Annotated in this window: 40 protein-coding genes (2 of these 40 only partly in view); 21 read left to right on the top strand and 19 right to left on the bottom strand. The window is 54.2% G+C overall.

Translation table 11 applies throughout. The annotated features are described in order from the left end of the window. A protein-coding gene (locus tag PLIM_RS14815) for an efflux RND transporter permease subunit (RefSeq protein ID WP_013111139.1) crosses the window boundary here: on the bottom strand, window positions 1-157 show its beginning. 3,041 nt of this gene lie to the left of the window's left edge; 157 of the gene's 3,198 nt are visible here — the first part of the coding sequence; its start codon is at window positions 155-157; its stop codon lies off the left edge, out of view. A gap of 365 nt (window positions 158-522) precedes the next feature. Between PLIM_RS14815 and PLIM_RS14810 the strand changes: the two genes are divergently transcribed. Then, window positions 523-1,680, top strand: a complete 1,158-nt coding sequence (locus PLIM_RS14810; RefSeq protein WP_013111138.1) for an acyltransferase family protein — start codon at window positions 523-525, stop codon at window positions 1,678-1,680. A gap of 136 nt (window positions 1,681-1,816) precedes the next feature. Further along, window positions 1,817-2,425 carry an HAD family hydrolase gene (locus tag PLIM_RS14805; protein WP_013111137.1) on the top strand — a complete coding sequence of 203 codons (609 nt, stop codon included), beginning with the start codon at window positions 1,817-1,819 and terminating at the stop codon, window positions 2,423-2,425. Window positions 2,426-2,606: 181 nt separating this feature from the next. On the opposite strand, the gene PLIM_RS14800 is transcribed toward PLIM_RS14805, so the two are convergent. The 6 genes from PLIM_RS14800 to PLIM_RS14770 all read right to left on the bottom strand — a co-directional run bounded on the left by PLIM_RS14800 (window position 2,607) and on the right by PLIM_RS14770 (window position 11,546). Next, window positions 2,607-3,809, bottom strand: coding sequence for a class I SAM-dependent methyltransferase (locus PLIM_RS14800; RefSeq protein WP_013111136.1), 1,203 nt, complete (start codon window positions 3,807-3,809; stop codon window positions 2,607-2,609). 118 nt (window positions 3,810-3,927) lie between these two features. After that, entirely contained in the window at window positions 3,928-6,231 is a 2,304-nt protein-coding gene (locus PLIM_RS14795; protein ID WP_013111135.1) for a tetratricopeptide repeat protein, read from the bottom strand. A 1,436-nt stretch (window positions 6,232-7,667) separates the two neighbouring features. Continuing rightward, a complete protein-coding gene (gene mgtE / locus PLIM_RS14785; RefSeq protein ID WP_013111132.1) occupies window positions 7,668-9,023 on the bottom strand; it encodes a magnesium transporter in 1,356 nt (451 codons plus the stop codon). Between the two features lie 270 nt (window positions 9,024-9,293). After that, entirely contained in the window at window positions 9,294-9,836 is a 543-nt protein-coding gene (rpsI, locus tag PLIM_RS14780) for a 30S ribosomal protein S9 (RefSeq protein ID WP_013111131.1), read from the bottom strand. A 101-nt stretch (window positions 9,837-9,937) separates the two neighbouring features. Further along, window positions 9,938-10,477 (bottom strand): 50S ribosomal protein L13, encoded by a 540-nt coding sequence (gene rplM, locus PLIM_RS14775; RefSeq protein ID WP_052301593.1) that lies wholly within the window; start codon window positions 10,475-10,477, stop codon window positions 9,938-9,940. 337 nt (window positions 10,478-10,814) lie between these two features. Continuing rightward, on the bottom strand, window positions 10,815-11,546 hold the full coding sequence (locus PLIM_RS14770) for a response regulator (RefSeq protein WP_148227132.1): 732 nt from the start codon (window positions 11,544-11,546) through the stop codon (window positions 10,815-10,817). Window positions 11,547-12,451: 905 nt separating this feature from the next. Between PLIM_RS14770 and PLIM_RS14760 the strand changes: the two genes are divergently transcribed. The 5 genes from PLIM_RS14760 (at window position 12,452) to PLIM_RS14740 (ending at window position 19,910) form a co-directional block, all read left to right on the top strand. Continuing rightward, the gene (locus tag PLIM_RS14760; protein ID WP_013111128.1) at window positions 12,452-12,967 is read left to right on the top strand and encodes a chemotaxis protein CheX; all 516 of its coding nucleotides are present in this window, start codon (window positions 12,452-12,454) and stop codon (window positions 12,965-12,967) included. A gap of 162 nt (window positions 12,968-13,129) precedes the next feature. Next, window positions 13,130-13,495 (top strand): response regulator, encoded by a 366-nt coding sequence (locus PLIM_RS14755; RefSeq protein ID WP_013111127.1) that lies wholly within the window; start codon window positions 13,130-13,132, stop codon window positions 13,493-13,495. 156 nt (window positions 13,496-13,651) lie between these two features. Continuing rightward, the gene (locus PLIM_RS14750; RefSeq protein ID WP_013111126.1) at window positions 13,652-15,604 is read left to right on the top strand and encodes a sensor domain-containing diguanylate cyclase; all 1,953 of its coding nucleotides are present in this window, start codon (window positions 13,652-13,654) and stop codon (window positions 15,602-15,604) included. A gap of 431 nt (window positions 15,605-16,035) precedes the next feature. Continuing rightward, entirely contained in the window at window positions 16,036-17,046 is a 1,011-nt protein-coding gene (locus tag PLIM_RS23035) for a 3-keto-disaccharide hydrolase (protein ID WP_052301592.1), read from the top strand. Between the two features lie 281 nt (window positions 17,047-17,327). Next, entirely contained in the window at window positions 17,328-19,910 is a 2,583-nt protein-coding gene (locus tag PLIM_RS14740; protein WP_041401853.1) for a tetratricopeptide repeat protein, read from the top strand. A gap of 344 nt (window positions 19,911-20,254) precedes the next feature. Here PLIM_RS14740 and PLIM_RS14730 read toward each other — a convergent pair whose 3' ends face one another. The 5 genes from PLIM_RS14730 to PLIM_RS14710 form a co-directional block, all read right to left on the bottom strand. Next, entirely contained in the window at window positions 20,255-20,743 is a 489-nt protein-coding gene (locus tag PLIM_RS14730; RefSeq protein ID WP_013111122.1) for a hypothetical protein, read from the bottom strand. Between the two features lie 128 nt (window positions 20,744-20,871). Further along, the gene (locus tag PLIM_RS14725) at window positions 20,872-21,909 is read right to left on the bottom strand and encodes an ABC transporter substrate-binding protein (RefSeq protein ID WP_196349457.1); all 1,038 of its coding nucleotides are present in this window, start codon (window positions 21,907-21,909) and stop codon (window positions 20,872-20,874) included. Window positions 21,910-22,016: 107 nt separating this feature from the next. Beyond that, the gene (locus PLIM_RS14720) at window positions 22,017-22,850 is read right to left on the bottom strand and encodes an ABC transporter permease (protein WP_013111120.1); all 834 of its coding nucleotides are present in this window, start codon (window positions 22,848-22,850) and stop codon (window positions 22,017-22,019) included. Beyond that, window positions 22,844-23,743, bottom strand: a complete 900-nt coding sequence (locus PLIM_RS14715; protein WP_013111119.1) for an ABC transporter ATP-binding protein — start codon at window positions 23,741-23,743, stop codon at window positions 22,844-22,846. Before PLIM_RS14715 ends, PLIM_RS14720 begins: the two co-directional genes overlap by 7 nt. A 128-nt stretch (window positions 23,744-23,871) precedes the next feature. Beyond that, the gene (locus PLIM_RS14710; RefSeq protein ID WP_230849317.1) at window positions 23,872-24,762 is read right to left on the bottom strand and encodes a hypothetical protein; all 891 of its coding nucleotides are present in this window, start codon (window positions 24,760-24,762) and stop codon (window positions 23,872-23,874) included. A gap of 553 nt (window positions 24,763-25,315) precedes the next feature. On the opposite strand from PLIM_RS14710, the gene PLIM_RS14705 reads away from it, so the two are divergent. Continuing rightward, the gene (locus PLIM_RS14705; protein WP_013111117.1) at window positions 25,316-25,954 is read left to right on the top strand and encodes a YhgN family NAAT transporter; all 639 of its coding nucleotides are present in this window, start codon (window positions 25,316-25,318) and stop codon (window positions 25,952-25,954) included. A gap of 163 nt (window positions 25,955-26,117) precedes the next feature. Then, window positions 26,118-27,383 (top strand): polysaccharide pyruvyl transferase family protein, encoded by a 1,266-nt coding sequence (locus PLIM_RS14700; protein ID WP_013111116.1) that lies wholly within the window; start codon window positions 26,118-26,120, stop codon window positions 27,381-27,383. 493 nt (window positions 27,384-27,876) lie between these two features. Here the strand turns inward: PLIM_RS14700 and PLIM_RS14695 are convergent, their stop codons facing one another. From PLIM_RS14695 to PLIM_RS14675, 5 genes are all read right to left on the bottom strand, one after another. After that, window positions 27,877-28,689 (bottom strand): ABC transporter ATP-binding protein, encoded by an 813-nt coding sequence (locus PLIM_RS14695; protein WP_013111115.1) that lies wholly within the window; start codon window positions 28,687-28,689, stop codon window positions 27,877-27,879. Next, the gene (locus tag PLIM_RS14690) at window positions 28,682-29,623 is read right to left on the bottom strand and encodes an ABC transporter permease (protein ID WP_013111114.1); all 942 of its coding nucleotides are present in this window, start codon (window positions 29,621-29,623) and stop codon (window positions 28,682-28,684) included. Before PLIM_RS14690 ends, PLIM_RS14695 begins: the two co-directional genes overlap by 8 nt. Then, complete coding sequence (locus PLIM_RS14685) at window positions 29,620-30,909, bottom strand: STAS domain-containing protein (protein ID WP_013111113.1); 1,290 nt, start codon at window positions 30,907-30,909, stop codon at window positions 29,620-29,622. The genes PLIM_RS14690 and PLIM_RS14685 overlap by 4 nt, the downstream gene beginning before the upstream one ends. A gap of 16 nt (window positions 30,910-30,925) precedes the next feature. Continuing rightward, a complete protein-coding gene (locus PLIM_RS14680) occupies window positions 30,926-32,080 on the bottom strand; it encodes an ABC transporter substrate-binding protein (RefSeq protein ID WP_013111112.1) in 1,155 nt (384 codons plus the stop codon). A 658-nt stretch (window positions 32,081-32,738) separates the two neighbouring features. Beyond that, window positions 32,739-34,082, bottom strand: a complete 1,344-nt coding sequence (locus PLIM_RS14675) for a Gfo/Idh/MocA family protein (protein ID WP_013111110.1) — start codon at window positions 34,080-34,082, stop codon at window positions 32,739-32,741. A 343-nt stretch (window positions 34,083-34,425) separates the two neighbouring features. Here PLIM_RS14675 and PLIM_RS14670 point away from each other — a divergent pair, with 343 nt between their 5' ends. The 7 genes from PLIM_RS14670 (at window position 34,426) to PLIM_RS23030 (ending at window position 48,494) form a co-directional block, all read left to right on the top strand. Then, the gene (locus PLIM_RS14670) at window positions 34,426-35,703 is read left to right on the top strand and encodes a sialidase family protein (protein WP_013111109.1); all 1,278 of its coding nucleotides are present in this window, start codon (window positions 34,426-34,428) and stop codon (window positions 35,701-35,703) included. Between the two features lie 1,250 nt (window positions 35,704-36,953). After that, window positions 36,954-37,526 carry a helix-turn-helix domain-containing protein gene (locus PLIM_RS14665; RefSeq protein ID WP_013111107.1) on the top strand — a complete coding sequence of 191 codons (573 nt, stop codon included), beginning with the start codon at window positions 36,954-36,956 and terminating at the stop codon, window positions 37,524-37,526. 1,306 nt (window positions 37,527-38,832) lie between these two features. Then, on the top strand, window positions 38,833-40,221 hold the full coding sequence (locus PLIM_RS14650) for an efflux RND transporter periplasmic adaptor subunit (protein WP_081440352.1): 1,389 nt from the start codon (window positions 38,833-38,835) through the stop codon (window positions 40,219-40,221). 12 nt (window positions 40,222-40,233) lie between these two features. After that, the gene (locus PLIM_RS14645) at window positions 40,234-43,404 is read left to right on the top strand and encodes an efflux RND transporter permease subunit (RefSeq protein WP_013111104.1); all 3,171 of its coding nucleotides are present in this window, start codon (window positions 40,234-40,236) and stop codon (window positions 43,402-43,404) included. After that, window positions 43,373-44,956, top strand: a complete 1,584-nt coding sequence (locus PLIM_RS14640; protein WP_013111103.1) for a TolC family protein — start codon at window positions 43,373-43,375, stop codon at window positions 44,954-44,956. The genes PLIM_RS14645 and PLIM_RS14640 overlap by 32 nt, the downstream gene beginning before the upstream one ends. A 271-nt stretch (window positions 44,957-45,227) precedes the next feature. Beyond that, window positions 45,228-45,404 (top strand): hypothetical protein, encoded by a 177-nt coding sequence (locus PLIM_RS24435; protein WP_155523250.1) that lies wholly within the window; start codon window positions 45,228-45,230, stop codon window positions 45,402-45,404. 162 nt (window positions 45,405-45,566) lie between these two features. Continuing rightward, window positions 45,567-48,494: a serine/threonine-protein kinase gene (locus tag PLIM_RS23030; RefSeq protein ID WP_013111102.1), complete on the top strand. Its 2,928-nt coding sequence runs from the start codon at window positions 45,567-45,569 to the stop codon at window positions 48,492-48,494. 59 nt (window positions 48,495-48,553) lie between these two features. Here the strand turns inward: PLIM_RS23030 and PLIM_RS14625 are convergent, their stop codons facing one another. Then, on the bottom strand, window positions 48,554-48,958 hold the full coding sequence (locus PLIM_RS14625; RefSeq protein ID WP_148227129.1) for a hypothetical protein: 405 nt from the start codon (window positions 48,956-48,958) through the stop codon (window positions 48,554-48,556). A 197-nt stretch (window positions 48,959-49,155) separates the two neighbouring features. Beyond that, on the bottom strand, window positions 49,156-49,515 hold the full coding sequence (locus tag PLIM_RS14620) for a hypothetical protein (protein ID WP_013111100.1): 360 nt from the start codon (window positions 49,513-49,515) through the stop codon (window positions 49,156-49,158). Between the two features lie 503 nt (window positions 49,516-50,018). On the opposite strand from PLIM_RS14620, the gene PLIM_RS14615 reads away from it, so the two are divergent. The 5 genes from PLIM_RS14615 to PLIM_RS14595 form a co-directional block, all read left to right on the top strand. Then, window positions 50,019-51,842: an NPCBM/NEW2 domain-containing protein gene (locus PLIM_RS14615; RefSeq protein ID WP_148227128.1), complete on the top strand. Its 1,824-nt coding sequence runs from the start codon at window positions 50,019-50,021 to the stop codon at window positions 51,840-51,842. A 222-nt stretch (window positions 51,843-52,064) separates the two neighbouring features. Then, window positions 52,065-52,553, top strand: a complete 489-nt coding sequence (locus PLIM_RS14610) for a hypothetical protein (RefSeq protein ID WP_013111098.1) — start codon at window positions 52,065-52,067, stop codon at window positions 52,551-52,553. A gap of 122 nt (window positions 52,554-52,675) precedes the next feature. After that, entirely contained in the window at window positions 52,676-54,799 is a 2,124-nt protein-coding gene (gene ligA, locus PLIM_RS14605; RefSeq protein ID WP_013111097.1) for an NAD-dependent DNA ligase LigA, read from the top strand. 248 nt (window positions 54,800-55,047) lie between these two features. Continuing rightward, the gene (locus PLIM_RS14600; protein ID WP_013111096.1) at window positions 55,048-56,586 is read left to right on the top strand and encodes an ABC transporter substrate-binding protein; all 1,539 of its coding nucleotides are present in this window, start codon (window positions 55,048-55,050) and stop codon (window positions 56,584-56,586) included. A gap of 213 nt (window positions 56,587-56,799) precedes the next feature. Further along, on the top strand, window positions 56,800-57,671 hold the 5' portion of the coding sequence (locus tag PLIM_RS14595) for a GTP-binding protein (RefSeq protein WP_013111095.1). 283 nt of this gene lie beyond the right edge of the window; the window shows 872 of its 1,155 coding nt (coding positions 1-872); it begins with the start codon at window positions 56,800-56,802; its stop codon lies off the right edge, out of view.

Raw genomic sequence — 57,671 nt, 5'->3', positions numbered from 1 at the left:
CACCGGGATAGGTCGCCGTCACCTGAACCGTGGGTGGTGTGATAGAGGGATACTGCTCAACAGGAAGTCGAAACAAAGCCACGCCGCCAAGAATCATTGTGACAATGGCAATGACGTTGGCGAAAATGGGACGATCAATAAAAAATCGGGAGAGCAAGTTCGACTCCTGTAACTGACGTCCGCCCGGGATTGACCTTTGTCCTCCCAGACAATCTCAATCAGCGCATGCCTTCGATGTTGCCTTCTGGCAACATACCGGACATCTCGAAATCCCCACGTTGCCCAAACACAACACGCCAGTCACTCTCCCCGAATTCAACGGATTTCAACTGGACTGTTATGCCGGGTAAAGACTGGAGACTTCACCGCCGCAGAGATCATATCGAGCTTTGAGAAAACTTGGTGCTGTCGATTCGCAATTTTGTCATCACGCCTTCGATCCTCATTTGAGACCGATCTTCAGCTTCATGCCAGAAAATCGTCAAATTGCACTTTGGTATGGAGATTGCATTCACAAGGAGCATGCCCACACCATTAGAAATATCCGCTGCACGACTTCCCGCACTCGATGGATTGCGCGGCGTGGCGATACTGGGTGTGCTCTTCTCCAAAGCCCAATTGACACCTGGCTTCCCCAGTGAATTTCATCTTCGCTGGGGACATATCGTGGGATCGGCCTCTGTTGATCTCTTTTTTGTCGTCAGTGGTTACCTCATTACCACGCTGCTGCTGGCGGAAAAAGATCGCAACCGCCAGATTTCTCTGGGGGCATTCTACTGGCGGCGTGCACTCCGCATTGTTCCCGCTTTCCTCGCGCTGTTAACGGCTCTCTGGCTACTCGATGGTCACAGCGATGTGGAAATGCGACATATCGACTGGCTATCAGCGGCCACCTACACAGTCAATTTCATCCCCGAAAGCAGTTGGGATGCCGGGCATTTGTGGTCGCTTTCGATTGAAGAACATTTTTATCTCCTCTGGCCACTCATGGTCGTGCTCCTCTCCGAATCGCAACTTCGAAAGCTGCTGGTGGCTTTGATCGCAGGAACACTTCTGCTACGAGGAGTGGTCCTGGCCATCCAACCGCGAGAGGCATCCATTCTGGAAGTCTGGACGATTTTCCGCTGGGATACGATTGCCGCCGGCTGCTGGCTGGCACTTGGCCTGCGGCATGAGGCAACACGCACCCGGCTCATGAACTTTGCCGGATCCCCATGGGCCCTGCCTGCGACGATCACCCTGCTGATCCTCTCACTCGGTTTGAATCTGTCCAACAAACTCGGGCTGACCATTGGTTACAGCCTGACAGCCTTTGCCTGGGCCGCCCTGATTCTCCTCGCTCTTCAGCGGTCATCATCCCTGTCCCGTGGGCATTTGATGGATCCATCGCAGGAAATTCCCAGCCTGTGGATTCGAGTGCTGCAAAGCCGTTTTCTTGTGACGATTGGTATTTTAAGTTACAGCCTTTATCTGTGGCATCGCCTGTTTCTTCGCGCAGAGACAAATCAAAGCTGGCTCCATTTTCCCGTTAATCTGGCATGTCTCGCGCTGGCAGCCGTTGCCTGCCATTGGCTGATTGAAAGACCTTTCCTGCTGCTCAAAAATTCCTGGAAGCCTCAACCAACAACCGAACAAACTCTCCCCTGGGGCTCCAGTGCACCGGTCGATGGCCTGGTTTAGCTCGCGATTCTCCGCAGCATGTTGGCAACACTCTAAATCGCCAGTCCTGACCTGTTCATGACTCCACGTTTTCCCGATACTGCCTCAAACGCGTAGAGTAGCCACACCAGACACACTTCAGAGGAAGGAACCTCTTTTGATCAGAACCTGCCTGTTCGACATGGGGAACGTACTCGTCTTCTTCTCGCACGAACGGATGTGCCGGCAGATCGGTGCCCTCTGCGGCTGGAATCGGGACGAATGCCGCCGACAACTCATGGATTCGGGATTGCAGTGGAATTACGAGCGCGGCCTCCTCACCTGCGAACAAATGCGAGACGCATTGAGTGAACTTTCGGGCCGCAATATTTCATTGGCTGCACTCGATCGCGCGACGGCTGATATCTTTATCGAGAACACCAGCATGCTGCCGATCCTCGCGCGCCTCAAAGCCAATGGCCTGCGGTTGGTTCTCCTCTCGAACACCAGCGTTTCGCACGTCCGTTACGTCGAAAAACACTTTGATGTCCTCAATGAGTTCGACGAGCGAGTCCTTTCCTGCGAAGTGGGTGCCATCAAACCCGAAGCCAGGATCTATGAAGCGGCTCTCGAGGCCATTCATTGCGACCCTGCAGAGTGCTTTTACACGGACGACATTGCTTCCTACGTTGAAAAAGGCCGCGAGTTCGGCCTCGATGCCGAAATCTTCACCCAAACCGCCGTCCTGAAGGAACACCTCCACGACCGCCAGATCACCGGCTTCTAGCGAATTTCAAGGTGCATATCGTATTGGTGGCATTCGTAGGCCAGGCTTCCGCCTGCCGACTATTCTACTTCCTATTGACATGTAGGGTGCATGAAGACAAGTAGGGTGCATGGAGTCTTCGGAATGCACCAGCATTTATTTACATAGATATTGAGGCTCAATGGGTGCATTGGCATGCACCCTACTTGGCGGACACTTGCTGCTCATCCCAGCGATCAAGCCAGGTTGTCGTAATGCCGCAAAGCTCTTTTAGTGCCTGAGATCTCTCTTTCGCCAGCCGGATTGATTCCCGGCTTGGCTTCGCCACACGCACCGCTCGAATCGCCAGGTTCTTCGGCGTATGCTCCAGCTCGATAAACTCGATCACCTGCACCTGATAGCCCTGCTGTTCGAGCCATAGCGCGCGCAGGGCATCCGTCACATCGGCAGCAAACCGCTCTGCTAAAATGCCGTGCTTCCACAGGCCCGAAAGGGATTCCCCACGGATTTGGGGTCTGAGTTCATGCTGGCAGCACGGCACAGCGACAATCACCTGAGCCTCTCTCAACACTGCTGCCGCCAAGGCTTCATCAGTCGCTGTATCACAGGCATGGAGCGAAACCGCCAGATCAATCTTTCCTTCAATCGGTAGATCGACAATCTGACCGACACGAAAATCAAGCCCGGTCAACTGCAATTCATCGGCGATGGCCGTGCAGGTGGCGATGACATCGGGCCGCTGATCCAGCCCTGTCATCTCGACACTTCGCTGTTCCACAACGGTCAAGTAATGGTGCAGAGCGAACGTCAGATAGCTTTTGCCACAGCCATAATCGACCACTCGCAATGAACCAGGTTTCTGCAACGTTCCTTTCAGATCGCGGATCAATTCCAGATAGCGGTTGATCTGCCGGAACTTATGATACATTGGCGCCTTCACTCGCCCATCAGCTGACATGATCCCCGCTTTTGCGAGAAAAGGGCAGGGCTCATTCGGCGGAATGATATAGTTCTTCTCGCGGTTATGAGCCTCAGGCTCACTGCCCAGCGACTGGCTCTTGGCCCGATGCATCTGAAAATGGCCACGTCCTTTATAGCGGGCACAGATTTCTGCTTCGCTGGTAAACAGGCGGGCATCACCCAGAAGCGTTCCCAGAATCGAAGGGACTCGTTGAATCAGTTGATCTGCCGAGAGATTCTGGTGCAGTTCACGCGGGCCCACACGTTCGACCCATTGATAGTGAATCTCCTCCTGAATCAGCACGGGCCGAACAGTCACCTTGGTAGGGACCTGCTCATTGTTCGAAAGCGGCCTGCTCAGGATCAACTTCTGATACGTTTTTTCCCGCAGGCTGGCGGAAACTTCTTTGAGAAAGGGTTTCAGCGAATCAGGAACTTTCGACATCCGGGGCTTTCGCAACACATTGAGCAGGAAATCACTGTCTACAGATCCGACAGTTTAGCTGCGACGTGTGCGAGAAGGTACCCACACTCCCCAGGTAAGATTCTTCCCACTCAATGGCTTACGGGAGAACGACGCTTTCAGGATGCTCGTGAAACTCTTTCAGCGCGGCGGCTGACTGAAAGAAATAGAGCTTTCCCTCGTACCAACTGGCATAAGCCAGGTTCCCGCGGCTTGCAGGCGGGCTCGTTGGGGTTGGCAATTCATCGGGTTTGCCGGCTGAAGAACTTTCCTTCGAGAGTACCAGATCCTGCCCCGCTTTGACCGGCAGATATCTCGAAGGATCGCTCTGGAAGAGCTTTAACGCCTCGGCACTGCTGCACAGAATTCGCTGTCCATCGCTTTCGCAGGCAAACTCCGGTCGGCCATCCACCAGCTCGCGTGCCTCCCGCAAGGCCACCGGGCAGTAGCCACAGAACAGATCCTGCTGCTGACGCCCTAAAATCTGCTGACGACGCGAATCAAACCACTCGACATCCACAGCACGAATCTGCTGTTTTACTTGTGGCTGAAGCTTGGATGACTCCGGGAAAGGGGCTGGCCCTGCAGCCAGCTCTGCTGCAACATCACTCACATCGGTAGAACTCTTTTCCACGCTCTCGGGCACTTTGACAGGAAAAGTCTGGGTCGATTCTGGCTGTGTCTCTAACCGCTCTGGCAATGCTTCCGCTGGGGCTGGCACGGGAAGATTCGAAGGTGCTGCAGCGTCCTGGCTTTGCCCGCGAATGACAAAAATGGGTGCATCCCCAGGATCTTCCGTTTCGACCTCGACCGCATCCATCGGGAACGTGCGCGGAGCATGAATCTGATTGATTGTCACATCCTGTGGACTGACTCGCGACACGATTGTCGTCATCAGCGAGGATTCCGAGACGATTCGCTGTTCTGTACGAGCAGGAAGACGCTCCTCATCTCCGGCTTGGGTATGTGCAGCTCTCGTGATGACGGCCGCTGGCAATGGTGCCGGAGTCTCGCTCACAGTTGACGCAACCGATTTTGGATCTGTTGCCGGTATACGATCTGCCAGAAGCTGCGGTGCTGGAATTTGCTGTGCAGGTGGCTGAACAATTGGTGCAGTTGAACTCTGCAAGACGCCTGAAGCGGGCATCACCGCAGGTTGAATAATCGGCAGCAGACTCTCGACCGGAGTCGATAGCGGGCGTGACTTCACAATCGAAATCGTCCCCTGAGCTACCGCGGGAACAGCAGGTCTCGTCGCGATCTGACTCACTTGAGGAGGAGGCACAACTTCCATCGCTCGCGGCTGGTTACCAATCGCCAGTCGATGCCCCAGTGGAACCACTGCTGGAGCGACTGCGGCTGGTGGATTCGACAACGATGGGCTAGAGGAGGGAGCACTGTCTGCAGTTGCTAAAGGTTTGGCCATCGAAGGCGAAGGGGGTAATTCGTCCACCAGGTAGGCAGCGGCTTTCACTGCGGGATCAGCCAATGGTGATGATGTTGAGCTCACCTGAGCAGAAGCTGCCGCGGTAGCTGCCTCTTTGGGTTCAGTCGGAAAATCCAGAGCTTTCTTACTGGCTGAAGCCTCTGGGGAGACGGCTTCTGGAATCCCACCTGTCGTCGCAGCCAATGTTTGAGAAGTCTTTTTCGCACGAGCCACCTGGGCCTGATCACGAGCCGATTTCGCAGCCGCTGGATCTTTCCTCAACTCATGAATCTGGGCCATAAACTCCAGAGAGGTCGCTTCGTCGTGGCATTTTTTGAACAAACCAAGTGCTTCATCCGCATGGCCTTGCACCCCGCGAATGAGAGCGAGGTTATTGATATAGCGAGATTCATCGGGATGTTGCTTCATCGCTTCGCGCACATGCTTTTCGGCCTGCTCGTAACTCCCTTGCCGGAACAGGCAATAGCCGGCATCACTCCAGATATCCGCATTGTCAGGAGCCAGCTTGAGTGCTTCCTGATAGTGGCTCCAGGCGGTCGGAAAATCATCAAGTTGAGTGGTGACGACCGCGAGACGATGCCAGGCCAGCACATGACCGGGTTCTGCCTGACAAACCTTGGCATACAGGTCTTGTGCTTCTTTGAGTCGGCCACCAATTTCAGCCTGAGCCGCCTGCTCCAGCCAGAGTGCGGAATCGTTGACGGGCTTGGCACTGGGTTTGGCAGTTTTCGTGGGACGCTTCGTGAGGCGAGATAAGAGGCCTGCGTTCGACTTTGATGGGGAAGCGTTGGCACCGTGCGAAGCTTTCGCGGCGGAAACGGTCTGAGTCTTCGGCGACAATTCTCCCCGCCATCTCGCCAGAGGAGATTGTATCCCCTGATGAGCACAGCCGATCCAGGAGACGGTAAGCGCCAGCCCTGTGATTCCCAGCGCCAGTTTTCGTGCTATGCGCTTCATTGCCAATTCCTTGCGGCCCACCGCTCTCCACGCGACTGCGCGGAATAATTTTCGTGACTATTGACCATCCTCTTTATCGGCGTGTGCCGAGCTGGCGAATGACGAGGGTTCTTACCAATTCTCCTGATGGGGATGACTTTTCCGAAAAAACAGACTCTCCGGCGGGCCTTCTGGCAACTCCTGCCGAAAAACAGCTCGTCTCACAGCGCGAGTTTCCGATCTGTGATGCAGATCGAGAAAATGAAGTGAACGACCACGTGAATGATCGACTGAACGAAAGCTCGGTGAATCCACTTTCCCACCACGGTTTTGCTGAACTAGGTCGTCGGCGCAGCCACGACGACAAGCCTCCTCCGTGTGCATTTCTCCGTGTGCCACTGCTGGCTCGCCAGCAGTGCTCCTCCCATCATTCCCTCCGCATCACACCTCATCGATCTCCCCACCCCACAAAAACCTCCTCCCTGATTCTCTTCCTTATCCTTCGTGCTCTTCGTGACCTTCGTGGTACCCTCGCATCTTCTCCGTTGCAGCTTGCCTTGCATTTCGTGCCATGCTTGCAGCTCTGGGCAAGCATGCTCTTCCAACCCCCAACCCCCAAACACCAACTCCCAACCACCAAAAAAAAACAACCCCCAACGACTCTCACAAGTCGTCAGGGGTCATCCGTATTCCAGCCTCAATCACAGCCCATCCTGGACAGCCACGACCAACGAAGTCACCTTCGCCCGTCATGACTGCCAGCTAGCCCGATTTCTCAATCGTCTTATGTTCAAGCTTCATTCGCTGTCGATTTTTCCGAATGCAGCTCGCGACTATTTTCGTTCAGTGCATCACAAAGTCTGTTCGTCACTGACTCAGTTCCCTACTGACCGTAGCACTCGAATTCGAGGGGAAGTACCCACAAGCAGTACTCCCACCATTGACACCTTGAGGTGTCAATCGCACAGGATGGGCTCTGATCGAGCCACGGGAGAAGCTTCGGTCCGGAATCACAGGCGGGAAGATCCCACCTGCAAGGTGCACCCTGATGAAGCCTCTCTACCCAATCCCGCTCTGTTGCGCGGACATGCCCAACAAATATGCATTTTGTAAACATAGAAGCGCTCTGTGTGCCATGCTTGCGGCTCTGAGCAAGCATGTTTTCGCCACCAACACAGCGATGTTATTCCCTGAGAGACAATCAGTTCAAAGCCACCTCTGGAACCCTCGCCCACGTCTTCGTGGGAAAGGGCAGGGTGAGGGTCTTCTCCATCGATCTTCAACAGTCACCAACGCTTCCGCCGGAGCGCCAATCGTCTGCTCTTTGGCCAGAGATGAAGAGCATGTTGCGATGAATCAGCTCGTTAATGCCCCACCCAATACATCACGGCTCGCCCCTATCCCAACCTTCTCCCGTCAGAACGGGAGAAGTAGCAAAAACCCTCGCCCCCTGGAGCTTACAACAGCATTTCAAGGATGAGGATTGCAGTGCTGAAGTAGATGACGACACCCAGAATATCACTCAACGAAGAGATCAGCGGGTTGGACATTAATGCCGGATCCATCCCCAGGCGATCAAAGATCAGCGGGAGTGCCGAACCGAGCAACGTTCCCATCGTCACCACCAGTCCAATGGTACCGGCAACGACCATCGCTTCTTGCAGATTGCGGCCAAAGAGAAACATCACTGCCAGAAAACTGAAGGCCGACATCGCACTGGCCAGCAGAAAACCGGTCATTAATTCATGACTGGCAATACGCATTTTCTGTCGGGTGGCTGATCGATCCACGGTAATTGCCCGAATCACGAGAGTGGCCGATTGCGAACCTGTATTACCACCACTGGCCAGCACCAGGGGCAAAAACCAGCTCAGCCAGTCATGTCGACTGCTCACCCCTTCAAAACCTTCATTCACTTTGGCTGTGATAAACCCCACAGCAGCCAGCAGCAACAGCCAGACCCCACGCTTCTTCGCCATCGTGACGACTGGCGTCTCGAGATAGTCGTTCTCGAGTGGTTCGATAGCCGATTGAAGATAAGCATCCTCATTGGCTTCTTCCTGCACCAGATCGAGCACATCGTCGTGGGTAATAATGCCCACCAGCCGGGTCTCTTCATCGACGACCGGAATGGCAATCAGGTCAAACAGAGCCAGTTGGCGAGCCACTTCTTCCGCATCATCACTCACCTTGACAGCCACCACATCCCGACGCATCAGATCGGCCAGTCGCAGGCCCGGCCTCGCCAGAATCAGCTGTCGTAACGTAATCACACCATGCAACGCACGATTGGAATCCGTGATGTATATATAGTAAATCGTCTCACTATCCGGTGCCTGCTGCCGCAGACGATCCAGCGCTTCCCGGACAGTAATATCTTCAGGTAACGACGCATACTCCGTCGTCATAATCGCACCGGCACAATCCTCCGGATAGCTGAGCATCTTGCGAATTTCTTCGCGTTCCGCCTTGGCAACCAAAGGGAGAAGACTCTCGACATGGTCTTCATCCATGCGCCCCAGCAGATCGACACGGTCATCGGCCGACATCACTTCAATCAGCTTGGAAAGATGCTCGCGCTCGACATTATCGACGAGTTCCAATTGCTGTGGCGGATCGATAAACGCAAAAATCTCGGCTTGCCGCTCCACATCACAGGCCTTGAGCACACGCCAGACGTCGGTCGGCACCAGCCCGTGCAACACTTCGGCTGCCACAGCCGGATAAAGTGCCAGGCAAAACTCATGCAGTCCGTACTGATCGTCTTCCATGAGCATCAGTCGCAGATCAGGCTGCAGGAGTTCGCTGAACATGATCGACCTCCTCTTCTGCTCGACGTGTTCTTGCTTTCTTCTGCGCACCGAACATTCACTGTCAGGTCATTCAGATCCCACAGATGGACGACTTCACCAGCTGGAATCGACTGTCAGTACCGAGTTCGATAGTCGCATATCACCTTAACATGTGGGACCATCATCCAGAACAGCGACAGATTGAAAGAAAAAGCCCTGGCGATCAAAGATCTTCCAGGGCTGCAAATTTCTCTCTTCAAAGAGGCAAAACCAAGCTTCGAAATTCCCCGATTAACGCTTCGAGAACTGGAAGCTGCGGCGTGCCTTCTTGAATCCGTACTTCTTACGTTCAACCATGCGGCTGTCTCGTGTCAGGTAGCCACCATCAGCGAGTGTTTGATGCAGGTTCGGGAACATCACGTCGAGAGCACGGGCAATACCCAGAATCACAGCACCCGTCTGACCGGTCGAACCACCACCTTCAGCACGCACCCAGATGTCAACCTGGCCGTACTTTTCGCAGGCACGAAGAGGAGCTTCAATCTTCAGGCGGTCACGTTCAATAGGGAAGTAATTTTCAAAGGTTCTGTCGTTAATCGTAATCGAACCCGAGCCCGGCTTCAGACGAACACGGGCAACCGATGTCTTGCGACGACCAGTCCCCATCGCCACGCCAAACCGGTCGATACGACCACGACGGTGAACAACCTTCTCTTCCTGAACTTCAGCAACAGGAGCAACCACTTCGCTTCCGAGCGTCAGTTCAGAGCCAGTGGTGACACCGGCAGGTGAGGCGGGAGCAGTAGGATCGGCAAGTGTGATTTCGTCTGACATATCAGAAACGTTCTCAAAAATTTCGAGATCAGAAATGGTAACTTGTGCGATTCGTCAAGGCGACCAGCAGCATGAACCGCCTCATCACCTGGCGATTCGATTTACGAGACAACCTTGGATGGCATCAGGTGAGCTGGGAAAGCCTCTGGCTTCTGAGCTTGATGAGGATGAACATCCCCCTCAACAAGCTTGAGCTTGTCGAGCATGTGACGTCCCAGTGCAGTCTTGGGAAGCATGCGCTTAACGGCCAGTCGCAGAATCTCTTCAGGCTTCTTCTCCCAGAGGTTAATCGCTGGAATGTTTCGCAAACCCGAAGGCCAACCTGTGACCCACCAGTATTTCTTCTTGGCCATCTTGGTGGTGAAGGCCGGGTGTTCAGGATGCACCATTCCACCACCCGTAAACTGCACCTTACCAGCATTCAGGACAATCACATAATCGCCGGTATCCACATGGGGTGTGTACTCAGGCTTGTGCTTGCCCATCAATACTGTCGCAATCTGGGTTGCCAGACGCCCGACAATTTGACCTTCCGCATCCACGACAAACCACTTAGGGGCTACGTCAGCGGGCTTGACAAATGATGTCCGGTCGGGAGCAGACTTGATAGCCGTCGTCACAACTCTTATCCTCAACTGCATTTACGCAAATAACTTCGAATACCACGACAAACTTCATACACCCAGTGAGGGGTTAGATATTCCGTCGCTTCTTCGCGGAACTCTATAAGGTAACGACGGCAATGAGATTCATCAACTGAGCGGGAAGAAATGACACCCGAGAAGTTTTTCGCTCCCGGATCACTGATCACCCCAACGCTTTCACACCATTCTCAGCCGCCGGAAAAAGTGAAACTCCCGATCCATTTCGTTTTCACGAAATCGTGGGAGTCTCTGATTGAGCGATGAAACTCAACGTAACAGTCAGTCTGGGTGTTGGCCAGAATTCCCTCAAGTGGAAAGAACCCCGGCAGTTATCTTAAGGCTTCGTCAATCCTTCGCGAATGGCAAACCGCGCCAGTTCCACCCGGTCATGAATTCCCAACTTGTGCATAATTCTGTATTTATGGCTGTCCACTGATTTTTGTGAAAGATGCATCAGGCGGGCAATCTCTTTCACGCTGGCGCCATTCGCCAGATGCCGCAGAACTTCCAACTGACGCCCCGTCAAGCCTGTCAGCGGCGTATCTGCCGGGAGTGAAAACCGGCGGGAAACAGGATCCTGTGCCAGCCTCTGCCGGATCTCCGGAGAAAAGCTCATCTCACCATCAATCGCCCGAAGAATTGCCTGGCGGATAGCGCTGACTGGCTCTCCCTTGAGCAGATACCCAAAGCATCCAGGCTTCAGGGCCCTCGATAGAAGCACATCACTCGCGTAACCAGAAAGGTATATCACGCGAACGCTATGTGCTTTTGTGCGCAAGGTTTCGGCCACATCGAAGACGCTTCGACCCGGCAGCTCCACATCCATGACCACGACATCAGGCTGTATCTGTGCAATTTCCAGCAGCGCCTGTTCAGTGTTGGTCGCTTTTCCGACGACTTCAAACTGACTGTCAGCCGTCAGATAAGCTGAAAGACAATCGAGAATCATCTGATGATCATCAACCAGATAGACACGCACCAGACGATTCCCCACTCGATGGGGCCTGACGGAAGTTCGGGTTTCCTGCTTATCTGTGACATCCTTCAGGGCTGTCTCTGTGACCATCCCTAGGGATTCAGCATGATCTGTCACCGCTTGGACGCCAGTGACTGTTGAGGAAGCAGAATGACTCGTCGTCGGAAACGAAATACCCGGGAAAGACAGCGGTGTGTGAGGCAACATCACCATAATAAAGTCTCGCGATAGTTAGACATGTGGCCCGTCATGATTCCCTGGCTGGCTGCGAGATGGTTAGCCCCGCCCAGGAAACTATTTCAAACATTTGCACGACCGCATTGAGCATGCGGCAGACAAAACTCCTCTTGAAGTGGCAGTGAACAATCAGCATTGCCCACTTTCAGAAAACCATCTCACACCCTCGACTCAATCCATCAGAAGCAAGTGGGTAATGATCATTTCCAAGCTTGTTAAGCAATTGTGTTCACTGCAGGTAGAAACACTTATGAATGGAGGCTCATTCACAAAACTTCAGTTCGCGGCGAAAGCAACATCGCCGCTAATCTATCAACTTCTGCATAAGTTCCAGTCGATATTTTCGCTCCCATAGAAAAATGAGGCTAACACCTCATGCCATGGGGAGATTGACGAACACTCATCGTATTTTCACCACATGTGCAGCGCCCGAGATGTCACTGTTACATCCTCTCCAACAGGCGGCTTTCGAGCACTTCCTCTGACCAAAAAGCCTGGAACTGAAAATCACGCGCTGCCTGCCAACCTTTGACTGCGCTAGGCAACTCGAGTGGTTCGAAACCCCCTCTCGACGAGGCAAAACCCGTCTGGCCTCAGTGATAAACCTCGTTACCTCTTTGGCGTGCTTCAGAAAAACTCCTCGTTCTCTCGCAAAAAAACGATCCATCGTTGCATTTTTGCAGCACCTCCAAATTCCTGAACTAAGTTTGCTCTGTCGTACCTGTCGGGGCCAGGCCCCATCTACGAGGAGACTTTGCATGTCTGCAGTCGTCACTGCTTCCGCCACATCCCGTATGACTGCCGAATACGTCAATCCTGTGATTGCCGCCACGCGCACCGTTTTCTCGACGATGCTCAATGCGACAGCCACACGCACCGGTCTCTCACTCCGGTCAGACCCGTCAGAAGTCAGCCAACCTTCCAGTGGTGTCAGTGCTGTCATTGGCCTGTCTGGTCAGGCAGCAGGAACTCTGGTGCTCAATCTCACCAGTTCCACAGCCATCGAAATTCTACACCGTCTCGTCGGAGCAGAAGTCACTCAAGTCAACGCCGAAGTCTGCGATGCCGTCGGTGAAGTCACTAACATGATCGCCGGCCACGCCAAAGCCCAACTCGCCAAGTATTCGTTACTGATCAGCATTCCGAATGTTGTCTCAGGCGATGACCATACTGTTCATTTTCCGTCCAACGTCATCCCGATGGTTCTCTCATTCGATTCCGATCTGGGGCCATTCACCATCGAAGTTGGTTTCTCAAATCTTCCCGTAAAGTAAACCATGAATTCAGCAGGCGACACTCAACCTGCCAGCTAATCATCAACGCCATTGACACCATGTGACCATCAGTAGACGTAACCATCGATTGAGGTTCTGCCTCGACGAGATTCAAGCACCAGACAATTTGCCCGTTAAACAGACTCCTCTAAGGATCATCTGATGAAAGTTTTGCTCGTTGACGACTCAGGCACCATGCGGACCATCCAGAAGCGCTGCCTCAATAAGCTCAATGTAAACGACATTGTCGAAGCCGAAGACGGTGTGCAGGCCCTGGCCGCCTTCGAGGCGCACACCTTCGACATCGTGCTCAGCGACTGGAACATGCCCAATATGGATGGTCTCACTCTTCTGAAAGAGATCCGCCAGCGAAACACGACGATCCCGATCATCATGATCACCACCGAAGCCGAACGCGCTCGTGTGGTGCTCGCCATTCAAGCCGGTGTTTCCGATTACCTCGTCAAGCCGTTCACTCCGGATGGCCTGCGCGACAAACTCGAACGCTGGGTTGGTTGCCACGTCTAACTCGAATGATTTTGCCAGGCGAGGAGACTTCCCGCCGCATGTTAGCTCCTCTTCAAATGATCTTTACGATCTGCCAGATTCGTTTCCTGATCAATCATCAGGATCTGCCACTGGCGGGCTTTCAATTCCGGTTCTCGATTTGCCACAGGTCCCAACATGATTCCCGTTGAACGTATCTGGAATTCTGCTCAACTCCCCACTCTCCCGGCTGTCGCTGTCCGATTGCTCGAAATCGTGCGTGATCCAGAGTCAGAAATTCGAGATGTCGTCGAAACCATCAAACTCGATCCCGCCATCAGTGCCAAACTGGTTAAAGCCGCCAATGCCAGCTATTTCGGTGTGCGTAGCGAAGTCAAAGCCATGGATCGCGCTGTTTCCATCCTGGGAACAACCGTCGCCACCTCTTTAGCACTCAGCTTCTCTCTCACAGATGAATCTCTCCAGACTGGCCCCAAAGCCGAACATTATCGCAACTTCTGGGTTCACTCCGTCGTTCAGGCTGCCACTGCCGAACTGATTGGCCAGAAACTTGAACCCGCACAACGCGGAGAATACTTCCTCACCGGCCTGCTGCTCGAACTGGGCCGGCTCGCCATGCTCAAAACTATTCCCAACGAGTACATTCCTGTTCTGGAAGAAGCCAAACTTCCCGGAACGACTCTATCGCAACTCGAAGAAGCTCGTCTGGGGTTCACACACGTCCAGATCGCTCAGCAGATGATGACACTCTGGAAGCTGCCCGAAGGCATTATCCATGCAGCTGCCTTTCATCATGCTCCCCTCGAAAAAGTCCTCGAACTGGGCACCGATCCCAACGCCCGGCTGCTGAACGCCATGGCGTTCAGTGCCGCCGCCGCCGATTATTTCTGCACGGCCAATAAAGGTCTCGCACTCCACAGCCTCCGCGAAATCTCCAGCCATTGCCTGGAGATGACAGAAGACGACCTGGTTGTCTTCCTCAGTAACATTGAAGAACGCTGCCGACAGGCCGCCGAACTCTTCAACGTCAGTCTCTCTCATCTGCAAAACTCTGCCGACCTGATGATTCAGGCCAACGAACAACTCGTACAACTCGCTTTGCGTGAACATGTCGCCAGCACCCAGGCCTCCATCCGGCAGCATGTCGCCGAGCAGGAGAAGCGCGAACTCGAAACGCGTAATCGCGAATTGCAGCAGCAGGCGCTGCATGATCCGCTCACCGGCGTCCATAACCGCAAATTCTTCGATGAAGTTCTCCTTCGAGAAGTTCATCGCTGTGTGCGGGCTGCCCAGCCGCTGGCTGTCATCTTTATCGATGTCGATCATTTCAAGAACGTGAACGATACTTTTGGTCACCAGTTTGGTGATCAGGTTCTCAAGCGTGTGGCCCAGATCTTCTCCGAAACCGTTCGCGTCGCCGATACACTCGCTCGCTTTGGTGGCGAAGAATTTGTTGTCCTGGTCAGCCAGCCTTCCGAAAAAGGTGTCGAACGACTGGCCGAGCGTATTCGCGAGAACGTCGAAAAAGAGGCGTTCCGCTTCGGCTCCACACCTGTCAAAATCACAGTCAGTGTGGGTGCTGCCATTGCCATTCCTCGTCGAGGCGAAACCGGTATTGGTGACCGCCTGATTGCCGTTGCCGATGAATGTCTCTACGAAGCCAAACGCAATGGACGCAATCGCACGATTCTTCGTCACGTCATGGATGAACGCGACCGCCAGCTCCAGCAACTCATTACTCAGACACGTTTCAGCCGCTGGCTCGTCCAGCAGAGATTGCTCGATGTCCCGTCGATCTCTCGTGTCCTGCTCGATTGCCAGACTCCACATGTCCAGTGCGGCGAACTTGCCGTGCGGATGGGCTATCTTGACATTGCCGAACTGCACAGCATTCTCAAACATCAGGAAGTTACGGGCGATCGGTTCTGTGCCGTCGCTGTGAGACTCGGCTTGATGACCGCGACAGAAACCGTCTTCGTACTGGCGACGCAGCAGGAAGATCCACGAACGGTCATGGGTGCTCTGGTTCGCACGGGCCTCTTATCACCCGACGTCGCTTCTGGTGCTCTGGAAGACTACACACGTATGATCGCCCCACCTGCTAAACACCGGGTGATGGCCTTCGCGTGAATCTCGCCGTATACCACTATGAACTCTTCGTGTGCCACTACGAGTTCATAGCGTGCCACTTCTGGCTGATTGGTTGCTACTGCCGGTTTATCGCCTGCTATTGCCGGTTCATCGGGTGCCACTGCTGGCTTGCCAGCAGTGCTCCTCACGCAAGTCCCCAGCGTCAAACCACGTTACTGTCCCCCCAGCCCACCAACACTTCCAACCTTCTCTTCGCGCCTTCGCGCGACCCACCTTCAATCATCCCCCAGCGACCGCCACACTTTTGAGCAGCATACCGACCCTCACTTCTGCTATGATCCGAGAGCTCTCAAAAGAACCAGCCATTATTCGGATCAGTCGCCATGCGTAACCTGTGGATCGGTTCAACAACCAACAGTTCGAATCTGACTTTCGCGCATTTCCCCATAACGAAGGTTTTCCAGCACCACATGGCAGCCTGGGTACTCATTGCCACTTTGTTGCCGACGCCAGGCTGTCAGCCCATGGCCCCTTTGCCCTCAGGGAAAGCGACCAACGTGGAAGCAACGACGACAGCGGATGCCGTCTCCACTTCGACACTATCCAACCCGTCCTCCACAGCTCCTGATGTCGGATTAACAGACCAATCCGCACCAGCCAGTGAGATGAAACCTTCACCCACAACTCCAGCGAACGACCAGTCGCCATCGCTGGGAGCATCCGCAACTTCTCCCGCTCCCGCAGCTTCTTCGACGACTCCCGCAGAACCGACCACGCCTCCCGCTGTGCCTGATCTCGTCGGTGACGATGCCACTGCCCAACCCGAACCATCTCCCGAAGAGGCTCTGCTCAACGAAACCACCTGCGATGAAAAACCCGCCCCGCCAGCCAACGCAAAAGCTCCTCCATTAACCGCTCTCTTCGATGGAAAAACTCTCAAAAACTGGAAGTCCACAGAGTTCGGCGGCGAAGGAGAAGTCTCCGTCGCTGATGGAAAACTGATGCTGGGTGTCGGTTCACCACTCACTGGCGTTACCTGGCATGGCCCCAAACTCCCCACCTCCAACTACGAAATTCAGATCGAAGCCATGCGAGTCGATGGCAGCGACTTCTTCTGCGGCCTCACGTTCCCCGTCAAAGAAGATCCCTGCAGCCTCATTATTGGAGGTTGGGGCGGCGGCCTCGTCGGCCTCTCCAGCATCGACGGCATGGATGCTTCCGAGAACCAGACCGGCACTCACCGCTCGTTCGAAAACAATAAATGGTACGCGATCAAACTGCGCGTCACCGATGACAACATCGTCGTCTGGATCGATGGCGAACAGGTCATTGAACAGCCTCTCAAAGATGTCAAACTCTCCATTCGCATCGAAGTCGCCCCCTCCAAACCTCTCGGCGTCTGCTCGTTTACATCCACAGCCGCCATTCGCAAACTCGAACTCAAAGAGCTCGAAAAAGCCAAACCCGCCACCGCTCCCTAAGTTCTCGATCACAACCTTTGCGCCACTCCTTCAACGGGTGGCACGCCCCTGGAGCCCCAAAAATCAAAACAGTGCGGAAGGGCGTGGTCTTTACCGGGGTGGTTGGGGTCGGATGTCCTCATCCGCCCCCAGTTCCAAGGTGACGTCAGCACAAATGCATCCGCGATTTGTTTTCCTGACTCGAGAGCATGTTCGCTATGAGTGATGAGTGTCATAAACCCCGGGTACATATGAGGACATTTGACCCAAAAACTGTGTCATGCTTGCAGCTTTGGGCAAGCATGTTTCTTCACACTTCAACGCGACTTTTTCAGCTTCGATTCGTATCACAATTGCGAATCGCTTTGATCACTGGCCTTGTTCTATCTTCCGTAGGGCTCAGTGCTCTGCCACTTGATGCCGACGATGCCGACGTTCGCTATTTCGCAGGATTGAGAGAGCGTCGCCTCTTCTCCACGGCTGAAGAAGTCTTACTCAGACGCCTGGAGCAGAAGCGCCAGGGAGTTGAATCCGAAAGCCGCACGACCATCGAGTTGGCTCAGACATTCGTGGCACACGCCCAATGGGTCTTGAATCCCGAACGTGATGAACTGCTCGAGCGTGCCCGCCGCCTGCTGGATGATCAGATCCGCAAACAGCCCACACCCGCCATGCAATTGTTGCTCAATGCCGAGCTGGCCTTCATCGTCGCGACCAAAGCTGAGTTAACTGATGCCGATGCACGGGCCGCTTCCCGAGATGACAGCAGTTCCTCCCAGACCCGCGAGCAATTGCATACTGCGGCCGGCGCCTTACGAGAAGCTCGCGAACGTCTGCAACCACTCTTCAAATCACGACAACCGAACCCTGAACAGACCGGTGATCGAAATGCCGCACCCTCACTGGCCGAGCTCCGACAAATCGACAGCCTGTTGACGATTCGCCAGGCGCAGATGTATCTGGCAGCCTCTTCTCTGGCTGACCCGAAACGATCCGAACGGATCGATGACTTGCTCGAAGCCGAGAGTCTGGCGCGTCAACTTTCGACGCAAAACACCTCGGAAGTTCTCCAGTGGGAAGGGCGACTGATTCTCGCCAAAGCGGTGTTGCTTCGCGGCGAAACCACACGGGCCATGGCTATGTTCACTGCTTTAAAGCCCGCCCCCTCTCCCTTTCACGAGCAGCAGCGTACCTCGGGTCTGATGGAGTTGGCCTTACTTCAAAAGAATTACGACCAGGCGTTGGAACTCTTCCGTCAACTCAAAGCTTCCAACAACAATCCTTCTGGCCCCATCTGGCAACTCCAGATCGAAGCGCTGGTTGGTGCCCGCGATCTCGCTGCATCACAAGGCCAGACCATGCTGGCTGATGAACTTCAAGCCGAGATCCAACTTTCCTTGACGCGTATCCGCGAGCAGTTGGGAACCGTCTGGTGGGATCGTGCCGACCGCTGGTTGCATCAGGCCGATATCATCAAGGAACTCGGGCCCGAACTCGCTCAGGCCACACAACAGGCCCGGTCAGCCTATCTCGACGGACGAAAAGCCGAAGCACTCGCCCAATATCAACAGGCTTTTGAAACCTCGATCTCTCAAAAGCGGCTCAATGCAGCCGCTGAACTTGGCTTTATTGCTGGCTCGATCGCTGTCGAACTCCAGGACTACTCTCTGGCAGCGACCCTGCTCGAACAAGTTGCCGGCATGGAAAAGTCGAACAAGTACACCAGTCAGGCAGCCATCTTATGGGCCTGGGCATTAGGACAAATTGCCCGCACAGAACCCACACCCGCACATCAAGCTGCCGCTCAGACAGCACTCCTCCAGAATGCCAAACAGTTCTCTGGTCAGCCCGCCGGCGACGAAGCCCTCAAATCCTTAGCGTTACTCGCCATCGAACAACAGAACTGGACAGCAGCGAAAAACTGGCTCAGGCAGATCGCTCCCACCAGTCCTCTTTCGACCACAGCCAGACTCGCGCTTCTCGATCTCTTCGAGAAACACCAATTGGATCTGGCTCCAAAAGATCCAGCCCAGGCCGCACAAGTCTGGAACGAGGTGCAGCAACTCGTCAAAGATCGTCCCGTTCAACAACCCCTTCCTGAGGGCGAAATTGAACTCCTTGTCAGAGCTGCCTGGCTCGCTGTCCGGCAATCACCACCCGCCATTGCCAATGCCGAAGAGTTTCTGCATCTTGCCGATGAAGAACTCACCCGGCTCAATCACGAACCTACCACTCAAAAGTTTCAGGCCCTACAAACACAGGCCCGCATTCTCCTCATCGCCAGTGGCCCGGATGTCCTTGCTGCAGAAAAACTGCTCACTCCGGCAAACCTTCCGTCATCAACAATCGCAGCCGCAGTTCTCGATAGTCTTCTTCAACTCATGGCGACACCCGATCTCACCCGCCAGCGACAATTGCAGGTGCTCATCCAAAAGGCAGCCGAACGACTCGAATCCTTCTCCAAAGACTGGACTCCTGAGGAATCTGGACGAGCCGGTCTGCTGTTAACCCGTGCCTGGAAGGTCTGCAGCGATTCCAAACGATCGAGCCAGTGGGCTCTGTTAACGATTCCACAGGTGGCAGATCGTCCAGCCGAACGACGAGAACTGCTGCAAGCCATCGGCACCACGCTCGATCCAGCCCAGTTAGCTCAAGTCGTCAAGGGATTGCAGGCCGCCGAAGCCAGGCTCGATAAAGGTTCTGCCGCATTTCTCGCACTTCGTATCGATACTGTGCAATTGCTTGTCGCCGCCAATGATCGCACCGTGGCACGAAAACTCCTGACGGCCACACAGCTCATCTACAGACAACAGATCAAGCAGGCCCCCGCAGAGATCCAGGAGAGCCTGCAAAAACTCGTCCGGGAACTCGCCACCGATAAGTGAATCTCGCTCACCAACTCACCTCTCTCTCCTTCTCCCGTTCTGACGGGAGAAGGCTTGGATGAGGGCGAACCCGAACGTATTCGGCCATCAATCAACACTCGACTTCACCGCTGTATGTTCTGATATGGATTCCAGGATTTAATCGCGCTCTTTGGCATGGGGTGGCTGGGGTTGAGCGTCTTCGCGAACCCCCAGTTCGTGCCGAAAATCGGTGGGGGGGCGAAGACTCAACCCCAGCCACCCGCCGCGCAGTTGTTTATCGCAATCCGTATTCCTCCTTCTCCCGTTCTGACGGGAGAAGGCTGGGATGGGGGCGAACTCGAACGTAATTGGCGATCAATCGCTCAGGAGGCCGCCGGCTTGTCCTGAACCACTTCCAGCTTATGCTCGGCCACGTTGTATTCGTACTTCCAGCCGCCCGGCAGCACAGGCAATCGAATGCCATTCTTCTTGATGATCTGCTCCATGAACTCTTCGTACGTCGCAGGGTACTTGCCATTCTCCGCTTCATAGAGCCGAAGTGCCTGATCGATCTGAGCAATCACCACTCGCTCCACCATCGGCCGATACGCTTCCAGTGGCCCGGTGACCGGATTGGTCACATTCAGCTTCTGATCGCTGACTTCTTTCTTCTCTTCGGGCTTAAACTCACCAATATCCTGCGTGGTTTTCCCGATGATCGAGTTTGGCGATTTCTGCATGGGCTCCGTAAAGCCAGGGCCACATGCAGAAAGACTGAATATTCCGCCACATATCAGAGCACGCACAGGCATGGCCTTGTCGAACCGAATGGGGCCATCAGTCAGTATGTTGAACGAGAAAAAATAGCTCATAGTCCCGCGACTCCAGCAGTTCGCCGTGTTGATCCGAAAGTTCACATCAGAAGATCGTCTCGCATGATGATACACGGCTTTGTGCCACTCCATCATCGAAAATTCAGTGAACAATATCTCCAGCTCAACTATTTCTCAGGCTTGGTCGCCGCTTCAAAAAACTGCGTCGTATACGCCTTCTCAGGAGCTGACTGACTTGCTTCCAGTGCTCCCATCTCGACCAGTTGCTGGGATAGCTTTGTCCACTCGGCGGGATCCATCTTCCCCAACTGGCCGGCTGGCAGACGGGCCGGCTCACACAGTGGCTTCAAAGTCTCTACACCAAAGTCGAGAATATCCATCCCCATCTCTTTATTCAGCGAATTGATGTAAGTATTCGTCCCATGCGGATCATCCAGATATTTGCGCCATCCCTTGAGTGAAGCCCGCACCACCTTCTGCACCAGCTCCGGATTCTTCTCAATCAACTCGCGGCTGGTAATCAGCAGGCTGGTATAAGGATTAAAGCCGAGATCCGACACCATCAGATTGACCGGATTGGCATTCTGTTTTCTGGCATTGAAAGGCTCACTGAAGTTGTACGCCTGTGTGCCAAAATCCTTCTCCGTCAAAAATGGCACCAGACTGCCTCCATAAGGCACAACGGTCACCTTTGAAAGATCCAGCTTCTTCTGCAGATACATCGCAAACGGCTGACCAGGATTCATCGCCAGCGTGAACTTCGGCTTGGCAGCCAGTTCATCGAACGTCTTAATCCCGGATTCCGCCTGCACCATGATGCAGCGAGGGCTATCCTGCAGCGGAGCCAGCACCGCGACTGCATCCGCCTCCTGAGCTCTCACCAGCAGCAGTTTATCGGCATTATCCACACCAAACTGCGTCTGGCCCGCAGCCACATACTGCACCACAGGAATATCTGGCCCGCCCGGCTTGATCGTGACCGCCAGCCCTTCCTCTTCAAAATAGCCATTCACGAGAGCCGCATAGAAACCGCCATGCTCGGCTTCAGGAAACCAGTTCAAAGTAATTTCTACGGGTGTCAAGGTCTTGCCGTCAGCTGTTTTGACAGCTCCTTCTCCTGCCTGATTCGCAGGATTCATCGGGCAACCCGCGAGCAATAAAGCACAACACAGCATCCACCCCAGCACCAGCCGCGAAGACATCATTGGCAATCTCCCTCTCCAGCAATTCTCAGCCGAACAGTTCCCCGTCCGATAATTCATTCTCATGCTCCTGTGCGCCGAGACCAATGCACAGGCATTCTAAGATCTTCTCAGGCCCTTTCGCCCACTTCAGGAGGTGCCCAGCGAGCCAGAACCGTCAGACTGATCAAACTCACCACGCCAAAGATCAATATCCCTAACAACGTCGAGACCATGACCGCCGCAAATAAGGCGTCGGTCTTCGCCTGATCAGTCGTCAGCCGGATAATGTACCCCAAACCAAAATGTTTCGAGCCATACCCCGCGTAAAATTCGCCGACAATCGCTCCCACCACAGCCAGCCCACTCGATGTCCGTGCCCCGGTACATAACGAGGGCACACTGTTCGGCAACCGCAGCTTAAACAAAATCTGCCATCTTGAGGCATCATTCAGTTTGAAAAGATCAAACAGATCAGGATCAATCTGCACCATTCCCGCCGTCGCATTGGCGATCATCGGGAACAGGCTGATGACAAACGCCACCGCCACCACACCCCCAAATCCTCGTCCAAACCACAAAATGATCAGTGGAGCGACAGCAATAATCGGAACTGTCTGCAAAAAGATCGCATAAGGGTAGCCACTGCTCCGAATAATCGTCGACTGCGAGAAGAGGCAGCCCACCAGCGTCCCCACCAGCACACTCAGCGAAAACCCCACCACAGCCGACCCACCGGTCAGCAGGAAAGCTTTCGTCAACTCTTCCTGGCTCGAAACGATCGCACTCAGTACGCGCCAGGGCCCCGGCAGAATGTAGGGCTTGATCCCCCAAAAACGGACAGCCCCATCCCACGCCATCAGTACGATCACAAACAGGACCAACGGAGGAACAATCGTCCGCAGGAAGTACGATCCCCACTGCGAAGCTGCTGTGGAAACTCCGGTTGCCGGTCCAGTCACCATGACATGACCTCCCGCAGTTCCCGATTCACCTGACCGGCGAACTGGGCGAACTCGGCCGATTCCCGCAATGCGGCAGTTCGTGGATGAGCAAATGGCACTTCGATCACCCGGGCAATCGCGCCCGGCTTTGAGCGCATCACCAGCACGCGATCGGCCATAAAGGCCGCTTCGGCCACATTATGTGTCACAAACACACAGGTCCACTGCTTCTGCCGGCTCAAGGCCAGCACTTCTTCATTCAGTTGCTGCCGCAGCACATCATCCAGGGCGGCAAAAGGCTCATCCATAAACAGAATGTGCGGGTTCGTCACCAGTGCCCGGGCCAGCGAAACCCGCATACGCATTCCACCCGATAAACTTCGCGGCCGCTTGGTTGCATCGGCTGTCGTCAGCCCGATCAGCGGCAGACTCGCCTCGACGGCCTTCATCTGCTCGGCGTAAGGCACCCCTTGCAGTTCCAGCGGCAACCGGATGTTATCCCGCACTGTCCGCCAGGGCAGCAACGTCGGATCTTGGAACACAAAGGCAAGGGGATGCCTGTTTTTGCGGGCGCTGGCAGGCTCCAGGCCATCGATCGTCACTTCTCCACCCGTGCTGTGGATCAGCCCCGCCATGACACGCAAGAGCGTCGACTTCCCACAGCCTGAAGGGCCCAGAAGGGCCACAAACTCTCCCTGCTTCACCTCCAGATTCACAGCCGCAAGAATCTCACTCCCTGTGGAGAACCGGAGGCTCAAATCCCTCACATCAATAAGTGGGCCAGTAGCGGCATTAGCTCTTGTCGCACCAACTTTCGCCACATCGATCAGCGGCGTCTCATGGCCGGCCGATGACGTGGAATCTGGCGTGATTGCCGACATGGGGATGCTGGAACTTCTTTGAATGATCTCCATCGATTTCCCGTCAAGATTCCCTGCCAGAGACCGAAGCAGTCATCGCCAGTTCCAAACTCCTTGCGTACTTCTCATTACGAAGAATACCCTTCACAGGGCAAATGGCCAGTCCTTGCCGGGAGAATCTGTTATTTCATCGCATTTTTAAGGTGCTCTGGAAAGTCACGTTCGTAACGTTTCAGCAGTCGCTGCACGTCATTCGACCCGAGATAGATTCTTCCTCGAATCGATTGGCTTTCGCCGGGTTGAAGACCACCAATGCGAAAATCACTGTGCAGGCAACGGGCCACACCCTGAAATAGTTCCTGATACGGTTCAAACGCGACGGCAAACAACAGTTCTTCATCATGGCTGAAGCAGCCAATTAACCCATGACTGGGGACGAGTGGACTCAGTGGCCGAGGATTGACATCCTTCCGCGAGACACCCGGGGGACACCACACCTGTCCCGGCGTGTAGCGGGCCTCTTTCGCCCACGGCCGCACCTCCGAAAGACGTGTCAATTTTCCATCGAGAAAGATAAAGCATCGTGGCAGGTAATCATCCAGATCACCTCCCTCATTCGCGAAACCAGTAAAATCTCCCAGGCGTATGCAAGGCTGAGCCCAGGTGGCCGCCGAAGCCACTTTGGTGGGATTTGTCGCCCTGATCTGAAACGACACTTCCCCATCACTCGCCACAATCTCATGGTCAACAACAACACCATCGTTCACCGTACATCGCAGACGCATCGTCTGGCGATCGTCACTCAGCGAGACAAGTTCCGTCTTGTGCCCGATTGTCGTCTTGTGCCAGTCGGCTGTGGTTGAGTCTGGCCGACAATAAGCCTCCAGGTAGTTGATGCGAATTTCTCCTCGAGGCAACCGGGGAGACCGAATGATCAGCCAGTTCTTCTCGCGAGCGAGCGTTAACGGAAAGGACGAGACTTCTTCAGCTCTGGCCGGCGGCACTGGAGTCAGAAACAGCACGCAGAGGGCAGCCACAAACCAAAGGAGACCAGTCGAGAGGTTCTGCATCATTGACTCCTCTTTCATACGCTTTCCATGACGTAAGATCGCTCTGCGTGCCATGCTTGCAGCTCTGGGCAAGCATGTTTTCTCAACCAACAACCCACGGGTGGCCCGGCCAACTCGTGCCCAACTTGCCGACACAGGTTGTCGTGACTTTTCACGACAACAAGAAGCCGCGCCATAAGCATACCCTGCCACCACACTTGAATTTGCCTTAGATGACACACACCTGAGTGGCATATTTTTGGGTGGCACGCCCTGAAGGCCTTGCGCAAGGGCGTGGTCTTCACGCTTTTCGACTTCATGCTTTCATACTGCCAGGTACCTGAGGTCGATCGTATTCATCCGCCCTCAAGTCAATCACTCTCAACATAAACATTCCATCAATTCGATCCCTTTGAGTCATCCCACCACCTGCGGATTTGCTGAACGTCCCAACCCACTCTAAACTCTGCGGCCAGTCCCCGTGGTCAATCGCTTAAAACGACCTACGGCTCAAAAAACACTGGACGCGCGCTTCCCGAACTTCGCAACGAACCCCAATTCATCCACTGGATCCAGAATGAACCTGCTTTCAGCAACCATTCTCCTGTTTCTCATCATGGATCCCATGGGGAATGTTCCTTTATTTCTCTCGGTCCTCAAGCATGTTCCTCCCGAGCGCCGCCTGCCCATTGTGATTCGGGAACTCTGCCTGGCACTCGTTGTACTCCTTTTGATGCTCTTCTTTGGCCGCTATCTCCTGATCGCACTCGACTTGCGACAGGAGTCGATCAGCATGGCCGGAGGCATTGTGCTGTTCCTCATCGGGATCAAAATGATCTTCCCGCCACGCGACGGCATTTTTGGTTCTTCGATTTCTGGCGAACCATTCATTGTTCCCTTGGCCATCCCGAGCGTGGCCGGGCCGTCGATGCTGGCTGCCTTGCTGCTTCTGGTCAATCGCGAACCCGACCGCATGGGGACGTGGCTGATCGCACTGCTGATCGCCTGGGCCACATCCGCAGCGATTCTCTGTGCTTCGACCTGGCTCTACCGCTTCCTCGGTGAAAACATACTGACAGCTCTCGAACGACTCATGGGGATGATTCTTGTCGCGATCTCCGTCCAGATGTTCATGGATGGCGTGCGAACTTCCATCACACCACCTGTCGAACATTCCGCTTCCACCTCCATCCGCATGGATGCCGACCGCCCGTGAATTGCTTTTGCATGCATTCATTTTCAGGCCGCATGACTGCACAAGCGGGTATCCTTTCGATTAGCCTCAAACATGCTGCATGAGCCATGATCAGCTGGAAACAATCGCGTTTCCAGCCATGATGAAACGCCACATCGACCACACACTGCTGGATGACTCGAAGATGCAACGACGAGACTTTCTCAAAAACGTGGCAGCACTTGGCACAGCCTGCGCCCTGTCTCGACCTGATCGAAATCTGACGGCTGGCGCCTGGGCAGCACCATCAAAGAACTCTCGCCCCAAAATCCTCTTGCGATCTTCCTGGCAGACGGTGAACATCGGCGACATTGCCCACACGCCTGGCGTCCTGCATCTCCTGGAACAGCATTATCCCGAAGCCGAAGTCGGCTTATGGCCCAGCAGTGTCAAAGATGGTGTCCACGAGCTCCTCATGGCTCGCTTCCCCCAACTCAAGATCGTGCAGTCACGCGATGAAATCACCGCCGCACTCACCGATTACGATTTTCTGCTGCATGGCTCCGGGCCATCCATCGTCGGTGCGAAAGAAATTGACCGGTGGGTCAACGAAACTCAAAAGCCTTATGGCATCTTTGGCGTCACTTTAGGAACCTTCGACGAAGCTACGCTCAAACGGGTGAACAATGCCAGGTTCACATATTTTCGCGATCCCGTTTCTCTCGATCGAGCCCGTGCGAATGGTGCCACTTGTCCCATCATGGATTTCGGGCCCGATGGAGCCTTTGCTGTCGATCTGGCCAACCAGCCAGCCGCCGACGCGTTTCTAACCGCCCGAGAGCTCACTCCCGGCGAGTTCATCTGCTGTATCCCCAGGCTTCGCTATACCCCTTACTGGCTCATCAAGAATCAGCCCTTCGATGAGAAAAAACATGCCCGCAACGAAAGCATGGCCGAGCATGATCACGCCCCGCTGCGTGACGCCATCACTCAGGTTGTGCGTCAAACCAAAGCCAAAGTTCTCCTCTGCCCCGAAGATCGCTCACAAATGAAGGTCGGCAAAGAATTGATCTTCGACAAACTTCCCGAAGATGTCCGCCCACGTGTCGTCTGGCGTGAGAACTACTGGCTCACCGATGAAGCCCTGAGTGTCTATCGGCAATCGTTGGGCTTGTTCGGCCTCGAAATGCACTCGCCAATCATGTGTATTGGCAACGGAATCCCTGCCATTGTGGGCCGGTTTGAAGAACAAACCAGCAAAGGGACCATGTGGAATGCCATTGGTCTCAAGGACTGGCTCTTCGACTTCGATCAACCCGCTCAACTCGCCCAGCTTTCAGAGACCGTCGTATCTCTCGTCAAAGATCCGCTGGCTGCCAAAGAAAAAGCCGCTACAGCCCAGAAACTGGTCGCCGCCAAACAACAGGCCATGGTTGAACAACTCAAAACGACCGTCGCTGCATCGACCTGATTCTCTAACTCTTTCTGGCCTTGGGCGTGGTCTTCGAGCCTGATGTCAAAACTGGAAAGGGCGGCTCTGAGTGCCATGCTTGCAGCTCTGGGCAAGCATGTTTTCGCAACCAACACAGCGCTATAATTTCTAGGAAAACGTATCTAAAACGAACTGCGAAAGGGCGTGGTCGTCACGCCTTTCTACTTCATGTTTTCATTCTGTCGGGTGGCAGGGGTCGAATGTCTTCATTCGCCCCCTGGTCAATCGGCTTCACCAGCGCAAATGCATCCGAAACAAGCCTTCATGACTTTCGAGCACGTTCGACTGAATTCATTAGAGCCTAATTACCTGGGGGCAAACGAGGACGTTTGACCCCAGCCACTCATTTTTCAAACCACAAGCAGCCACGCCATCCGCATGCCCTGCCACGACTTCTCTCTCCAACTCACCACGCCCAATCCTTCTCCACACTCCTTCGTGGTGAACCGATATCCTCTCCCGCATCACAGACCTACACATATCTCTGTCTCAGAAGTTCCGCAGCCGATTCATCGAGCAGATCCATCCGGCGAACTTCCTCAAACTTGCTCAAGATCGCTTCGGGTGTCAGTCGCTTTTTCGCAGCCCCTTGAAAGTCGTAACGAATCTGCCCACGCACCATCATGATCAACCGATCGCCCAGCGTGGCCGCCTGTTGCATCGAGTGCGTCACCATCAACGTGGTCAGCTTCTGCTTACGGACAAGATTCTCCGTCAGTTGAATCACCTGATCAGCCGACTTGGGGTCCAGCGCAGCCGTATGTTCATCGAGCAGCAACAGATCAGGACGCTTCAAGCTTGCCATCAGCAAAGTCAACGATTGTCTCTGCCCTCCCGAAAGACTGCCAATCAGGTTCGTTAAGCGGTTCTCCATTCCCAGGCCCATCTCCCGCACTCGCTGCTGGAGTTCCTCAAGTTGCCGCCGCTTCAATGCCCAGTTCAAGCCACGAAAATCACCACGTCTTGCCGACAAAGCCAGGTTCTCGGCAATCGAAAGATGCGGTGCCGACCCCATATAAGGATTCTGAAACACCCGGCCGATGAACTTCGCCCGGCGATGTTCCGGCCAACCCGTTACATCCTGACCTGCCAGTTCAATCTTTCCCTGATCGACAAGAAACGTCCCTGCGACCGCGTTGAGTAATGTCGATTTCCCCGAACCATTCGTGCCTATCACCACCACGAATGAACCTTCTTCAATCGTGAGGCTCACCCCCTGCAGAGCACGGACTTCATTCGGAGTTCCCGGATGAAATGTCTTTTTCAGATCGACCAGCTTAAGCATCCGGAGCGACCTCCAAAGTTTGAGTCTTGCCAGGTCGGGAAATGCGGGCCAGCACCATGGGCAACACCAGAGCGGCCAGAACAAACAAGGCCGTCACCAGCTTGAGATCATTGGGATTCAGCCCCCATCTCAAAGCAATCGCCACCAGCAGTCGGAACAGCAGCGACCCCATGATTGCACCGATCAGCAGTAGACCCAGACTTCTGCTCCGAACCAGCGATTCGCCAATGATCACACTCGCAAACCCCAGCACAACCATGCCAATCCCCATCTGCACATCGGCAAAGCCCAGATACTGCACCAGCAGTGCTCCCGAAAGTGCCACCAATCCATTCGAGAGTCCCAGACCCGCCACCGTCATCCAGTCCACATTCACTCCCAGAGCACGAATCATGTCCGGGTTATCGCCAGTGGCCCGCATGCTCAGGCCATGCTCGGTCTGAAAGTAAGCCCACACAATCAAAGCCACCAGTGGAATCATGACGCATAACTGAAGCAGTACAAAAACATCCTGCAGCGGTGCCTGCCAGATCAGAAACGTCCAGCGATCTTCGCTCTTCGCCCAGCTTTGAACCATCGAAAAGAGCGTCGTCTCATTCATGAGCGGAATGTTGCTTTTGCCCATCACACGCAGGTTGACCGAATACAGTGCGGTCATCACCAGAATTCCTGATAACAACCCGTTGATCTTGAGCCGGGTGGCCAGAATACCCGTAACACTCCCGGCCAACGCTCCGCAGAGCATTGCGGCAAACGTCGAAAGGATCGGGGAATACCCCTGTGCAATCAGCATCCCAGCCACAGCCCCACCCAGAGTGATCGAACCATCGACCGTCAGATCTCGAAACGCCAGAATGCGGAAACTGATCAACACTCCCATCGCCAGAAGGGAAAGCATCAGCCCCATTGTCAGTGCACCAATCAACAGACTCATCGCGAGATCCCCCTCTCTGCAGCCAGAGGACCTACCCAGCAGGCACCGCGGATAAACTCGCTGTCGCCAGCCCCGATAATCGGACGGTCATCATTCACCAGATGCATCACCCCTTGCAAAGTCCCACTTTCAAACAATCCCGGAATAAATTGCCCCCAATCCAGTAATCGCTTCTTAAATGGCCTGAATGGGAAAATGGCCGCATGAAAATGCCCCCACAGATCGCTCTCATTTGCTAATGGTCTAAGGAATGGCTTCAGTGGCGAATCATTGGCCAATCGGCTGACGCTCGCCACCACACCCACGGCCACCACCAGCGACTCCCCATGCTCGCGCTGTGGTGTCCATGCCAGCCAGTCGCGAACCCCCGGATGTTCAAAGCGAGAATTTCCCACAACAGGTGCCGTTGGCGATTGCCGTAATGTGGCACCCACCAGGCCACTGGTTTCAGCCAGAACCAATATCAAAGCCGCCTCACTCCCGGCTGTCTCCAAGGCACTTTCAGTCAGCCGATAAAGTGGCAGGAACTCCTCTCGATCATCCTGATCAAATCGCAAGAGCCACCGTGGCTCGCCAGAGCATCGAAGTCCGTACAGCAATTGAGGCCTGGGCGAATACCCGCCCTGCAGGATCTGGTAATCAGGCCGTGTCGCCCCACCGGCTGGCTGAATGGCGACAACACCCGCTGCCGCCAGGAGTTCTCCGGTCTGCGAGCCTGCAGCCCCTGAGCCCGCTGCAGATGAATCTTGCGAAAAAGCCCCCAGACCAATCGCAAAATCGTGCGCCGACATTTCCCAGGAATTCGCCGGGTTCGCCACGATGGGCAGGCTATCAAAGTCATCAGGCTTCCCGAGACATTCCCATTCGACGGGCCCCAATGTCTCGAGGTCGTACACTTCGTAATCAGCCGCAGAGGTCGACTTGATTCCCACGGGAAGATGGACTGTCGCCATAGCCCCCGCATGCGACTTTCGCGCAGTTTCGGGATCACACAACAAAAGCTTCGACAGCCCTGTGAGTCGTACCACTTCTTCGACCGGGCCTGTGAGACCGCCAATACCGAAGAAACCTCGAATTTCCTGATACTTCTGATGAGCATTCACCAGCACGGAAAGTCCCGCCGAACTCACATAATGGACTTCGGTAAAATCGAGCAGCAGAGCATGCGAACCACGACGCAACGCATCCTGAATTGCACTTTTCAACAGGTCGGCCCACTCGGCATCGAGCCGCCCGCTCAACTTCAGCTCCAGAAGATCGCCATGTGGTTGTGGAGTTATCTGCATAATCTGGTTTTCTCCCTTAACCACAGACACGGTCGATGGAACAGCCCCTGCAAACTGGCCGCGAACAACCAGGCCGGGTCAATGTTGTTTTGAGTGGTTCTTTAGCCGCTGGATCAATAATCACATCGGCTTGATCCAGGAGTTGCTTTGGAAACTTCCACTCGCCCTTCAAATTGCCAATCACCCCCTTGTTCAAAAACAGCTTGGGAGGAATGGCCACCTCCCAGGGAATCTTGGCAGGTTCCTCGCCAGCCAGTACGCGTGCCGCCAGCTTTCCGACCTGATGTCCTACGACACTGTAGTTGGCTCCCACATCAAACAATGCCCCTTTCGCTGCATTCCCGGGCATACACGTAAAGACGGGAATATGGGCCTGATTGCCCAGTTGAATCAGCACATCTGCCGCCGACAGCGCTGTAATATCACCGCCAATCCACAACGCGTCGATCTCCCGGGCGATAAGTGAAACAGCCGCTTCACGCACACTTGCCGTGTTCTCGGCATTGGCTTCCAGCAGTTCTATTCCCAGTTTCTGACAGGTCGTTCGAGCTACCTTCGTCGCGATTTCCGAGTTCACCTCCGCAGGGTTCCAGACCACGCCGACCCTCTTGAGTGCCGGATTGATCTGCTTGGCCAGCTCGAAGGATTTCTCAGCCGGAGGCAATGTCCCGATCCCGACCATATAAGGCGGATGATCCATTGGCCCACTGCCGACTCCAACTCCCGCGACGGTGGGATCAGAGACTAAACCAAATACATGCCTGACCTGATCTCGTTTGTTGGCATTGGCCACAGCCTGCAGGCAAGGCGTCGATAACGTAATGATCAGATCATATCGGCCACCCACCACTTCAGTCGCCATAGCGTTAGCCGTCGCCATGTCGTTCTCGGCATTGAGTCTCGTCAGCACGATCGCCCTGCCTTTGCCACTCTGATCTGCCGACTTCTGGTCTGTCACAAATCCGGCTTCAGCCAGCCCTGCAATCACCTTCACAGCGGCCTCATCCATAATCGACTGAGACGACATCTGCAGCATCACCACCTGTGGTGGCTGGCTTTTGCTCGCATCGGAACTGCTCCTGCGCGGTAAGTCAGAGATCAGCAGCACAATTGCCGCCAGTCCGATAGCCGAGACACCGGGAACAATATGCCTCCACAACCAGATCCCCATGTGCGAGCCTACTCCTGCAGATTTGTTCTCAAACTCTCCACGTCGATTCGCTTTTCGAGTGCGATCGATGGTCAGCCTGAATCAGCACCACCCAATGATTCCATGACGCCGGAGAGAGTATGGCTTTGAACCCGCAATCTCAAGAGGGCACACTCAGCTTCACTCGGGCATAGCCCGGCCATGCGTGTCCTCCTCTACAACCCTCGCCCACGTCTGTGTGGGAGAGGGGAGAGTGAGGGTCTTCTCCTCATTTCTGCCTGTCACCAAATTTTTGTCTCTCAATTCCCTTCGCGCCTTCGCGAGAGAAGTCCGAACGAAAAATCATCCTCACGCGAAGCCGCGAAGTTCTCCAAGAAGATCTGCATGATTCATCTCTTCCGTAAGTCTCCCGATCTCTAATTCATCCGGGTGGCAGGGGTCGGATGTCTTCATCCGCCCCCTGGTCAAAAAGCTCACCGGCACAAATGCATCGGCAACCTTCCTCACAACACCCCATGCACATGGCTATCAACAACCAACGTCCAATGACCTGTGGTCAAACGAAGACGTTTGACCATAGCCACCCATCAAGCAAAAAGCCCCGGTACCTTCGAAAAGGTACCGGGGCTTAAATTTACTTAATGAACGATTCATCGCCTCCAGCAATGCTCTCGCCGAACTAGAAGAGTTCCCAACCTTTGCGGTATTCGCGAGTCAGGAACTTGTTGGCTTCAGGAAGGTTCGTGACCTTCATGTTCACGCCATCCCACTCAATTTCCTTACCGGCACGCAGAGCCACGTTACCCAGCAGCACCGTTTCCGTCAGGCGGCAGGCGTAATCGAAGTTCGATACTGCCAGCTCAGGCTTGTTTTCCTTAATCGCGTCGGCGAACTCCTTGAAGTGGCCAGGCGAAACCTTGTACTCGGGCTTGGTGTAGTCCTTCCACTGCTCGGTCGGCAGCAACGTGTAAGTGCCGTGGTAATCGTTATCCGAGAAGATCAGGCCCTTCTCACCAATCACCAGCGAACCACTCGCCCCCTGCTTGACACCAGGCATCAGTGCAGGATCAGGGCGGTTGCCACCGTCATACCAGTAAAGCGTCACTGGCCCACGCTTGTCGTTGGCCTTGAACTTATAGGTAATCTTCGAGTTCTTGGGATACGACTCGTTCTCGATAATCCCCGAAGACTCAGCCACGACCGAAACCGGGTCGAACAGATCGAGTGCCATCACCGACATATTCATCGTGTGGCAAGCCATATCGCCCAGTGCACCCGTACCGAAGTCGAGCCAGCCGCGCCATTTGAAAGGAGCGTAAGCCGAGTTGTAGGGACGTTCTGGTGCAGGGCCGAGCCACAGATCCCAGTCGAGCGTCTTGGGAGGAGTTTCAACGGCTGTCGGACGCCCTAAGCCTTGTGGCCAAATGGGGCGGTTCGTCCAGATATGCACTTCTTTCACTGCGCCCAGATCACCCTTGCGGATAATCTGAACTGCTTCACGCAATCCGCCAGAAGCTGTTCCCTGGTTACCCATCTGGGTGCACAGCTTCTTCTCGCTGGCCAGATCATGTAGCAGGCGAGCTTCCTGAACGGTGTAGGTCAGTGGCTTCTGGCAGAAGACATGCTTCCCTTCCCGCAAAGCACGAGCAGCAGAAACGGCATGCGTATGGTCAGGAGTACTGACTGTTACAGCATCGATGTCCTTCGACATCTCGTCGAACATCTTGCGAAAGTCGGTGTACTTCTTGGCCTGCGGATAGCGGGCAGCCGCCTTTTCCAGACGATCACTATCGACATCGCACAAGGCGACAATCTTGCCATGACGACCGGCGTCATCGCGATCACTGGATCCCTTTCCTTCGACGCCAATACAGGCAAAGCGAATCTCGTTGTTCGCCGAACGTTCGGTTTCCTGAGCCTTCAAACTCTGGCTACCCACATACAATGCGGCACCCAGGGCACCTGTCTGCTTCAAAAACTCTCGACGGCTGGAAGCGGAGGAATGTCGATTGGGCTGTCGCATGGAGATTTCCTCGGAGTGGTAGGTCAATGAGATCAAAATCGAGAGTCTATCTCGAAACATCCAAACGGCGGGCAGAACCAATTCAAGGCCGTGAGCAGAAGCCGGAACGGATCAAAATTTCACCGATTGGTCATTGAATATATCAATTTCCTCCTGCGCGTAAAACTTCGCCTGCGAAATTTTCCTGACTTTTAAGACAACCATGATCTCTCCGCTTTTTCCATTTCTCTCCGAACTGGAAGGCTTTCACTTTTGTTACCGGGCGAAAGATCGGACATACTCCTGATTTGACTGCCGGTCTCACCCCGCCTGCTGGCACACCCAGACTTCGAAAGCCTCTTCCATGAACTCTCTTGTGGTCAACTCATTGAAAACCTCCCTCCTGGCTTTGTGCAGTTTCTGGGTGGGTACGATCACTCTCACTCCCTGCATCGCGTGGACACTCGCTCTCATCGCCTTCGCCACTCCCTTCGAATTCTGCACTTCGCAGGAAAATCCCGCTCCTCTTGTCAAAGGCGACGAGAACCTCTTCCGCACCGTCATTCGCCGACAGGGAGACGACGGGATTCACACCTATCGAATTCCCGGCCTGGCCACATCGAACAAGGGCACGCTCCTCGCGGTCTTCGATAATCGCCACAAATCAGCCGTCGATCTCCCGGGCGATATCGACGTGGGACTCCTCCGCAGCACCGATGGTGGCCAGACCTGGGGGCCACTCCAAACCATCATGGATTACGACAAATCAGCCCCGAACTCCGCTGGCAATGGTGTCGGCGATCCGGCCATTCTCGTCGATCGAGAGACCGGCGAAATCTTCGTGACCGCACTCTGGTCGTTCGGCAAACGAGCCTGGCATGGTTCCGGCCCCGGACTTTCCCCCGAAGAGACCGGCCAACTCGTCATAGCCTCCAGCAAAGACGATGGACTCACCTGGTCAACTCCCGTCTCCATCACGTCACAAGTCAAGCAGCCCGCCTGGCGGCTGTTATTCCAGGGGCCTGGAGCCGGGATTCAATTACAAAACGGGACACTCGTTTTTGCGGCTCAATACAAAGGAGCCGACAACGTCGTCCATGCCTGTCTATTGTGGAGTAACGATCACGGTCAGAGCTGGCACCTCACGCCCCCGGCAGCCGCCAGTCAGCCAGCCACATCTGAAGCTCAGGTGGCAGAAGCCGCCGATGGGACACTCCTCTTCACAATGCGGAATGAAAGCCAGCGTGGTCAGAGACTCTGGTCACGTTTCACCCCCGGTAAAAACTCGCTGGGCGATGGCACATGGTCAGCCCCTTACAGCCAGTTGCCCGATCCGACCTGCATGGCCAGCATCGTCAGGCATCCCTCCGGAGCACTTCTGTTCGCAAACCCTGCTTCTTCTCAAAAACGGGCCAATATGACCGTTCGAATTAGTGAAGATCTGGGAAAATCGTGGTCCGAAGGCCGACTCATCGACTCCCGACCGAGTGCGTACTCCTGCCTCACAGTTCTCGCGAACGGCGAAATCGGCCTGCTCTACGAATGCGGCGACCGCAACGCTTACGAAACATTAACCTTCGCCCGCTTCCCCCTCGACTGGCTTAAAGGCGAAGAAAACTCCACGAAACCCAGCCCAGAATGATTGATCCATCGGCAACGATGTATTTCATACCATCATGCCTCGGGCACCCTCTCCCGGTCTTCTGGGAGAGGGTGGCACGAAGTGCCGGGTGAGGGTCTTTTGTATTCTTCCAACCGTAGGGTGCCATGCAGCACCAGCGAAATGCACCAACTCTTCTCCATTTCGCAGCCTTCGCGCCTTCGCGAGAGACCTCCGAATTTCAAATCACCCTCACGCGAAGCCGCGAAGTTCTCCAGGAAGTTGAGTTCCTGCTCTTCAGTAGGGCATGCCCCTGCATGCCACTTACAGCGAATTACCTTCCTGCCCTTCGTAGTAAAGCGGATTAATGCCCTGCTCACATCCCGAGCAAGCCCCCTCTTCACCTGATCTCGGGTGACAAGACTTGAGTGTCGGATCACCCGGCCAACCTGGCCCAGCACTTCTTAAGCGTGGTCGTGTCACGGCACGACGATAGGATGCCGCGCCATTTGCGTCCCACCACTGATGCCACCTAGACCTGCCGCATGACCTTCAATGAAGTTCAACATGACGGATTAGATCGTCAATTTCTGGTTGCAGACGACTCACGAGTAAGGTTCAGACAGAAAACTTGAGCCCTTTTCCACTCATTTTTAATCCTTCAGTCCTGATGCTTCACGACTGAAGGAATTCTGTCACAGCAGCCCCTTCGCTGAGAATTCCTTGAGCCCTGAACTGTGATGATAAATGGCGTATTTCACGCAAGCAGTACGGCCTGAAAACGCGCGAAAACTCGGCAACCAGCGACTTCGTCAAGAGTCAAAGACAGTCTTGACAAGAGAATTGAAGTCATCGTGCCAGGAAAGCCGAAAAGAACACGCAGACGGTTTGCATCGGAACGACACGACAAACGCCTTCGGACGGGAAATCGTGTTGTGGCGGAAACGCCGGTAAACCGACTGCCAGGGGGGCAGGATACAAGCGGGCAATTTGATTCATGCACAGAGCAGGGACGCTCTGCCAGTTTGGTTACGTCCCGCCCCTCACTCGAATTCGAAACTAAGGATCGGGTCGGATTCGATTTTCCAACGTTCGACATTTGGGAAACTGGTTGAGCCTTCTTCGGGAGTCCCAGCACTGTTTCTCAAGAGGTGGAAAGCTGACAGAGATTTTCTCTGACAGCAATTTTGGTTGCGGCCATGAAAGCCACATTCGTCGTGCGAGGGTCAAGATCCGGAGGGTCGCGACACCCTTCTGTGTGTGAACAATAATAGGTGATTGGAGTGCCCGCGATGAGAACGATCTTTACGACTGGCCAGGTCGCCAAGATCTGCAAAGTTGCCCCTCGAACCGTCTCCAAATGGTTTGATTCAGGGCGTCTGCGCGGCTACCGCATTCCCGGATCGCAGGATCGCCGCATTCCCAGGGAGCATTTAATCCGCTTCCTCAAGGAGCACGGCATGCCTCTGGGTGAACTCGAAGACGAAGCGATGGGCAAACTGCTCCTCGTGGGTCTCGATTCCCAGGTCCGCCACAACCTGACTGAACTGATGCCTATCGAAGACTTCAAAATCGAAGCAGCAGCCAGCGGGTTCGAAGCAGGCATTCAGGCAGAATCGCTGCATCCAGATGCGGTAGTCATCGACTTCAGTATGGGACGGCATGAAGCAATGCTGATTGCCCAGAATCTGCGTAAAAACGGCGAATATGCCGACGCAGTTCTGGTGGCATTGCTGACCGATGAAGACACAGCGAGTGGTATCGACCGCTCACTCTTCAGCGAAACATTCCGTAAGCCATTCGATGCCGCGCTGCTTGCAGAACGAATTCGAACCCTGGTAGGCCGCAAAAAGCAACTGGCCTAGTTGGAAGTTCATTCTGTCATGGCAGGTTCTTGAACGCGATCATAGGCCCCTACGCCTCTACGCTGTTCAAGGTATGACTTGCCACGACGGAACGGAAAGTCCACAACATCCAAATGCCCATGCCGCAGCCAACTTCAAGAGGCACCCGATTCTTTTGGGTGCCTCTTTTCGTTTTTGTACCTATCAATAACTCATCTCTCGCTGACCTCAATTTCCTTGCCCAGGTCTTCTACGTACTTCCAACCGTAGGGTGCCATGCAGCGCCAGCGAAATGCACCAACTCTTCCCCTTTCTCAGCCTTCGCGAACTTCGCGAGAGATCTCCGAATTTCAATTCATTCTCTCGCGAAGTCGCGAAGTTCTCCAAGATGATCAGCCTGCCGTCCTGACTCGAACCTTCGTGCTCTTCGCGAACTTCGTGGTGAACTCCGTTTCCTGCTTGATCAAATAGCTCTCTCTAAAACCCTCGCCCGCATCTTCCTGGGAGAAAGCAGGGTGAGGTTTTTTCGCAAGGCACTCGCTTCGATACTCTCCTCACATTCATTCCGTCATCCGCCAATCATCGAGTGATCATCCTCCTCACTCATCTGCTGGCACAATCAAGCTTAAGAGTTTGATAACTACCGCAGCTTTCTGAACTGATTGCAGGTCGTTGATCATCGTCACTAGCCGCATGGTCTCTACTCTCTCAGCGACCTTTAAACGCTGGAAAAACAGGCACAATTCACTCGGAAGGCTCATGGCTCGCAGAGCACGCAGGCCTTTGATGGCAAGCCCGATCTTGGCAGAGTTCCCTGACAATAGCGTGAGGTTCTCGTATCGGCTCGCCGACAGGTTCCCGAATGGGATAATCTCAATTCAGATAGGTGAGCAAACCTTCTCTGTGCGACAGGGAGTTTTCCCAAACGAACCGGCTCTCAGATCAGAACCAAGATCGGAAGCATGGTTTGGAATCATGCCTCTCTGTTGATTGGCGGAGTTTTTGTTCGCTCTTTGAATCGTGACTTGAGAACTGGAAAACTTACGAACGACTCTTGGTTTTTTTCATCATACCCAGGCCCCGAAGACCTTGTTGCTCTGAACATTGGGTAAATAGCGGGGCTTCGCCAATCCTTACAATTTGAGAATAGGGTATGCAGGAAGTCTTCAATATGCCGAATTTCTTCTGTAAGGCGACTATGCGTTTGGAATTACTTAAATCGATTCTGATGGGAAGGCATCCATTCCATGGGCATGCCTCAATTTTCAAATGTCGATCGTTCTGTTTGCCTGAAGTCAGGCAGTCGAATTGCCTGAAGGCCATCAAGATGCAGTCAAGATTTCATCAACTAAAGCGACACTGCTCACCGGCATGTTCGCGAACTTGGCGATCCTGGTGCCCTCTCGCATTCGCTGCAGCTTTGATTGTCACTATTGCCGGCTGTGCAAAGCGTCTCGAAGAACATCACGCCGAGCATCATCTGGTGAAAGTCACCAGTGCTATCGCCAAAGACATGCAGATCACCGAGCAGTATGTCAGCCAGATTCATTCCTGCCGCCATATTGAACTGCGTGCCCTCGAAAGTGGCTACCTCGAAGAAATCAAAATCAAGGAAGGCCAGTTTGTTAAAAAAGGTGACATCCTCTTTCGTGTCCTGGCAACCCTCTATCAAGCCCGCCTCGAGTCCGATATCGCCGAAGCACAACTCGTAGAGATCGAATATAAAAATACGAAGAAACTATTTGAGCAAAAGGTCGTTTCCGAGCAGGAAGTGGCTCTGGCACAGGCCAAACTTGCTAAAGCCAATGCCAAAGTGAAACTGGCTCAAGCCGAGCTGAATTTCACCGAAGTTAAAGCTCCTTTTGACGGGATTATTGATCGCCTTCGCCAGCAGCAAGGCAGCCTTGTTGCCGAAGGGGATATTCTCACGACACTCTCTGATAACAATGTCATGTGGGCCTACTTCAATGTCCCCGAAGCCAGGTATCTGGCCTATCAGCAAGAGGTCAAAGACGGACAGGCCGATGTCAAAGTGGAACTCGTGCTGGCCAATCACACCACGTTTCCACTCCCCGGAAAGATCACGGCGATTGAGGCTGACTTCAATAACACGACAGGCAATATTGCCTTCCGTGCCGACTTTCCCAATCCGGAACAACTGTTAAGGCATGGTCAGACCGGAACCATCCTGCTGCATAAAACATTGAAAGATGCCGTCGTTATCCCGCAGCGGGCCACCTTTGAAATTCTGGCTAAGCGGTTCGTTTATGTTGTCGAACCTGTGCCCGAAGGTGATGGTGAAGGTAAAGACGAATCTGAAATGGCCGATTCGCACCATGCCCAGGCTCACACGGAAGACGACGACGACGATGAAAAAAAGGACAAAAAGCCCTCAGCTAAACCCGCTCCCAAGCGGCCACCATTGCCACACGAAAAGAAACCGCACGATGACAAGCATCATGATGATCATTTGAAGAAACTCTCTCCCGAACACCATGCCGAGCATCACGCGAACACGCTCAAGGGCATCGTGCGTCAGCGGGAGATCGAAATACGTAATGAAATGGATGATATCTTTATTATCAGGAGTGGTCTAAAGGCGGGTGAAAAGATCGTTCTCGAAGGTGTGCGGCAGGTTCGAGATGGTGACGAGGTCGAGTTCGAGTACATCGACCCCGTAGAGGTTCTCGGTCATCTCAAGAACAAAGCCGAATAGGGGCACACCAGCATGTTCGCTAAATTTCTACACAGGCCTGCACTGGCAATAGTTATTTCGTTATTGATTCTCTTTATGGGGGGGCTGGCCATTAAGGCTTTGCCCATCTCCCAGTTTCCTTCCGTCGCACCACCCAGCGTGGTCGTCGCGGTCTCCTATCCCGGTGCCAGCGCCGAAGTGCTGGTCGATTCAGTCCTCGTGATCCTTGAACAGGCCATCAATGGCGTTCAGGATATGCGGTACATGACATCGGCTGCGACCAGTGCCGGTGAAGCCACCATCACCATTGTCTTTGAGCCCGGCACCGACCCCAACGTGGCGGTTCTCAACGTCAACAATCGCGTACAGAGCGTGAGAAGCCGCGTCCCGCCGATTGTTGATCGCGAAGGCATTATCGTACTGCAGAACATGTCCAGCATGCTGATGTATGTGAACGTTTACAGTATTGAAAAAAGTGATGACCAGAATTATCTCTATAATTATGTCACAGCCAATGTGCTTCCTGAACTCAAGCGCATTCGCGGGGTCGGCACAGCCAATATTCTCGGCAACCGTGCTTACGCGATGCGTGTCGAATTGAACCTTGACCGTATGCGGGCTTACGACATCGCCGCCACAGATGTCATGAAGGCTATTGCCGAACAGAGTATGATCGGTTCGCCAGGTCGTTTAGGTCAGGCCACAGGAAAGACCTCGCAGACGATTGAATATGTGCTGACCTGGGTAGGTCGTTATACCAAGCCCGAACAGTACGAAAACATTATTCTGCGGGCCAATGAAGATGGCCAGATCCTTAGATTGAAAGATGTCGCCAAAGTCGAACTGGCGTCGTCCTTCTACGACCTCTACTCCGATAAAGATGGCTATCCTTCAGCAGCTATTGTCTTGAAGCAGACTCCCGGCTCGAACGCCACGCAAGTCATCGAAGCGGTGAAAGAGCATCTGCATGAAATGAAGCACAACCTCCCATTCCCTCCGGGCATGGACTACGAAGTCAGCTACGACGTTTCGAGCTTCCTGGAAGCCTCCATCGAGAAGGTGGTGCACACACTTTTCGAGGCGTTTGTGCTCGTGTCGCTGGTGGTCTTTCTCTTCCTGGGAGATTTCCGCAGTACGCTCATTCCCACGCTGGCTGTCCCCGTCTCACTCATCGGGACATTCTTCTTCATGCTGATGTTCGGCATGTCTGTGAACCTGATCACTCTCTTCGCCCTGGTTCTGGCCATCGGTGTGGTTGTGGACGATGCAATTGTGGTTGTCGAAGCGGTCCACGCCAAGATGCATGAAAAGCATCTCTCACCATACAACGCGACGAAAGAAGTGATTCATGAGATTGGCGGAGCGATTATCGCAATCACTCTCGTGATGACTGCGGTCTTTATCCCCGTCACCTTTATGACGGGCCCCGTCGGTGTCTTCTATCGTCAGTTTGCACTGACCATGGCGATGTCGATTGTCCTTTCTGGTGTCGTCGCTTTAACTCTGACGCCCGTACTCTGTGCGATGATTCTTAAACCGATGAATCACGGTCATAAGAAGAGATGGCGCGGCCCTATTGCCATTCTGCTGGAAATCTTCAATGCCTTCATTGAAAGAATCACGGGAGGCTATGTCGTCATTCTCAAAGGTGTGGTCACCCTCCGCATGCTCACTATGCTCGTCATTGCAGGCTTTGGAGCGGGCATCTTCTTCGTGAATACGATTCTTCCCTCAGGTTTTATTCCGCTGGAAGATCAGGGGATTATTTATGGAATTATCCAGACGCCGCCTGGTTCGACCCTCGAATATACCAACTCCAAATCCCATGAACTGCAGAAGGTCTGTAAAGAGTTTGACGAGATCAGTTCCGTTTCGTCTCTGGCAGGCTACGAAGTGCTGACGGAAGGCCGCGGCTCGAATGCCGGGACATGTATTATCAACCTGAAGCCCTGGGAAGATCGGAAGCTGACTTCCAAGCAGATCATTGAAGAACTCGAGAAGAAAACGAAATCGATTGCGAACGTCAAGCTGGAATTCTTTGAACCTCCCGCAGTCCCAGGCTTCGGTGCAGCCGGTGGTTTCTCTTTGAATCTGCTCGATAAGTCAAATACGGGGAACTACAAGCGACTGGGTGTAGAAACCCAGAAGTTCATGGAAGCATTATCGAAAAGAAAAGAGTTAAAAAGACTCTTTACATTTTTTGCAGACAACTACCCGCAGTACGAGATTGTGATTGATAACGACGTCGCTATGCAGAAAGGGGTCTCCATCGCCGACGCCCTCGAAAACCTCTCGATTGTCGTGGGCAGTACCTGGGAGCAGGGCTTTGTCCGCTTTGGCCAGTTCTACAAAGTCTATGTCCAGTCGGCTCCCGAGTTTCGGCGATTCCCCGAAGATCTGAACAACATGTTCGTCAAGAACGATAAAGGAGAGATGGTTCCCTATTCGGCCTTTATGCGCATTCAGAAAAAGCAGGGCTTGAATGAAATCAACCGATATAACCTGTATCCCACAGCAGCTATCCAGGGGGCTCCTGCACCCGGTTACAGCAGTGGTGAAGCCATTCAGGCGATTCAGGAAGTCGCTAAAGCAACCTTGCCTAAAGATTACGACATCGATTGGCAGGGATTGTCTTACGACGAAGCCAATAAAGGAAATCTGGCAGTCTATATTTTTCTGATTGTGGTGGTGTTCGTTTATATGGTGCTGGTTGGCCAGTATGAGAGTTTCATTCTCCCACTAGCCGTTATTATTTCGCTACCTGTCGGAATTTTTGGTTCGTTCTTTGCACTTCAGGCCATGGGGTTGTCGAACGATGTCTTTGCCCAGATCGGGCTGGTGATGCTGGTTGGTCTGTTAGGAAAGAACGCGATTCTGATTATCGAGTTTGCGATCCAGCTCCGGCAGGCGGGGATGAGTATTCGGGATGCAGCCATTGAAGCCGGTAAAGTCCGTTTCCGGCCGATTCTGATGACTTCATTTGCCTTTATTGCCGGTTTGATTCCGCTGGTCAGGGCCACCGGGCCGGGAGCCATTGGAAATCGTACGATTGGAACCACTGCCGTCGGCGGAATGCTGGTCGGGACAGTGATCGGAGTTCTGGTGATCCCAGGTCTCTACTATATCTTCGCCAAGATGGCGGATGGGCGTTCATTGATCAGGGAGGAACATTTTGAACCACTTAGTGAGACCGTCGAAAGCTAAGAGTCGAGCACGTACTCTTCTGCCGACATTGATCGCCGGCCTGGCGCTGAGTGCCCCGTCGTGCCGCATTCCGGAACTGGAAGGCCCGTTACAGGGCCCCTCCATGCCATCCAGCTTCAGTTGGTTTAAGCGGAGTGTCCCTGATGTTCCGGTCGTTCCGCCCAGCCCGGAAGAGGCAGGCACAGCCACATTGAATGAAGCTTCCGATATTGAGCAGGTCGGCTATACTCGCCTCGAAATGGCTGCTGATACCTATGAAAACTCGGCACTCATCAGTTGGCGAGATTTCTTCGACGATCCTAATCTCTTATGCCTCATTGAAGAGGCGATGGTCGGGAACCAGGAGCTGAGAATCCTGAATCAGGATATTCAGATTGCTTATAACGAAGTCAGCGCCAGGCGTGGTGCGATTCTGCCATTCTTTACGTTAGGGGCAGGGGCGGGAGTTGATAAACCAGGTCTCTTTACTCGTGAAGGAGCCGTCGAAAGCCAACTGGATGTCAAGCCCGGCGTTGCCTTTCCAGAACCACTACCTAACTTTCTGGTCGCCGCGAATATCTCGTGGGAAATCGACATCTGGCGAAAACTTCGCAATGCCCGCGATGCCGCTACACTTCGATATTTAGGCACTTGCGATGGTCAGGCCTATATGGTGACCAGACTGGTTTCCGAAGTAGCCGAAAAATACTACGAACTGATGTCTCTCGATAACCAGATGCAGATCCTTGATAAAACGATCGAGATTCAGGAGCAAAGTCTGGAACTGGCCAAAGCGAGAAAAGCGGCTGGTCGCGATACCGAATTGGCTGTCCAGCGATTCCAGGCGGAAGTTCGCAAAAATCAAAGTGAAAAACTGATCATTCTGCAACAGATCGTGGAAGCCGAGAACCGGATCAATTTTCTTCTCGGTCGATATCCGCAGCCAGTCATGCGTTCCACATCCAGCTTTCTGGATCTGAATCTGCAGCCTCTTTGTGCCGGCCTTCCCGGTCAAATAATGCAGAATCGACCCGATGTGCGGCAGGCAGAAAAAGAGCTCTCGGCAGCCGGGTTGGATGTAAAAGTCGCCCGCGCCAGATTCTATCCTTCGCTCATTGTGAATGCTGGTGTTGGCTATAATGCATTTAATGCCAAGTATTTGTTCTCGACGCCCGATTCGCTCATTTACAACGTCGCGGGTGATCTGGTAGCACCTGTTATTAACAGAAGCGCCATTCAGGCTGACTATCTGACGGCGAACGCCCAGCAGTTGCAGTGTGTCTACAACTACCAGCAGGTCATCCTGAATGCTTATACCGAGATCGTGAATCGACTATCCAAAGTCGAGAACTATCAGGCCAGTATCGAAATCAAGAAGCAACAGCTGGCTGCTCTCGAAGCGTCGGTCGATAGTGCGACCAAACTCTTTCAGAATGCCCGGGCCGAATATGTCGAAGTCTTGCTGGCACAGCGCGATATGATGGAAGCCCGCATGGTCTTGATTGAAACCAAGCAGCAACAACTGGCAGCAGCCATTACTGCCTATCAGGCTTTGGGCGGCGGCAGCTTCTAATTCGCTGGTTTCGAAACAACAGCACTGCGCTGGCATCATCACGTTTGGTGGTAATGCCAGCGCATCCTTGGCACGACATCGACTTCTGCCCGGGCAGATTTGCCCCTCATCCAGACGTTGAGCGCTCTGGCTGCACACATAAATATTCGTAAGCTGGCACTCATCGAAGCAAAACCTAATCTCTTCCCTACGGTCTTGTTATTGTGTGGTGAAATAGAGTTTCATATTATAAAGAGACCTATAAAAGAGAGACGGGTAATCATTTGTTGGCTTGGCGTTCTTTGGGCCATTTGCCGATACAGTACTGGCGGCATTACTGACCGATGAAGACACTGCGAGTGGTATCGACCGCTCACTCTTCAGCGAAACAATTCGTAAGCCATTCGATGCCACGCTGCTTGCAGAACGAATTCGAACCCTGGTAAGCCGCAAAAAGCAACTGGCCTAACCTGCAGCCCGACTGCTGCCAAATGTAAGAGGCAGCTGATCCGTCAGGTGCCTCTTTTGTCGTTTTTCCGTAGCCTTGAAGAGTTACTCTTGCCTACACTCTTCGCTATGAATCACGCCCACATCAGGGCGTAGTGGATCATCATTGCGGGAAAACGAGCCGATGGAATCCAGACTGACCGATCGCAATCTTATCGCCGGTGTCATGGCGCTTCAGCTCAATTCCGTCACCCCCGCCCAATTGATCGCGGCCATGCAGGCTTGGATCCATCAAAAAGAGCTGCCGCTTGAAGACCTGCTCCTCCGGCAGCAGTCCATCTCGGCCGAGACGTGCGACTTCATTAAATCGATCGTCGCCAAACACATTGAACTCCATGGCGGATCCGCGGCCCAGAGTCTTGCTTCGCTCAGTTCTGTCGATGATATGGTCGAGTCGGTCAAGGATCTGGTCGACCCGGATCTCCAGGCTTCGATCAGCCAGCTCGTGAAAACCCGCATGGCCACTCCCGGAACTCCTTCGCGGGAGGCTTCGTCACCAGTTCCCTCGTCCGATGCCTCCGCCGGGATGCCTTGGGCCAAGCTCCCCACCATCCTCATCGAATCACCGCTCGATAACCAACAGCCGGAGGAATTGCCGGCACGCGAGCTTGAGGCGCGCGAATCCAGGAGTGGCGTACCACAGAGTGGCGAAGCGGCGAGCAAGCCCGCCAAGTCGGGCAAACCCCGCTTCCGTATCCTGAAACTGCATGCTAAGGGAGGGCTGGGACAGGTCTCGTTGGCGGAAGATTGCGAGTTTCAACGCGAGGTCGCCTTGAAAGAACTGCAGCCTCGTTTTCGAGGTGACCCCAACAGCCGGGCGAGGTTTCTCCTCGAGGGCAAAGTCACTGGCTGCCTTGAACATCCCGGCATCGTCCCCGTCTACAGCCTCGGCTCTACCGAAGCCGGTTCCCCCTTCTACGTCATGCGTTTCATTCGCGGCGACAGCCTCAAGGAGGCCATCGACCGCCTGCACGGTGCCAACTCGCACGCCCTCTCCCCCGATGAGCGGCGGCTGACCCTCAACAAACTCCTCCGCCGGCTCATCGATGTCTGCAACGCGATCGAATACTCGCACAGCCGGGGTGTCCTCCATCGCGACTTGAAGCCCGGCAACATCATGCTCGGCAAGTACGGCGAAACGCTCGTCGTCGATTGGGGCATCGCCAAGACGATCGGCAAGAAAGGGACCCACGAACAGGCCGAGGAACCCACTGTCACCCCCCTTTCCGGCGAAGGTTCGTCGGCCACCCAGGATGGCAGCGTCATCGGCACTCTGGCCTTCATGAGTCCCGAACAGGCTCGCGGTGAAATCGATGCCCTCGGGCCGACGTCGGATGTCTTTTGCCTGGGGGCGACGCTCTACTCGATTCTCACTGGCCAGGCCCCCTATGAACGGATCGCCAGGGAGGAACTGGTCGAAGCCGTCCGCCAATGCCGCTATGTGCCTCCCCGCGAACTCGCGCCTCAAGCCCCCCCGGCATTGGAGGCCATCTGCCTCAAGGCGATGTCCCCCGTGCAGGCGAACCGCTATCAATCTGCACTGGAATTGGCGGAAAACCTTGAACTTTTCCTCAACGACGAACCCGTCGCTGTCTACCGCGAACCCCTGAGGCAGCGGGCCTTCCGCTGGATCCGCCGCCATCAAACCCTGGCCACCACCACAGCCGGCGTGCTCACGGCCACCCTGGTTGCCACACTCATTATCGGAGTCCTCGTCACCCGCCAGAACACCATCCTTACCGCGAAGAACAACGAGATCTCGAAACAGCGCGACCGCGTCGAAAAAGACCGCATCATGCTCACCGACCTGTCGGTGGGGCTGCTCAATGAGGCGGAAGTAACACTTGCGAAGGTTCCCGACACAGATGCTTATCGCGCAAAACTCATGACTCAGTCTTTTGAAGCCCTCGCACTTCTGTCAGAGGCGCATCCCAATGATCAGCGGATCGCCGAGCTTTACGCTAAGTCGGCTCGCTATTCAGCGAACCAAATCATGCGGATTGGCCAACGGAAAGCGGCTATCGAGCGGATGCAGCAGTCGCTTGACCTTCAATTGCGGAATTTTCCACGCGCGACCGACCCACGTATGGCTCGCATGCTCGTCTGCGAAACCTATCGTGATCTCGGCAACTTCAAGAGAGCCGTAGGTCAGCTCCGTGCGGCGGCACTTGACTACGATGAGGCCGATCAATGGATATCACCGCTGATCTTGGCCAACCCCACTGACCTCTCCCCTCGCAAATGTGCCGCCAATGTACAATTCGGCAGGATCGGCTTATGGATCGAACTGGACGACAATGTCCGCGCGGAGGACTTCGCCCGCCGGAGTGTCGCCGAGTTTCTGACTTTTTGCCAACCACCGGCAGGGGTCTATACCGACCGCTCCGTTGCGGCACTGGCGATGGCTTGGCACGGTTGGCTCCTCGACGAACTCGGCCGACCGGCTGAAGCCCGCGAAGTCTACGCTCAGTCGATTATCACTGTTAAGTCCTGGATGAAGATCGACAAAAGTCATGCGGCAATCGCTTATCCCTACGCCCGACTTCTTCATTGGAATGCCGATGGTTCTGCTCAATCCGGCACCGTGACAGACGAGCAGCTTCAACAACTCGCCGAGGCTTTGGAGCACTACGAACAACTGAGCAACGGTAGTCCATCGAGTGTGGGATTCAAGGGTAACCTGGCCAGCGCGTGGAAAACCCGCGGCAAGATCTACCGGCTCAAATCCGAGTTTCCTGAGGCTTTAGCGGCACTCGAGCGATCAGAGGCCATCCTCCGCTCCGTCCCCGCCGACAAAGCCTCCGGCAGTACTTACGACAACCTGCATAAAATGTGGGTCGAGAGGGCCGAAGTCTATCACGCCACCAACCGCCCCCAGGAGGCAATCGCAGCGCTCAAAGAGGCCACCGCTGCTCTCGCCAAAGAAGCCGCGATGGAACCCGAAAGCCTCCGCTCCCCCAAAGTCCGCCAGACGCTGGAAAAGCGTGTGGCGGAGTGGGGCAAAATCGCTAGCAATGACATTGACCGCAGTGAGACGAGCCGGGCGAAGTAGCACAAGGTTCAATGGCTGAAATATACCAAACAGCGGCCCCCCTTTTCTTGAGACGGTGGTTATAGGTCGTCCGGATCCAAGGGATACTCCGGTTCTTCGAGAGTCAGAATGGCGTTGATGAGGACGTCATCAATGGGGTCGTTGTTTTCAATCGTAACCGTCAAGGTGAGATCGATGACATCCTCATCCGTGATTGCTGGTCTCACTGTCGCGGAGGCAAGTGTTAGCGAGTCGGATGGCCGTGGCACGCCCTTCTTGCATTTCAATCGAAGTTTAAGCAAGTTTGGCTTTTGGACAACGGCTTTAACCACCCCTCTCCATCGAAAGACTCTCCCAGAGCTGTCTGTGGCGTCTATCCTGAATTTCTGATTGACCACGAAGCCGCTGTTCACCGGAATGATGATACGTGTAATTGCGCCTTCATAGCCCTTGAGAAGTGGCTTTAGATTTTCAAAGAGTGGCATATCTGGCCCTTGAGAAAAGGTGGTTTCGCCGAGCGCGACCAGAGTGTACGGGCTGTGAGGGCCCCGCACCATCCCCCGTCGCTCATGAAAAGTGTATGAAGTGTGCTTTATGATCCACCCGTCCCACTGACCCCTTCGACCTCGCCCCAAGGCTCTTCCCGCTTAATCTCCGGCGGCCTGCCTTGTACGAACGGCGGCTATCCCTCGTCACTCAGAGGGACGACAATAGTTTCTTCATCGACCGGTTCGGTGCCTGCAGTCACCGTGACCACCACTTCGACGACATCCTCATCGACGACCGGAACACTCGACTTCGTCCTGGTGGGTGGTTTGTAACCCACCTTACAATACAATTTCACCAGAACAAACTTCCCCTTCCACTTCTCGACATCTCCCGTCCACTCAAAAGCGATGTCACCAGTGGATACATCTTTTCTCTTGATAGCGACCTTGTCGCCCGGTCGCACCTTGCCGCGTCTGAAGTAGATCCGGGTCACTGACCCAGTCTTCTTCTTCAAATGCGGAACCAGTTCGTCGAACAGCGTCGTCTTCGGCATGATGGCCCTTCAAAAAAATGAGTCACGACTGCGGGCGCCATCCGAGCGTAATCCTCCCCTGTGCTGAAATCGAGACTCAGCAATCCAGAATAGACGTGAAGATTCTGTCAGATAGCTAGCTTCCGATTCACCCGATTATTTCCCACCCACGACCACGCTGATGGTGCAACGATGGCCGACAACGCCTCCATGCACGGCTCTCGATTCAAACGCTATTCGTTGATTTTCTTCCGTACGCTATTCACTCAGACGACCGCTCCCAGAATTGCTCCCGACGGTTTTATTTGTCACACTCATTGTGCATGCAAACAGTTGAGTTGACTGGAAAACTGGAGAGCGTCATTCCGCAGAGCAAAGCGACGGCCACTTATCCGCCAATGATTCCACTCTGAGTCCTGCATGACTTTTCCCCAGATGATTCGCTCCCGTGGTTCTAAAACAGGCCCCTGAACGTGCAAAACGCCACTCTCTTCTCCTCTGGCATCTCGCCGAACGCTGACTTCATGACCTCTATTCGATGTTTTGCCGGGTGGGTGATCTCGGCCCTGACTTTCTTGGCCGGCCATGGGTTGGCCACCCCTCTCGTCGCTGCCGACATCGCCGAAATTCCCCAGCAGGCCGCCGCAGCAAGTGCGATTCTTGAACCATGGCAGAAGGCCAATACACAACCGATCGAGCGATATCTCCACATTGTCTGCTTCACGCCCAAAGATCGGGAGTTTCCAGCAGACCATCAGGCCCGCATGACGCGGATGCTTCAGCACATCCAGGCCTTCTATGCAGCCCAGATGGAGCGGAATGGCTTTGGGCCAAAATCGTTCGGCTTGCAGCTTAACCAGAATGGTCAGGTCGTCATCCACGAAGTGCGTGGAGCCAAACCCTTTGCCGATTACGAAAAGAAATCAGGGGACGAGATTCGCAAAGAATGTCTGCCCCTACTTCAAAAAGCCGGGATCAATGCCTCCCAGGAAACCATTGCCATCTTTTGTAATCTCGCCACGTGGGACGAACAGAAGCTGACTTTCGAGCATAAATCACCTTATTACGCCGGTGGCACCTATCGCAGCGGGACAGCCTGGCAACTCGACTCTCCCGAACTCGACACTTTGAATCTTACCAAAAAAGAACCCATGCTTCGCGACGGCGAATATGGTCGCATTTCCTTAGGCAGGCACAACTCGATCTTCATCGGCGGTATGGCACACGAACTCGGCCATGCCTTCGGATTACCCCATTGCACTGCCCGGCCTGATGAAGCCGTCCTCGGCTCTGCCCTGATGGGATCAGGGAATCGCACCTACTTTGAAGAAGTTCGCGGGGAAGGCCGGGGCTCTTTTCTGACATTTGCCCATGCTCTTCGCCTGGCCTCACATCCCCTCTTCTGTGGTCGTCAGGAACCCCAGCAATTCAAAACGAATCTGACTTTGAAAAACCTGCGGATTCGTGCTGAAGATCATTCGATTTCTGTCGAAGGAAACATTCAGGGAGAGCCTCCCGTTTACGGTGTGGTGGCGTATTTTGATCCCGAAGGAAACAGCGACTACAACGCCACATCGGCGACAGCCATTCCCACACGGGACGGAGCCTTTAAGTTGAGTTCCAAAGCCTTAACTCCCGGCCAGTGGGGAACCCTGCGCTTGGTGGCATTGCATGCCAATGGAGCCACTTCGAGTCAGCATGCACAGGGGGAGATGGAGTACTCGTATTTCGTAACAAAGGCTGGTGTTCCCGAGTTAAAGGCCATTCAAACGCGGCAGGTGCTGGGCCCCTTTCTAGCCGCCATCAATAATGGAAACATGAAGCTCGCCAAGCAGGAGAAAGAAAAGCTGAAGGTTCGTGATGCTCAGACCATCGCAAACGTCTTGTTCAACACGACGCCACCCTCTCAAACACCCGCGGAAGAAACCGGCAAGCGTAAAGAGTCCAGCCTCACCAGTTATCGAGCCGACTCTGCCAAGGTCGGCTGGATGCAACCCGCCTTCAATCGCTTGCCCAACGCCTCCATCCTGCTCGAGTGCCGGGGAGAAATCTTTGCGAAAGGAATCTATGCCCATGCACCGGCTGAGCATGTCTACTCTCTCGGCAAAAAATGGAAACAACTCGCAGGGAAAGTGGGATTGGCGACGGGTTCAGGTGGCTCAGTGATCTTCGAGATTCGGGGGGATGGCAAGACATTATGGAAATCCCCAATCGTCAAAGCTGATCAGCTCGTTTCCTTTCAGGTGGATGTGAGCGATGTCAATCAATTGCAACTCGTCACCTCACCCTCAGAAGACGGAACCTATCAGGATTGGGGCTTATGGCTGGATCCAGTTCTTTCCCGGTAACCCCCAGAAGATCACCATCCTCTGTAGCGAAAAAACAACACCGATTGGCGTAGCGATAAGACAACACTGTGCCAGAATCGATACATTCAGCCGAGAGTCCTGGTGGGGAGCAGCCTCTCATTGAACAGGGGCTTGTTCCACCTCCCTCTGTCAATCTAAGCTCTATTTGGAAAGTTCTGCCGCAAGGTTGGCCAGGCTGGGATTAGACAACAGGAGCATCTGATGGGGAAAGTCTCTTTTGCACTGACATCGCTCGTCGCGGCCATTCCCGGTGGATTCCTCTGTTATCTGCTGGTCATGGCGTTTGTGAGCCATACGGCCAATCTCCAGCTGATGTCGCAGATTTTCGTGGGACTCTCGCTGCTCTGTGCCGGGACAGTCGCCCTGATGCCTGTCGGGATTCTGATTTTCGGCGGCCGTTCAGCAGCTAAGAAGACCGCTGCCAAAACACCTGCGGGGAAAAAATCGCAAGCAGTTGCCGACGAGGACGATGCGGAAGTACTCGATGACGAAGAGGAGCTTGAAATCGAAGACGATCTCGAAGCCACCTCGTCGTTTGAACCCGTTGTGGATGATGAAGAAGATCTGACGGAAGCCGTCGAGCCAGACTCTCAGGAAATGTTCCTCGAAAGTGCCGATGACCTCGAAACGACTGCAGATGATTTCTTCGACGACTTGGACGAAGACGAAAAGCCTAAGAAAAAGCGATAAATTTTCCCGCATCACCGGATTCCTATCCATACAGCCCAAGTGACGTTATTCACAAAGGTTTGTGAGCAAGCTTCTGTTCCCTCTATGATCCTTCGAGAGAGCATTCAGGAATCCTCGAAGCAATGTGGGACTCGATGAGTATCGCAGAACTCCTGGCCAGACCATTGCCGACATCAGCAGATCAGGCCCGACATCTTCTCGACAAATTGCGGCAGGAAATCCGCCGGCACGACCGGCTGTATTACGTGCTGGCCCAGAATGAGATCAGCGATCTCGAATACGACCGGCTGATGGCTCGCCTCCTTGAAGTAGAAGCCGCCTTTCCCGAGTTAACGACCGCCGACAGCCCATCGCAAAAAGTGGGTGGCGAACCCATCGAAGGGTTTGTCCAGGTCGCACACTCCGTTCCCATGCTTTCGATTGATAACGTCTACGACGAATCCGGCCTGCTGGAATTTGGCCAGAAGGTTTCCCGCCGCGCCAGTGAAGTTGGCTGGAAAGGCCCCATGGAATGGCTGGCCGAGTTCAAAGTCGATGGCGTCGCTCTCTCGTTGATCTATGAGGAGGGCAAACTCATCCGTGCTGTCACGCGTGGCGATGGCCGTGTCGGAGACGACGTCACCCATAATGCAAAGACGATTAAAGGCGTGCCGCTGTTCCTGGAGGATGGCTCGTCGAAAAAATCGCTCTTTGCCGAATCGAATATCCCGCGATTGCTCGAAGTTCGTGGTGAGGCCTATATCGGCAATCAGGATTTCGCCAAAGTTCGTGCTCATCAACTGGAGCGTGGAGAAGAACCCTTTAAGAACAGCCGCAATGCCACGGCAGGGTCACTCAAACTGCTCGATCCGAAGTTGTGTGCCCAAAGGCAGCTGCGATTCTTTGCCCACTCGCTGGGAGCCATCGACGAGCAGGAGGCCACTCGATTCAAGACCCATGCCGATTATCTGGAGCTCTTTTATCAGGTGGGATTGCCGACTGTCCCCATGACGGCCTGCCATCCATCCTTCGAAGCAGCGGTTGCTGCCTCTCCAACCATGATGGAAGCGCTCTCGACACTTGATTTTGAAGTCGATGGACTCGTCTTCAAAGTCAACAATCTGGCTCTACGGGCGGAACTGGGAATGACCAGCAAAAGCCCGCGCTGGATTGTCGCCTATAAGTGGGAACGCTATGAGGCCGCCACCAAGGTCCTTAACATCACTGTGCAGGTCGGGAAAACAGGCGTATTGACGCCAGTCGCCGATCTCGAACCTGTCGAGATTGCAGGGACCACCGTTTCGCGGTCGAGTCTGCACAATCGCGATGAAATTGAGCGGTTGGGTCTTGGCGTGGGCGATACGGTGATTGTCGAAAAGGCCGGCAAGATCATTCCCCACATTGTTCGCGTGGAGGAACATCTTCGGCCCACAAATACAGCTCCCTATAGATTTCCCGAGACTTGCCCCGAATGTTCCACAATCGTCGAGCAGGATGAAGGGGGCGTTTACATTCGCTGCCCGAACATCAATTGCCCGGCCCGCTTTCGCGAATCCCTCAGATACTTCGCTTCCCGCCAGGCGATGGATATTGAAGGCCTGGGAACAAAGCTGGTCGAGCAACTGGTTTCCAGTCGTTTGGTGCAGAGCATCAGCGATCTCTATCGCCTCGTTGATAAACGAGCCGAACTGCTTGAGCTCGAAAGACTCGGTGAGAAATCGGTCGATTCACTCCTGGCAGGATTGGAAGCTTCTCGTCAACAACCCCTCTGGCGATTGCTCACGGCACTCAATATCCGACATGTCGGGCAGCGGACTGCACAAATTCTGGCCGAACGATTTGGTTCGATGGATCGATTATCTGCTCAGACAATCGAAGAGCTTTCGGCCACTCCCGAAGTGGGCGAAGTCATCGCGCAATCGGTGCATCATTTCTTCCACACCGAGTACGGCTCGAAGCTGATTGAGGAACTAAAAAATCTGGGGCTGAATCTCGGCACTGAAAGCGAACAGAAACAAATCGCTGCAACAGAAGGAGTACTATCAGGGAAGACGTTTGTGGTTACCGGTACATTGCCCTCCATGGGCCGGGAGGAGATTGAAGAACTGATTCGTCTTCACGGCGGACACGCAGCGAGCAGTGTCTCGAAGAAGACCAGCTTCGTCGTGGCTGGTGAGAATGCCGGGAGCAAACTGACCAAGGCCCAATCACTGGGAGTGCCAGTCATTAATGAAGCCGAATTCATGAAACTCATTGGCAAGGCTTGAGGTTCTTTGTCCAGAATAGATAACTCATGGTTCAATCATCGCGTCTTTTTGCAGTACAAGTGAGATCAGATGTGCCATGCTTGCAGCTCTGGGCAAGCATGTCTGGCAAACGTTCAACGCGAAGTTGATTTTGGCAAAGTGAATGCGGCGATTGACCACATGACGCCGAGATGAGTGACCTGCCACAGACCACAGCGAACCAGAGACACGAGAGACATCGATCCTTTGGAGAATTGGAGAAGAAGTTCATGCATTCCCGCGCGCAGGATAACAACACTGGCTCGCTTTCTGTAAATGCCAGCATGGGCAACTCCTGTGATGAACACCGCGATGTTTCTCTTCCGGTCCAGCAGAATCATGTCGTCACTCGCCGCGCATTTCTTCAGAGTGCATCCCTGGCCGTAAGTGCCAGCTGCCTGAGTTTATCCGGTTGCCCCTGGGGAAAATCCGAGCCAGTCGGTAAACCGCTCAGTGGGGTTTCTTTGGAGATTGCCAGCCCCTCCGCCTGGAAGTTGGCCGACTTCTGGGAAGTCCTCATTGGTGAATGGGAAGCCCAAACGGGGGCCGTAGTGAATTTTACCGACAGCTCGATGGAGGCCGCTTCTCACCCGCAACTCGCTTTTGTGGCCAACGATCAACTGACTGCTTTCGACGAGAAAAATCTGCTCTCCCCGTTTGAGCCGGTCGATTCGACAGGTGAACCACAGAAGCTCGATATTCTCAACGGCCTCAAGCAAAGGTTGGCCACAAGAAATCAGCGGCTGATTGCGTTGCCGATCTCGCAGCCCGTCTATCTGTTCTACTACCGCCGGGATCTTCTGGAAAAAGCCGGTCTCAAAGTTCCGCAAACGTGGAGTGATTACGACAATTTACTCATGAGTCAGAAAGCGTGGGCGAATGGACTTCCAATCGTCGAGCCCTGGGGTGAGGCCACACGATCGACCTGGTTCCATGCCCAACTCGTGCCATTACTCCGCGGCATGGGCGATTATTCCGTCTGGTTCGAAATCGGAAGTGGTGCGTCGAGAGTTTCTCAACCTGTCGCCAATGCCATCTTTTCAAGGCTCGCCAGACGCTGGGAATTCCTCGATCCCGCCTCGGCACAACTCACCGCTGTCGAAGCCCGAGCGAAAGTCTTGAAAGGTGAGGCCGCCATGGCGATTGGCTATGAGCCGGTCGCTCATCCGGGGATTTCAGCCACGATAGCCGCCGAATCCCCGTCACTGGAATTGAACAGCACTGGCGAAATTGGAGTCGCTCCCATCCCTGCCACAGCAGAAGCCTACGATCCGCTGCGGAAAACATGGCTCAAACATGGAGCGGGGTACCGTCCGGCACTCGTTGGTTTTGATGGCTGGAGCCTGACGTTCCGCCATTCGCAAACTCAAACACTCGGGGCTCTTTCAAGCCTGCTGGAACTGCTGATTGACCTTCGCGCCGACGAAGCCTTCCCTGGGGCAGCACTCTCTCTGACTCGGGAATCGCAATTGACGAATCTGAGCCAATTGCCCATCTCGGGGTTAAACGCGGCCAGTGCCGGAGAAGCCTTCGATGCGATCGCTCAGGCCTTACGGGCGAATGATGTCACCACCTACCTGCCCGTTTTGGGCCAGGAGGTCTTTGTTGCCGCCACAAAGAAAGCCCTTGCTCAGTGGCTCGAAAACCCTGAGCAGGGCGAAGCGGCTGCTCAACAGCTTGTGGATGGTTTTGCCGCCGGTGTGGAAACTGTGGGAGCTGAACAGATTCGGAAGAGCTATCGGCGGTCTTTGGGATTGTTGGCCGAGTAATCCAACTTACGGGTTGATCATCGAGTTCAGGCTTCATGAGACAGTTTGAACAGGCGACAAGTGATGGACAAAAATCATGTTTCTGATTCTTCAATCTTCGGGAGATTCGTAGATCTCAGGGTGCTTTCGAAGTCTCATCGCACTAAAATCAAAAGTTGTCTTTAAGCTTACATATCTGCGTTAATCGTTCAGTTCAGAGTTCGGAGTTTTGAAATGTCATCGGAAAAGCTGCCAGGGCAGGGCTTAACTCAACCAGTGGCAGCCCCATCCCGCACCATTCGCTTCATTATGGTGGGCGGCTTTCTCGGAGCTGGCAAGACGACCACACTCGCTCGTCTGGCCAGGCAATACATGGCAGCCGGCCATACCGTCGGAATTGTGACGAATGACCAGGCGACCGATCTGGTGGACACCAATTCGTTAAGGTCGCAAGGCTTTGATGTGGGCGAGGTCGCAGGAGCCTGCTTCTGCTGTCACTTCAATGAGTTGATTGCCACGCTGGGGCAACTCGATGACTCCCGGGCACCCGCCATCATTCTGGCCGAACCTGTGGGAAGTTGTACTGACCTGGTGGCGACCGTGGTCCAGCCATTAAAGCAGCTTTATTCCGCCAGATTTTCTATTGCCCCCTATTCTGTTTTGCTCAAGCCTTCGCATGGTCTGAAAGTGCTGCGTGGTGAAGGGAGCGGCTTCTCACCCAAGGCTGCATACATCCTCGAAAAGCAGCTTGAAGAAGCGGATGCCGTCCTGATCAATCGCGCCGATGAGTTATCTCCCGAGCAGATGCAGGAACTGGTTACCTTAGTTCAGAATAAAGTCCCCGGGACACCCGTTTTGCGTGTTTCTGCGAAAACGGGCGAAGGGTTCGATGGCTTTTGCGAGTTTCTCGAACAGGAAGGGATCTTTGGCCGAAAGGTGCTGGAGATCGACTACGACATCTATGCCGAAGGGGAAGCCGAACTGGGCTGGCTGAATACCAGCCTCACCATTCGCAGCGAACAGCCAGTCGCACTCGATGCTTTTCTGCTGGGAGTCATTGAAAAGTTGAAAACATCGCTGGGAGCAAAGGGGGCGGAAACTGCCCA

The sequence above is a fragment of the Planctopirus limnophila DSM 3776 genome, from assembly GCF_000092105.1.
GTDB lineage: Bacteria > Planctomycetota > Planctomycetia > Planctomycetales > Planctomycetaceae > Planctopirus > Planctopirus limnophila.
The sequence above is the reverse complement of the archived record's forward strand: the minus strand, read 5'-3'. Positions and strand labels throughout refer to the sequence as shown.

Bases quoted from the DNA above. Each gene is read 5' to 3' on its own strand.
- PLIM_RS14740 (WP_041401853.1), top strand. From the start codon at position 17,328: ATGTTTCTTCACACTTCAACGCGACTTTTTCAGCTTCGATTCGTATCA.
- PLIM_RS14645 (WP_013111104.1), top strand. From the start codon at position 40,234: ATGTTCGCTAAATTTCTACACAGGCCTGCACTGGCAATAGTTATTTCG.
- PLIM_RS14750 (WP_013111126.1), top strand. From the start codon at position 13,652: ATGATTCCCGTTGAACGTATCTGGAATTCTGCTCAACTCCCCACTCTC.
- PLIM_RS14730 (WP_013111122.1), bottom strand. From the start codon at position 20,743: ATGAGCTATTTTTTCTCGTTCAACATACTGACTGATGGCCCCATTCGG.
- PLIM_RS14675 (WP_013111110.1), bottom strand. From the start codon at position 34,082: ATGCGACAGCCCAATCGACATTCCTCCGCTTCCAGCCGTCGAGAGTTT.
- PLIM_RS14665 (WP_013111107.1), top strand. From the start codon at position 36,954: ATGAGAACGATCTTTACGACTGGCCAGGTCGCCAAGATCTGCAAAGTT.
- PLIM_RS14685 (WP_013111113.1), bottom strand. From the start codon at position 30,909: ATGCAGATAACTCCACAACCACATGGCGATCTTCTGGAGCTGAAGTTG.
- PLIM_RS14695 (WP_013111115.1), bottom strand. From the start codon at position 28,689: ATGCTTAAGCTGGTCGATCTGAAAAAGACATTTCATCCGGGAACTCCG.
- PLIM_RS14810 (WP_013111138.1), top strand. From the start codon at position 523: ATGCCCACACCATTAGAAATATCCGCTGCACGACTTCCCGCACTCGAT.
- PLIM_RS14615 (WP_148227128.1), top strand. From the start codon at position 50,019: ATGACCTCTATTCGATGTTTTGCCGGGTGGGTGATCTCGGCCCTGACT.
- PLIM_RS14625 (WP_148227129.1), bottom strand. From the start codon at position 48,958: ATGCCACTCTTTGAAAATCTAAAGCCACTTCTCAAGGGCTATGAAGGC.
- PLIM_RS14800 (WP_013111136.1), bottom strand. From the start codon at position 3,809: ATGTCGAAAGTTCCTGATTCGCTGAAACCCTTTCTCAAAGAAGTTTCC.
- PLIM_RS14755 (WP_013111127.1), top strand. From the start codon at position 13,130: ATGAAAGTTTTGCTCGTTGACGACTCAGGCACCATGCGGACCATCCAG.
- PLIM_RS14680 (WP_013111112.1), bottom strand. From the start codon at position 32,080: ATGGGGATCTGGTTGTGGAGGCATATTGTTCCCGGTGTCTCGGCTATC.
- PLIM_RS14600 (WP_013111096.1), top strand. From the start codon at position 55,048: ATGCATTCCCGCGCGCAGGATAACAACACTGGCTCGCTTTCTGTAAAT.
- PLIM_RS23030 (WP_013111102.1), top strand. From the start codon at position 45,567: ATGGAATCCAGACTGACCGATCGCAATCTTATCGCCGGTGTCATGGCG.
- PLIM_RS14725 (WP_196349457.1), bottom strand. From the start codon at position 21,909: ATGATGTCTTCGCGGCTGGTGCTGGGGTGGATGCTGTGTTGTGCTTTA.
- PLIM_RS14690 (WP_013111114.1), bottom strand. From the start codon at position 29,623: ATGAGTCTGTTGATTGGTGCACTGACAATGGGGCTGATGCTTTCCCTT.
- PLIM_RS14610 (WP_013111098.1), top strand. From the start codon at position 52,065: ATGGGGAAAGTCTCTTTTGCACTGACATCGCTCGTCGCGGCCATTCCC.
- mgtE (WP_013111132.1), bottom strand. From the start codon at position 9,023: ATGTTCAGCGAACTCCTGCAGCCTGATCTGCGACTGATGCTCATGGAA.
- PLIM_RS14620 (WP_013111100.1), bottom strand. From the start codon at position 49,515: ATGCCGAAGACGACGCTGTTCGACGAACTGGTTCCGCATTTGAAGAAG.
- PLIM_RS14650 (WP_081440352.1), top strand. From the start codon at position 38,833: ATGCAGTCAAGATTTCATCAACTAAAGCGACACTGCTCACCGGCATGT.
- PLIM_RS14715 (WP_013111119.1), bottom strand. From the start codon at position 23,743: ATGGAGATCATTCAAAGAAGTTCCAGCATCCCCATGTCGGCAATCACG.
- PLIM_RS14770 (WP_148227132.1), bottom strand. From the start codon at position 11,546: ATGGTCACAGAGACAGCCCTGAAGGATGTCACAGATAAGCAGGAAACC.
- ligA (WP_013111097.1), top strand. From the start codon at position 52,676: ATGTGGGACTCGATGAGTATCGCAGAACTCCTGGCCAGACCATTGCCG.
- PLIM_RS14760 (WP_013111128.1), top strand. From the start codon at position 12,452: ATGTCTGCAGTCGTCACTGCTTCCGCCACATCCCGTATGACTGCCGAA.
- rplM (WP_052301593.1), bottom strand. From the start codon at position 10,477: ATGCAGTTGAGGATAAGAGTTGTGACGACGGCTATCAAGTCTGCTCCC.
- PLIM_RS14670 (WP_013111109.1), top strand. From the start codon at position 34,426: ATGAACTCTCTTGTGGTCAACTCATTGAAAACCTCCCTCCTGGCTTTG.
- PLIM_RS14795 (WP_013111135.1), bottom strand. From the start codon at position 6,231: ATGAAGCGCATAGCACGAAAACTGGCGCTGGGAATCACAGGGCTGGCG.
- PLIM_RS14710 (WP_230849317.1), bottom strand. From the start codon at position 24,762: ATGATGCAGAACCTCTCGACTGGTCTCCTTTGGTTTGTGGCTGCCCTC.
- rpsI (WP_013111131.1), bottom strand. From the start codon at position 9,836: ATGTCAGACGAAATCACACTTGCCGATCCTACTGCTCCCGCCTCACCT.
- PLIM_RS14720 (WP_013111120.1), bottom strand. From the start codon at position 22,850: ATGGTGACTGGACCGGCAACCGGAGTTTCCACAGCAGCTTCGCAGTGG.
- PLIM_RS14700 (WP_013111116.1), top strand. From the start codon at position 26,118: ATGCAACGACGAGACTTTCTCAAAAACGTGGCAGCACTTGGCACAGCC.
- PLIM_RS23035 (WP_052301592.1), top strand. From the start codon at position 16,036: ATGGCAGCCTGGGTACTCATTGCCACTTTGTTGCCGACGCCAGGCTGT.
- PLIM_RS14705 (WP_013111117.1), top strand. From the start codon at position 25,316: ATGAACCTGCTTTCAGCAACCATTCTCCTGTTTCTCATCATGGATCCC.